At 30.1% G+C, this 48,199-nt stretch carries 46 protein-coding genes; 29 read left to right on the forward strand and 17 right to left on the reverse strand.

From position 1 onward, the window contains the following. From ACW9UN_RS15520 to ACW9UN_RS15545, 6 genes are all read left to right on the forward strand, one after another. On the forward strand, positions 1 to 895 hold an 895-nt coding region (locus ACW9UN_RS15520; protein ID WP_459487273.1), incomplete at its 5' end, for a PhoH family protein. Continuing rightward, entirely contained in the window at positions 892 to 1,512 is a 621-nt protein-coding gene (locus ACW9UN_RS15525) for a hypothetical protein (protein WP_459487274.1), read from the forward strand. The genes ACW9UN_RS15520 and ACW9UN_RS15525, both read left to right, overlap by 4 nt. 43 nt (positions 1,513 to 1,555) lie before the next feature. After that, positions 1,556 to 2,506 (forward strand): phosphoribosylaminoimidazolesuccinocarboxamide synthase, encoded by a 951-nt coding sequence (locus tag ACW9UN_RS15530; RefSeq protein WP_459487275.1) that lies wholly within the window; start codon positions 1,556 to 1,558, stop codon positions 2,504 to 2,506. 55 nt (positions 2,507 to 2,561) lie between these two features. Continuing rightward, on the forward strand, positions 2,562 to 3,749 hold the full coding sequence (fabV, locus tag ACW9UN_RS15535; RefSeq protein ID WP_459487276.1) for an enoyl-ACP reductase FabV: 1,188 nt from the start codon (positions 2,562 to 2,564) through the stop codon (positions 3,747 to 3,749). Positions 3,750 to 3,836: 87 nt separating this feature from the next. Further along, on the forward strand, positions 3,837 to 4,316 hold the full coding sequence (locus ACW9UN_RS15540; protein WP_459487277.1) for a hypothetical protein: 480 nt from the start codon (positions 3,837 to 3,839) through the stop codon (positions 4,314 to 4,316). Then, on the forward strand, positions 4,313 to 4,681 hold the full coding sequence (locus ACW9UN_RS15545; protein WP_459487278.1) for a glyoxalase: 369 nt from the start codon (positions 4,313 to 4,315) through the stop codon (positions 4,679 to 4,681). Before ACW9UN_RS15540 ends, ACW9UN_RS15545 begins: the two co-directional genes overlap by 4 nt. Before the next feature lie 185 nt (positions 4,682 to 4,866). Here ACW9UN_RS15545 and ACW9UN_RS15550 read toward each other — a convergent pair whose 3' ends face one another. The 3 genes from ACW9UN_RS15550 to ACW9UN_RS15560 all read right to left on the reverse strand — a co-directional run bounded on the left by ACW9UN_RS15550 (position 4,867) and on the right by ACW9UN_RS15560 (position 7,191). Then, complete coding sequence (locus ACW9UN_RS15550) at positions 4,867 to 5,415, reverse strand: fasciclin domain-containing protein (RefSeq protein WP_459487279.1); 549 nt, start codon at positions 5,413 to 5,415, stop codon at positions 4,867 to 4,869. Positions 5,416 to 5,566: 151 nt separating this feature from the next. Beyond that, a complete protein-coding gene (locus ACW9UN_RS15555; protein ID WP_459487280.1) occupies positions 5,567 to 6,358 on the reverse strand; it encodes a TerC family protein in 792 nt (263 codons plus the stop codon). Between the two features lie 68 nt (positions 6,359 to 6,426). Continuing rightward, entirely contained in the window at positions 6,427 to 7,191 is a 765-nt protein-coding gene (locus ACW9UN_RS15560; protein WP_459487281.1) for a sulfite exporter TauE/SafE family protein, read from the reverse strand. A 114-nt stretch (positions 7,192 to 7,305) separates the two neighbouring features. Here ACW9UN_RS15560 and ACW9UN_RS15565 point away from each other — a divergent pair, with 114 nt between their 5' ends. The 7 genes from ACW9UN_RS15565 (at position 7,306) to acs (ending at position 16,661) form a co-directional block, all read left to right on the forward strand. Further along, a complete protein-coding gene (locus ACW9UN_RS15565) occupies positions 7,306 to 7,725 on the forward strand; it encodes an IS1/IS1595 family N-terminal zinc-binding domain-containing protein (RefSeq protein WP_459487283.1) in 420 nt (139 codons plus the stop codon). 102 nt (positions 7,726 to 7,827) lie between these two features. After that, on the forward strand, positions 7,828 to 9,039 hold the full coding sequence (locus ACW9UN_RS15570; protein WP_459487284.1) for a hypothetical protein: 1,212 nt from the start codon (positions 7,828 to 7,830) through the stop codon (positions 9,037 to 9,039). Positions 9,040 to 9,049: 10 nt separating this feature from the next. Next, positions 9,050 to 9,310, forward strand: coding sequence for a DUF4212 domain-containing protein (locus ACW9UN_RS15575; protein ID WP_459487285.1), 261 nt, complete (start codon positions 9,050 to 9,052; stop codon positions 9,308 to 9,310). Positions 9,311 to 9,340: 30 nt separating this feature from the next. Next, positions 9,341 to 11,107 (forward strand): sodium:solute symporter family protein, encoded by a 1,767-nt coding sequence (locus tag ACW9UN_RS15580; RefSeq protein ID WP_459487287.1) that lies wholly within the window; start codon positions 9,341 to 9,343, stop codon positions 11,105 to 11,107. A gap of 350 nt (positions 11,108 to 11,457) precedes the next feature. After that, positions 11,458 to 14,142: an ATP-binding protein gene (locus ACW9UN_RS15585; RefSeq protein WP_459487288.1), complete on the forward strand. Its 2,685-nt coding sequence runs from the start codon at positions 11,458 to 11,460 to the stop codon at positions 14,140 to 14,142. Then, complete coding sequence (locus tag ACW9UN_RS15590; RefSeq protein WP_459487289.1) at positions 14,142 to 14,504, forward strand: response regulator transcription factor; 363 nt, start codon at positions 14,142 to 14,144, stop codon at positions 14,502 to 14,504. The genes ACW9UN_RS15585 and ACW9UN_RS15590 overlap by 1 nt, the downstream gene beginning before the upstream one ends. A 249-nt stretch (positions 14,505 to 14,753) precedes the next feature. Then, entirely contained in the window at positions 14,754 to 16,661 is a 1,908-nt protein-coding gene (gene acs, locus ACW9UN_RS15595) for an acetate--CoA ligase (RefSeq protein WP_459487290.1), read from the forward strand. Positions 16,662 to 16,716: 55 nt separating this feature from the next. Here the strand turns inward: acs and ACW9UN_RS15600 are convergent, their stop codons facing one another. Further along, a complete protein-coding gene (locus tag ACW9UN_RS15600; RefSeq protein ID WP_459487291.1) occupies positions 16,717 to 17,361 on the reverse strand; it encodes a 3'-5' exonuclease in 645 nt (214 codons plus the stop codon). A gap of 3 nt (positions 17,362 to 17,364) precedes the next feature. Further along, positions 17,365 to 19,257 (reverse strand): DUF294 nucleotidyltransferase-like domain-containing protein, encoded by a 1,893-nt coding sequence (locus tag ACW9UN_RS15605; RefSeq protein WP_459487292.1) that lies wholly within the window; start codon positions 19,255 to 19,257, stop codon positions 17,365 to 17,367. A 165-nt stretch (positions 19,258 to 19,422) separates the two neighbouring features. On the opposite strand from ACW9UN_RS15605, the gene ACW9UN_RS15610 reads away from it, so the two are divergent. Continuing rightward, on the forward strand, positions 19,423 to 21,189 hold the full coding sequence (locus tag ACW9UN_RS15610) for an ABC transporter ATP-binding protein (RefSeq protein ID WP_459487293.1): 1,767 nt from the start codon (positions 19,423 to 19,425) through the stop codon (positions 21,187 to 21,189). A gap of 190 nt (positions 21,190 to 21,379) precedes the next feature. Continuing rightward, on the forward strand, positions 21,380 to 22,144 hold the full coding sequence (locus ACW9UN_RS15615) for a DUF6503 family protein (RefSeq protein ID WP_459487294.1): 765 nt from the start codon (positions 21,380 to 21,382) through the stop codon (positions 22,142 to 22,144). A gap of 67 nt (positions 22,145 to 22,211) precedes the next feature. Here the strand turns inward: ACW9UN_RS15615 and ACW9UN_RS15620 are convergent, their stop codons facing one another. The 3 genes from ACW9UN_RS15620 to ACW9UN_RS15630 are packed head-to-tail and all read right to left on the reverse strand — an operon-like array spanning position 22,212 to position 24,108. Beyond that, a complete protein-coding gene (locus tag ACW9UN_RS15620) occupies positions 22,212 to 22,979 on the reverse strand; it encodes a hypothetical protein (protein ID WP_459487295.1) in 768 nt (255 codons plus the stop codon). After that, the gene (locus tag ACW9UN_RS15625; protein WP_459487296.1) at positions 22,966 to 23,511 is read right to left on the reverse strand and encodes an NUDIX hydrolase; all 546 of its coding nucleotides are present in this window, start codon (positions 23,509 to 23,511) and stop codon (positions 22,966 to 22,968) included. Before ACW9UN_RS15625 ends, ACW9UN_RS15620 begins: the two co-directional genes overlap by 14 nt. A gap of 33 nt (positions 23,512 to 23,544) precedes the next feature. Beyond that, positions 23,545 to 24,108 carry an acyl-CoA thioesterase gene (locus ACW9UN_RS15630; protein ID WP_459487297.1) on the reverse strand — a complete coding sequence of 188 codons (564 nt, stop codon included), beginning with the start codon at positions 24,106 to 24,108 and terminating at the stop codon, positions 23,545 to 23,547. 261 nt (positions 24,109 to 24,369) lie between these two features. Between ACW9UN_RS15630 and ACW9UN_RS15635 the strand changes: the two genes are divergently transcribed. Both ACW9UN_RS15635 and ACW9UN_RS15640 read left to right on the forward strand, forming a co-directional pair. After that, positions 24,370 to 25,137 (forward strand): choice-of-anchor V domain-containing protein, encoded by a 768-nt coding sequence (locus ACW9UN_RS15635; protein WP_459487298.1) that lies wholly within the window; start codon positions 24,370 to 24,372, stop codon positions 25,135 to 25,137. A gap of 101 nt (positions 25,138 to 25,238) precedes the next feature. Then, positions 25,239 to 26,417, forward strand: coding sequence for a GlmU family protein (locus ACW9UN_RS15640; protein ID WP_459487299.1), 1,179 nt, complete (start codon positions 25,239 to 25,241; stop codon positions 26,415 to 26,417). 253 nt (positions 26,418 to 26,670) lie between these two features. Here ACW9UN_RS15640 and ACW9UN_RS15645 read toward each other — a convergent pair whose 3' ends face one another. The 6 genes from ACW9UN_RS15645 to ACW9UN_RS15670 form a co-directional block, all read right to left on the reverse strand. Further along, a complete protein-coding gene (locus ACW9UN_RS15645; protein ID WP_459487300.1) occupies positions 26,671 to 27,255 on the reverse strand; it encodes a CopD family protein in 585 nt (194 codons plus the stop codon). A 142-nt stretch (positions 27,256 to 27,397) separates the two neighbouring features. Next, a complete protein-coding gene (locus tag ACW9UN_RS15650; protein ID WP_459487301.1) occupies positions 27,398 to 27,574 on the reverse strand; it encodes a hypothetical protein in 177 nt (58 codons plus the stop codon). A gap of 40 nt (positions 27,575 to 27,614) precedes the next feature. After that, positions 27,615 to 29,477 (reverse strand): YcaO-like family protein, encoded by a 1,863-nt coding sequence (locus ACW9UN_RS15655; RefSeq protein WP_459487302.1) that lies wholly within the window; start codon positions 29,475 to 29,477, stop codon positions 27,615 to 27,617. Between the two features lie 21 nt (positions 29,478 to 29,498). Further along, complete coding sequence (gene hemH / locus ACW9UN_RS15660; protein WP_459487303.1) at positions 29,499 to 30,515, reverse strand: ferrochelatase; 1,017 nt, start codon at positions 30,513 to 30,515, stop codon at positions 29,499 to 29,501. An 88-nt stretch (positions 30,516 to 30,603) separates the two neighbouring features. Further along, positions 30,604 to 31,104, reverse strand: a complete 501-nt coding sequence (locus ACW9UN_RS15665; protein WP_459487304.1) for a TrmH family RNA methyltransferase — start codon at positions 31,102 to 31,104, stop codon at positions 30,604 to 30,606. Between the two features lie 37 nt (positions 31,105 to 31,141). Next, positions 31,142 to 31,696 (reverse strand): PASTA domain-containing protein, encoded by a 555-nt coding sequence (locus ACW9UN_RS15670; RefSeq protein ID WP_459487305.1) that lies wholly within the window; start codon positions 31,694 to 31,696, stop codon positions 31,142 to 31,144. A gap of 93 nt (positions 31,697 to 31,789) precedes the next feature. Between ACW9UN_RS15670 and ACW9UN_RS15675 the strand changes: the two genes are divergently transcribed. From ACW9UN_RS15675 to ACW9UN_RS15705, 7 genes are all read left to right on the forward strand, one after another. Next, entirely contained in the window at positions 31,790 to 32,764 is a 975-nt protein-coding gene (locus ACW9UN_RS15675; RefSeq protein WP_459487306.1) for a D-alanine--D-alanine ligase, read from the forward strand. A gap of 125 nt (positions 32,765 to 32,889) precedes the next feature. Next, complete coding sequence (coaD, locus tag ACW9UN_RS15680) at positions 32,890 to 33,345, forward strand: pantetheine-phosphate adenylyltransferase (protein WP_459487307.1); 456 nt, start codon at positions 32,890 to 32,892, stop codon at positions 33,343 to 33,345. An 82-nt stretch (positions 33,346 to 33,427) separates the two neighbouring features. Beyond that, positions 33,428 to 35,173, forward strand: a complete 1,746-nt coding sequence (locus ACW9UN_RS15685) for a M14 family metallopeptidase (protein ID WP_459487308.1) — start codon at positions 33,428 to 33,430, stop codon at positions 35,171 to 35,173. A gap of 2 nt (positions 35,174 to 35,175) precedes the next feature. Next, entirely contained in the window at positions 35,176 to 36,279 is a 1,104-nt protein-coding gene (locus ACW9UN_RS15690; protein ID WP_459487309.1) for a lactonase family protein, read from the forward strand. Between the two features lie 793 nt (positions 36,280 to 37,072). Continuing rightward, on the forward strand, positions 37,073 to 37,462 hold the full coding sequence (locus ACW9UN_RS15695) for a (deoxy)nucleoside triphosphate pyrophosphohydrolase (protein WP_459487310.1): 390 nt from the start codon (positions 37,073 to 37,075) through the stop codon (positions 37,460 to 37,462). Further along, on the forward strand, positions 37,459 to 40,596 hold the full coding sequence (locus ACW9UN_RS15700; protein ID WP_459487311.1) for a DUF3427 domain-containing protein: 3,138 nt from the start codon (positions 37,459 to 37,461) through the stop codon (positions 40,594 to 40,596). Before ACW9UN_RS15695 ends, ACW9UN_RS15700 begins: the two co-directional genes overlap by 4 nt. Positions 40,597 to 40,617: 21 nt before the next feature. Continuing rightward, positions 40,618 to 40,812 (forward strand): hypothetical protein, encoded by a 195-nt coding sequence (locus ACW9UN_RS15705; protein ID WP_459487312.1) that lies wholly within the window; start codon positions 40,618 to 40,620, stop codon positions 40,810 to 40,812. 15 nt (positions 40,813 to 40,827) lie between these two features. Here the strand turns inward: ACW9UN_RS15705 and ACW9UN_RS15710 are convergent, their stop codons facing one another. After that, positions 40,828 to 42,489 (reverse strand): SulP family inorganic anion transporter, encoded by a 1,662-nt coding sequence (locus tag ACW9UN_RS15710; RefSeq protein WP_459487313.1) that lies wholly within the window; start codon positions 42,487 to 42,489, stop codon positions 40,828 to 40,830. A 49-nt stretch (positions 42,490 to 42,538) separates the two neighbouring features. Beyond that, positions 42,539 to 43,135 carry an NUDIX hydrolase gene (locus ACW9UN_RS15715; protein ID WP_459487315.1) on the reverse strand — a complete coding sequence of 199 codons (597 nt, stop codon included), beginning with the start codon at positions 43,133 to 43,135 and terminating at the stop codon, positions 42,539 to 42,541. Positions 43,136 to 43,142: 7 nt separating this feature from the next. Here ACW9UN_RS15715 and pyrE point away from each other — a divergent pair, with 7 nt between their 5' ends. Then, positions 43,143 to 43,784 carry an orotate phosphoribosyltransferase gene (pyrE, locus tag ACW9UN_RS15720; protein WP_459487316.1) on the forward strand — a complete coding sequence of 214 codons (642 nt, stop codon included), beginning with the start codon at positions 43,143 to 43,145 and terminating at the stop codon, positions 43,782 to 43,784. 12 nt (positions 43,785 to 43,796) lie between these two features. Beyond that, positions 43,797 to 44,186 (forward strand): SRPBCC family protein, encoded by a 390-nt coding sequence (locus tag ACW9UN_RS15725; RefSeq protein ID WP_459487317.1) that lies wholly within the window; start codon positions 43,797 to 43,799, stop codon positions 44,184 to 44,186. On the opposite strand, the gene ACW9UN_RS15730 is transcribed toward ACW9UN_RS15725, so the two are convergent. Continuing rightward, the gene (locus tag ACW9UN_RS15730; protein ID WP_459487318.1) at positions 44,183 to 44,914 is read right to left on the reverse strand and encodes a biotin--[acetyl-CoA-carboxylase] ligase; all 732 of its coding nucleotides are present in this window, start codon (positions 44,912 to 44,914) and stop codon (positions 44,183 to 44,185) included. The genes ACW9UN_RS15725 and ACW9UN_RS15730 overlap by 4 nt on opposite strands. Positions 44,915 to 45,002: 88 nt before the next feature. Between ACW9UN_RS15730 and rsfS the strand changes: the two genes are divergently transcribed. From rsfS to ACW9UN_RS15745, 3 genes are read left to right on the forward strand one after another with little or no spacing between them, the layout of a single operon-like run. Next, the gene (rsfS, locus tag ACW9UN_RS15735; RefSeq protein ID WP_459487319.1) at positions 45,003 to 45,371 is read left to right on the forward strand and encodes a ribosome silencing factor; all 369 of its coding nucleotides are present in this window, start codon (positions 45,003 to 45,005) and stop codon (positions 45,369 to 45,371) included. 19 nt (positions 45,372 to 45,390) lie between these two features. Further along, complete coding sequence (gene ftsH, locus ACW9UN_RS15740) at positions 45,391 to 47,367, forward strand: ATP-dependent zinc metalloprotease FtsH (protein ID WP_459487320.1); 1,977 nt, start codon at positions 45,391 to 45,393, stop codon at positions 47,365 to 47,367. Between the two features lie 6 nt (positions 47,368 to 47,373). Beyond that, positions 47,374 to 47,958, forward strand: coding sequence for an LUD domain-containing protein (locus tag ACW9UN_RS15745; RefSeq protein ID WP_459487321.1), 585 nt, complete (start codon positions 47,374 to 47,376; stop codon positions 47,956 to 47,958). The last annotated feature ends 241 nt before the right edge of the window (positions 47,959 to 48,199 follow it).

The following is a 48,199-nucleotide window of genomic DNA, read 5'->3' on the forward strand; positions in this document are numbered from 1 at the left end:
AAATAGTACTGTTGCACAGCTCAAAAGGTACTTTCCAAAAATTAAAATTGTAGCACGTGGTACTAAATTAAAAATTTACGGAGAGCCAGAAATTTTAAACGAATTTGAAAAACGTTTTGATCGATTAGTTAAATATTTTAATCGCTATAATAAGTTAGACGAAAATAGTATCGAACGTATTTTAACCTCTAATGGACAAGAAGAAAAAACAACTTCTGCTAAAAATGCTAAAGACATTTTAGTACATGGGGTAAATGGTAGGTTGATAAAACCCCAAACCGAAAACCAGCGCAAAATGGTATCGTTAATGCAAAAAAACGATATGCTATTTGCTGTTGGACCTGCAGGAACTGGTAAAACTTACACAGCTGTAGCTTTAGCTGTAAAAGCTTTAAAAGAAAAGGAGGTAAGAAGAATAATTTTAACAAGACCGGCTGTAGAATCTGGAGAAAATTTAGGTTTTTTACCTGGCGATTTAAAAGAAAAATTAGACCCTTACATGCAACCATTGTATGATGCTTTGCGAGATATGATTCCGCACGAAAAATTGGCATCACATATAGAAAAAGGAGTCATTCAAATAGCACCATTGGCTTTTATGAGAGGTAGAACTTTAGACAATGCATTTGTAATTTTAGATGAAGCTCAGAACACTACTCATAATCAAATGAAAATGTTTTTAACAAGAATGGGTAAAAGTGCAAAGTTTATTATCACAGGCGATCCTGGCCAAATCGATTTGCCCAGAAAACAAGTATCTGGTTTAAAAGAATCTTTACTGGCTTTAAAAAGTATTGAAGGTATTGCACAAGTATATTTAGATGATAAAGATGTAGTAAGACACAGATTGGTTAAGAAAATAATTACAGCCTATAAAAGTATAGAAACTGAATGATTAAGATAGAAAAAGAGAAATTAGGCTTACAAGACTACTTTTACATTGGGTACTTATATCTAATTATTTTAGGTATTGTAAGCGATGCCATTTTTTATGGAATTTTTGGGGTATCCTATTTAAACTATACCACAATTTTAGATGCTTTAATTTCTCCTATCAGTTTGTTAACCAATAATTGGAAAATATCGCTCTTTTTAGGTTTTATGTTTTGGTTGATGTATTTATATTTTACCAAATGGATGTTTCGTTTTTACGCTTATTTAAGAGAAAAAAAGTGGTACAGAAAAATGTACAACATAGAAAAATGGGATAAAAAATACGCGTTACTAAAAGAGAAGAAAAATATTATTCCTGGTATGATGTTTATTTTCTTTTTATTATTTATTTCTATGAGAACAGGCATGGGAATAGGAATGAAACATAAATATACCAATAAAGAAATTATACCTAATTATACCTTAATTTTTAAAGACAACACTAAATTAGATGTTCGTAAAATAGGACAAAATTCTGCTTATTTTTTCTATTTTATTCCTGGTGAAAAAGTAATTACAGCAACACCAATTACCGATAATTTAAAGCAAATAAAAGTACTTGAAAAGGAAACGAAATAATATTCTATAGCTTATTTTTGCATCTTTAATAACAATCAATTTAATGAATACGATTAACGAAACCAATTTTAATTTTCCAAAACAAAAGTCTGTATACAAAGGTAAAGTAAGAGAAGTTTACAATATCAATGACGAACTTTTAGTGATGATTGCTACTGATAGACTATCTGCTTTCGATGTAATTTTACCACGTCAAATCCCTTTTAAAGGTCAGATTTTGAACCAGATTGCAACCAAAATGATGAATGATACTGCAGATATTGTACCTAATTGGTTAATTGCAAATCCAGATGAAAATGTAGCTATTGGTCATTTGTGCGAACCTTTCAAGGTAGAAATGGTGATTAGACGATATCTTTCTGGTCATGCAGCTCGTGAGTATAAAGCAGGAAAACGTGTTTTATGTGGAGTAAAAATGGCAGAAGGTTTAAAAGAAAATGATCAATTTCCAGAACCTTTAATTACACCATCAACCAAAGCAGATAATGGCGAACATGATGAAGACATTTCTAGAGAAGACATTTTAGCAAAAGGAATTGTTTCTGAAGAAGATTACATCATTTTAGAAAATTATACAAGAGCTTTATTTAAAAGAGGTACAGAAATCGCAGCCAAAAGAGGCTTAATTTTGGTAGATACTAAATACGAATTTGGTAAAACAAAAGAGGGTAAAATTGTGTTGATTGATGAAATTCATACTCCAGATTCTTCTCGTTATTTTTATGCTGATGGTTACCAAGAAAGACAAGATAATAACGAAGCTCAAAAACAATTATCGAAAGAATTTGTTCGTCAATGGTTGATAGAAAATGGTTTTCAAGGAAAAGAAAATCAGCAAATACCAGAAATGTCTGATGAAAAAATCATCGAAATTTCGAACAGATATATAGAATTGTACGAACAAATTACTGGAGAATCTTTTGTAAAAGCAGCTACAGAAAATGTATTAGAAAGAATTGAAGAGAATGTAAATTCTTTTTTAAAAAGCAACTAACTTTCATAGACCTTTCAGGTTTAAAAAACCTGAAAGATCTTTATAAATTAAAAAAATGATTATAGAACCAAGAACAAGAGGATTTATTTGTTTAACATCACATCCAACTGGTTGTGAGCAAAACGTAATCAATCAAATAGAATATGTAAAATCCAAAGGCAAAATTGAAGGTGCTAAAAAAGTGTTAGTTATTGGTGCATCAACAGGTTTTGGATTAGCATCTAGAATTACAAGTGCATTTGGTTCAGATGCAGCAACCATAGGTGTTTTCTTTGATAAACCAGCTACAGAAGGCAGACCAGGTTCTCCTGGATATTACAACACTGCTGCTTTTGAAAAACATGCTCACAAAGCAGGTTTGTATGCAAAAAGCATTAACGGAGATGCCTTTTCTAATGAGATAAAAGAGCAAGTTGTAAATCTAATAAAAGAAGATTTAGATCAGGTAGATTTAGTAATTTACAGTTTAGCATCACCAGTTAGAAAACATCCTGAAACAGGAAAAAGATATAAATCCGTTTTAAAACCAATTGGCGAAGTTTTTACCAATAAAACTGTAGATTTTCATACAGGTAATGTATCAGAAATATCGATAAATCCTGCAGAAGGTGATGATGAAGAAAACACAATTACTGTTATGGGTGGTGAAGATTGGAAAATGTGGATGGATGCTTTACAAGCAGAAAACCTACTTTCTGAAGGCGCAACAACTGTGGCTTACTCTTATATTGGCCCAGAAGTTACAAAACCAGTGTATAGAAATGGAACCATTGGTGCTGCTAAAGATCATCTAGAAAAAACAGCTTTTGAAATTGCTGATGATTTAAAATCGATTAACGGAAATGCTTATGTTTCTGTAAATAAAGCTTTGGTAACTCAAGCTAGTTCTGCAATTCCTGTAATTCCTTTATACATTTCTTTATTGTTTAAGGTGATGAAAGAAAAAGGAATTCACGAAGGTTGTATAGAACAAATACAACGTTTGTACAGTGAACGTTTATTTGGTGGTGATTTAGCTTTAGATGATAAAGGTAGAATAAGAATTGATGATTGGGAAATGCGCGAAGATGTACAAGCAGAAATTGCTGAACTTTGGCAAAAAGCTACTACCCAAAATTTATCAGAAATTGGAGATTTAGAAGGCTACAGTAATGAATTTTTTAACCTATTTGGTTTTAAAGTTGATGGTGTAGATTATAATGCTGATGTTAATGAGGTTGTAAAAATACCTAGCGAACAATAAAATATTTTCCTGCAAGGTTTTTAAAACCTTGTAGGTATTTCCTTTTTTCATCTTAAACTTATTATCATAAGTTAAATAAAATTTTAATTGAAAGCAGTAACCATTAAACAACTTAAAGACGAATTATCTCATAAATCTGCTGATGAGTTAAAAGAGTTGTGTTTGCATTTATCAAGATTTAAAAAAGAAAATAAAGAGTTGTTAACTTATTTATTATTCGAATCTCATAATGAAGAAGGTTATATTCAATCTATTAAATATCAAATGGATGAGCAGTTTTCTGATATAAATACCAAAAGTTATTTTTACATCAGAAAAAGTGTGCGTAAAATTTTATCGCTTACCAAAAAGTTTATCAGTTATTCTAAAAAGAAAGAAACAGAAACTGAATTGCTTTTGTATTTCTGCAAAAAATTAAAAGAAATGAAGCCTTCTATAAATAGAAGTCAGCGTTTGCAAAATGTGTTTGATGCTCAAGTAAGAATGATAAAAAAAGCGATTGAAAAATTACACGAAGATTTGCAATACGATTATCAATTGGAATTAGATGAATTGTTAGATAGATGAAAAAAGAAAGACCAATTTTACAGGATTTAGTAAATGAAAGTACAACAGAAACAGAAGTTTTTCAAAACTCAGTTTTAAGACCAATTATTAAAATGCAACACCCTTTGTTAATTGCATTTTTTAATACGTATTTAATAAAAAGAAAAGTTGATTTTACAAAGTTATCAGAACAAAAGAAAAGAGCAAAAATAAAATCGGTTTTAGAAAAAGATTTACAATTTAAAAATCAAATTTTAGGTACTGTATTAGGTCATTTTTCTTTGGATGAATACAAAATATATCAAAACAATTCCTCCGAATTTAATAGAAGAATTAAACAAATCATCATCAAAAGACTGCAAGATTCTATAGATGAACTAGAATAAAAAAACCGCTACGACCAAGTAGCGGTTTCAATCAATCAACCAAAAACTTCTATGTTGTAATTAGGTATGCCTACCTAATGTTTAGAAGTAACTATTATTACAAAGATAAGGTTTATTTTGTTTAATTAAATGTTAAAAAAGATAAACGTTATTGAGTGGGTTTTATTTGTGATATAATTAAGATCTTACTTAGGCATTACCACTGTATCTATAGCATGAATTACTCCATTTGAAGCAGGTACATCAGTAATTACAATAGTAGACATATTGCCTTTAACATCTTTTAGAACTACTTTTCCGTCTTTTAAAGAAGCAGTTAAAGTTGCACCTTGTACAGTTTTTATATCAAATTTTCCATTATTGGCTTTAATTGCAGCTAAAACATCTTTAGCTTTAAACTCACCTGCAACTACATGATACGTTAAAATGGCGGTTAATAGTTTTTTGTTCTCTGGCTTTAGTAAGCTATCTACAGTACCTTTAGGTAATTTTCCGAACGCATCATTTACAGGTGCAAAAACGGTAAAAGGCCCATCGCTGTTTAAAGTTTCTACTAAACCTGCTGCTTTTACTGCAGCCACTAAAGTCGTAAAGTTTTCGTTTGCCACAGCAACACCCACAATTGTTTTTTCTTCCTTGTTGTTATTTTTCTTCTTTGGGTCTGTGTTGGCAAAAGTAGGTAATGAAACCATTATTGCTAATACAGTAGTGGTAAATAATTTTTTAAAATTCATAATTTATGTTTTAAGTTTATACAAATTTAGGTTAGTAAAATTCATTTTTGTTTAATTATATGTTAAATTAATTAAACAAAAAATTAAAGTTTACTTAAATAAAAAAAAACGCTTAAAAGCGTTTTTTTATTTAGAAATTCATGATAAAAATTTATCTACCACCTATAAGTTTTCTTTGATATCTACTTTGTACAATATCAGTAACAATTAAAATAGCAATCACAAAATAGAATGTTGTTTTACTCATGGGTACAATCTCTTCGCCAAATATTTTTATATGTGCCAAATGCCCACCTTCTGTAACCAACATAATGCCTACTATAAATAAAATAAAAAGACCCAATACTTCGTACATCCTATTTTTGGCTAAAAAAACAGATACTTTATCAGCTAAAAATAACATTAACAATCCACTAATAATAATGGCAACTGCCATAATAATAAATGCGGTGGTTGAATTACTAATTTCGCTAGTTAATCCAATTGCAGCTAAAATAGAGTCGAATGAAAAAACCAAATTCATAATTACAATACTAACAATTACAGCATTTGTAGATTTCTTACTTTTAGTGTTTACCATTTCAGAATCCTCTAAATTTGGTGTAGCAATCATGTGCCAAATTTCTTTAATAGCTGTATAGATAATAAATCCACCACCTAAAAGAACAATAATACTATGTCCATTAAAAGCAAACTTTACAACATCGTCTATACCACCTGTTAATAAAGAAAAAGGTTCTTGAAAATAATCTATGATTGATACCAATAAAAATAACAGTACAATTCTTAAAATAATAGCAATTAAAATACCTGTTTTACGCACCTTTTGCTGGTTGTTTACAGGCGCTTTTTTAGATTCTAAAGAAATGTATAATAAATTATCAAAGCCCAAAACAGCTTGTAGCATTACAAGCATTAATAGTGTAAAAATGTTTTCTAACATAGTGATTTTCGGTTAAGGCTCAAATATATTTGTATTACAATACATAAGCAACTTATAATTATCTATTTTTAAAATAAATATTTTGTTAGAATTCTAATACTTACAAAAGCAATTAGAATAGCGGTTGTTTTTTTTAATTGAATAGGAGAAAAGTACCGATTACTTAATCTGTTTCCTATTTGTCCACCAATAAAAACAGTAATTAATAATAACGAAGTTAAGTTCCAATCTATAATAAAATCAGGATTAGAAACTTGGCCTAATAAACCAGCAATAGAATTTACAAAAATAAAAATACTTGCTGTTGCTGCAATTTTTTTTGGTGTATTCCATTGAATTACATGTAAAAAAGGAGCTAAAAAAATACCTCCACCTATGCCTACCATTCCAGAAATAAATCCAATTATGCCGCCAATAGCTCCGTTTTTTAACTGATTCTGATGCGTATTTTTGATATCAGAAGAAATAATTTTTTTCGAAATCCACATAGTGATTGAAGCAAATAAGAGGGTAAATCCTAATAAAATAAAAAAGAATTGTTGACTTATTTTTAGATACCCACCAACATAAGACAAAGGAATACTCAAAACAATCAAAGGAAATATTTTTTTCCATGCTATTGTTTTTTGTTGATGATATAGAAAGATGTTGCTAGTTACCACAAGGATATTACACAAAAGCGCTGTTGCTCTAATTTGTGTAAATATAATTCCACTTAATGCCAAAATAGCTAAATAGCTAGAGCCACCCCCAAAACCAACTGAAGAGTATAAAACTGAAACCAATAAAAAGAGCAGAATTACAAACCAAAACTCTTGAAAAAGCAATACCATTTTGTCATTTTAAGATACCCGAAAATAAGTTATAATTCATAATTATTTGATTTTAAAAAAGATAATTTCTGAATTTATTTGCTAAATAAATATATATGTGCTAAATTTATATACATGAAAACTAAATCCTGCCCAAATTGTTCTTCCGAAGAATATGTAAAGAGTGGTATTGTAAACAATCGCCAACGCTATAAATGTAAATCTTGTAACTATTATTTTACTGTAAATAAGCTCGGTAAAAAAATTGATGATTACTTTGTAAACAAAGCATTACAACTGTATTTAGAAGGATTAAGTTATCGTGAAATAGAACGTATTTTAGGGATTTCACATGTAAGTATTTTGAACTGGGTAAAACGTTATGGAATTAAAAGGCCGCAGAACAAAAATTATCATCCAACTTATAAAATTTTAAATGCAAAAGAGTTGGGTATTTACTTTCAGAATGCAGAGAATTTAAAAGGAGCAGGTGTTGTGGTAACTGAACTTGGTGATAAGTTTATGTTGATTAAATGGGAACGTTTTAAAGATTAGGTATATAAAATTAACATATATATATATTAATTTTTTTTTAACATAAGTTTTTGTAGAAATTCGTTGAGTGCACAAATCAACTTTTTAATCAATCAATAACTTATGAAACAAAAACTTTTATTTTTTTTAGGACTTTTCCTTTTCATAAATTTAACCTTTTCCCAGGGTTCTACAGAGTACACAGGTGGTTACAAAGTTAAGTTTAATGATGATGGTTCTAAATATTTAAGAATCATTGCTTGGGGTCAGTTTTGGGCACAATACAATAATAATGTTCCTGCAACTACAGAGCAACTTAGCCTAAGCGTTAGAAGAGCAAGAATCCTAACATTTACACAGTTAAACAAGAATTTCTTAATACTAACCCATTTTGGTTTAAATAGTTTAAACGGAAATAATACGTCTCCTATTGGTGCTGGAGAGCGTTCTCAACTATTTTTCCATGGTTTTTGGGGAGAGTGGAAAATAACAAACAGCCTCAGTGCAGGTGCTGGTTTACATTACTGGAATGGAATTTCTAGATTAAACAATCAAAGCACACTAAATATGTTAACCCTTGATAATAACAGACAATCTTGGGCAACTATTGGCCTGTCAGATCAATTTGCAAGGCATGTAGGGGTTTATGCAAAAGGTAAATTGGGGCGTTTGCAATATAGACTTGCTTTAAACGAGGCAGGTTCAAGTACTTTAGATACAAGAGACCCTGTAGCTTTAGCAACAACAGTTTATGGTGGTAGAAGAATATTAGGTTCTAGAGATGCTGGTAAAGTAATTCAAGCTTATTTCGATTATAACTTCCTAGATAAAGAATCTAATCTTTTACCTTATAAGGTAGGTACATATTTAGGAAGCAAGCAAGTATTTAATGTTGGAGTAGGTTTTTTTAACCATAAAAATGGTGTTGTAAAGGCCAATGGTCAAGGATCAGATGTAAATATTTTTGCTGTTGATGCTTTTTATGATACGCCAACAGGTAGTAAAAATGCTGCAATTACTGCATATGCCGTTTACCAAGATAATGACTACGGACCAGATTATAATTTTAGTGCGTATTCAACAGGTAACATGATTTACACGCATGTAGGATACTTGATTTCTGGAGATATATCTAAAACAAGATTTCAACCTTACCTATCCTATCAAAATAGAACTATAGATGCCATTAATGATAATGCATCAAGATTAGGTATTGGAGCCAATGTGCTATTAACAGGGCATCACTCTAAACTTACCTTCGAGTATGCAAATTCTAAAATAGGGTCTGCATCAAGTAATGGTGTATTAACCATACAAGCAATGATTTATTTATAAACCAACAATTATGTCAACAAGCAACAACGCAAAAAAGTACTGGAAAGAGAACCTCAAGTATCTGCTAATTTTATTAGTAGTTTGGTTTCTAGTTTCCTATGGATGTGGAATTTTATTTCGCGAAGAACTGAATCAATTTAGATTAGGTGGGTTTAAACTAGGTTTCTGGTTTGCACAACAAGGGTCAATTTATGTATTTGTAATTCTAATATTCGTTTACGTCAGATTGATGAATAAACTAGATAAAAAATATGGTTATGATGAAGAATAACCCAATTAATCAACTAAAAAATTAAATATTATGAGTGTTCAAATATGGACTTGGATTTTAGTAGGAATTACCTTTGCATTATATTTTGGAATTGCAATTTGGGCAAGAGCAGGTTCTACCAAAGAATTTTATGTAGCTGGTGGTGGTGTTTCACCTTTAGCAAATGGTATGGCTACAGCAGCAGACTGGATGAGTGCAGCATCATTTATATCAATGGCAGGTATTATTTCTTTTGCAGGATATGATGGTTCTGTATATTTAATGGGATGGACTGGAGGTTACGTGCTTTTAGCGTTATTATTAGCCCCTTATCTTAGAAAATTCGGAAAATTTACTGTACCCGATTTTATTGGTGATCGTTATTACTCTAATAGCGCAAGAACTGTAGCTGTTATTTGTGCTTTAATTGTATCATTTACTTATGTTGCTGGTCAAATGCGTGGCGTAGGTATTGTGTTCTCTCAATTTCTTCAAGTAGAAATTATTTGGGGAGTGGTAATTGGTATGTGTATTGTTTTGGTTTTTGCTTTTTTAGGTGGTATGAAAGGAATAACGTATACACAAGTAGCGCAATATTGTGTGTTAATTTTCGCATTTATGGTTCCTGCTTTTTTCATTTCTTTTCAGATGACAGGAGATATTATTCCACAAATAGGAATGGGAGGTACTGTGGATGATGGAACGTATCTTTTAGATAAATTAGATGCCTTACATACGCAGTTAGGATTTAAAGAATATACAACAGGATCAAAATCTACTTGGGATGTTTTTGCAATAACGTTAGCTTTAATGGTGGGTACAGCAGGTTTACCACACGTAATTGTACGTTTTTTTACAGTACCTAAAGTAAAAGATGCACGTAAATCTGCAGGGTATGCCTTGTTTTTAATTGCAATTTTATACACTACAGCTCCTGCAATTTCAGTGTTTTCTAGAACTAATTTAATAGAAACTGTAAGCGAAACTAAATATTCAGAAATTCCAGAATGGTTTAAAAATTGGGAAAATACAGGTTTAATTGCTTGGACAGACAAAAATGGAGATGGAAAAATACAATATATAGCAGGTAACGCAATTAATGGTAAAAAACCAGTGTATAAGGATGTTAGAGGAACTTATGGTGAGCGTTTAGTAGCCAATGCAAGTACAGCTAAAAACGAGTTGTATGTAGATAGAGATATTATGGTATTAGCAAATCCAGAAATTGCAGGCTTACCAAATTGGGTAATTGCATTAGTTGCAGCTGGTGGTTTAGCAGCAGCATTATCAACAGCAGCAGGTTTATTACTGGTAATTTCAACTTCAATTTCTCACGATTTAATAAAAAAACAAATTAAGCCAGATATTTCAGATAAATCTGAATTAATGTGGGCTAGAGGTTCAATTTTTGTTGCAATTTTAATTGCAGGTTATTTTGGAATCAATCCGCCAGGCTTTGTAGCAGCCACAGTTGCACTAGCTTTTGGTTTGGCAGCAGCTTCTTTCTTTCCGGCTATTATTCTTGGAATTTTTGATAAAAGAATGAACAAAGAAGGAGCCATTTCAGGTATGGTTGTCGGTATTTTATTAATGTTGTTTTATATGATGAAATACAAACTAGATATGTTTGGTGGTGGTACTCAAGATGATTGGTGGTTTGGAACTTCACCAGAAGGTTTTGGTACAGTAGCTATGATTGTAAACGTAGTAATATCTTTAGTAGTTTCTAGATTAACTTCAGAACCTCCAACAGATGTGCAAGAAATTGTAGAAAATATTAGAATTCCATCTGGTGCAGGAGAAGCATCTGCACACTAATATAAATTAAAGAGGCTATCTGAAAAGTAGATTTATAAGTCATTTTGAGGGAATTCGAAAAATCTATACATTTAAACATCAATAAATAAGATTTTTTATTTTAGTCGAAAATGACAAGTTTTAATACTTTTCAGAAAGCCTTATCCATTTTAGATAACAAACCTTGAAAAAAAGACACGAACAAAAACTAATTTTACTCTCCTTAGGATTATTAATTCTGATAAATATTCCTTTCGTGTTGGTATACGATTCATCAAATTTAATATTTGGTATCCCTGTTTTTTATTTTTCAATTTTTGTAATTTGGTTAGTCTCGGTTTGTATTTCATATTTTATTTTAAAACGTTTTTATGAGTAACTGGGCTTTAACTTTAATAATAGTTTTCTACTTGGCTATATTATTTTATCTAGCTTTTATTGCCGAAAAAAACCAGAAAAGCAAATGGGTAAATAACCCTTATGTTTATGCACTTTCTTTAGCAGTGTATTGTTCTGCATGGACATATTATGGAAGTATTGGTGTGGCAGCCGAAAAAGGAGTTAGTTTTTTAACCATTTATTTAGGGCCCGTAATTGCAGCGCCACTTTGGATTATCATTCTTAGAAAAATAATACGAATTTCTAAGCAACATAAAATATCTTCTTTGGCAGATTTTATTGCATTAAGATATGGTAAAAATCGTTTTTTAGGAGCTTTAGTTACTGTTATTTGTGTATTTGGTATTTTACCTTATTTATCGCTACAGTTAAAAGCGGTTTCAGAAACTTTTGAAATTATGACCCAAAAAAGTAATTATACATCAAGTTCAATTTTTGATGATTCTACGTTTTATATTGCCATTCTTTTGGCAGTGTTTGCTACCTTTTTTGGCACTCAAAAAACAGATGCTTCACAAAAAAATAGCGGAATTATTACCACTGTAGCCTTAGAATCGATACTAAAATTTTTGTTTTTTTTAATTATAGGTGTTTATATAACCTTTTATTTATTTGATAGTCCAGCAGATATTGTTAACCAGTTTTCTAAAACAGCAGGTTTTGTAGATAAAATAACTTTAGGCAGTTTAGAAGAAGGGTTCAATTGGTTTTTTACAATCATGCTTTCTTTTATTGCTATTTTTTTATTGCCCAGACAATTTCAAGTTTCAGTAATAGAGAATAATAGAGAAAAGCATATTAAAACTGCCATTTGGTTGTTTCCTTTGTATTTACTATTGTTTAATGTTTTTGTTGTTTTTATTGCCTATGCAGGTAAAATTAGTTTAGGAAATACTGTAAATGCTGAGTATTTTGCATTACTATTGCCTTTAAAAGAAGGTAATATTTTTCTGGCAACGCTTGTTTTTATTGGGGGTTTGTCTGCAGTTATTTCTATGGTAATTATTACGTCGTTAGCTTTATCAATAATGATTAGTAATAACCTGATTATACCTTATGGATTTTTATCAAACTTTATCAAAAACAAATCAGAAAAGAATACCAAATTTATAAAAAATATACGAAGATTTGCCATTTTCTTTATCATCATTGTAGCATATACATTCTATTATAACTTTTCGGTTGAGCTATCTTTGTATTCAATTGGGCTGATTTCTTTTGTAATTATAGCACAATTAGCACCTTCTTTTTTTATTGGTTTGTTTTGGAATAGAGGTTCATCAAAAGGGGCAATTATTGGCATAATTATTGGTTTTTTGGTAACCTTTTATACGCTTTTGTTGCCTTTTACATTAGAGGTTTTAACCGGTAATCGTTTTTTTGTAGAAAAAGGCTTATTTGGCATTACTGCTTTGAAACCTCATGCTTTATTCGGAATCGATTTTTTAACACCACCAGTACATGCTTTTTTTTGGAGCATTACTATAAATTTAATCTGTTACATTTATTTTTCTCTTAATACTTCTGGTAATTATAGAGAACGAAACTATGCAGAAATGTTTGTAGATAGCAGAAATTATGCGTCTTTACAAGATGGCGCTTATGTTTGGAAAGGGGAAGCTTATGTAGAAGATATTAAAGGAGTTTTAAATCGATTTTTAGGAATTGAAAAAACAAAAAAAGCGTTAAAAATATTTTTTACAAAATATAACTTACCTCAAGATACACAGTTTGCAGATGCAAAACTGATTAATTTTTCAGAGCAATTGTTAACAGGTTCCATTGGTTCATCTTCTGCAAAAATGTTAATATCAAGTGTAGTTAAAGAAGAAGAAGTAAGTTTGGTAGAGGTTTTAAAAGTGTTAGATGAATCAAAAGAAGCAATGACGCAAAGTAAAATCTTAAAAGAAAAATCTCAACAACTTTCTGAATTAGCAGACCAATTAAAAAGTGCAAATCAAGAGTTAATTGCTAAAGATCAACAAAAAGACGAATTTTTAGACACGGTTGCACACGAATTAAAAACACCGCTTACAGGTATTAGGGCTTCTACAGAATTGTTGTTAGATGATGCAGATATGCCTACTGTAATGAAACAACAGTTTTTAAATAATATGTTGCAAGATTCTGAAAGATTATCTCGATTAATTAACAATATTTTAGATTTTGAAAAGCTAGAAACAGGTCGAGAAACCATAACTTCAGAATTTAATGACATTAGTAAAACCATTGCCAAAACAATAGCAAGGCTAAGCCCAAATGCCAACAAAAAACAAATAAAGCTCATCCAAAAAAATGTGCATACTATTCATTTAAAATATGATGAAGATAGAATTGTACAAGTAATTACAAATCTGATTTCTAATGCCTTAAAGTTTTGTAAACCTAATGAAGGTGTTGTAGAAATTGATTATAAAATCGGGAATAATTATTTGTTAATTATAGTACAAGATAATGGTAAAGGAGTGCCAAAAGAAGATCAAGATTTCATTTTCGATAAGTTTTATCAATCTAAAAATCAAAACCGAATTAAACCAAAAGGCACAGGTTTAGGCTTGGCAATAAGTAAAAAAATTATAGAAAGCCATCAAGGAGAAATATGGCTTGATAAAAACCATACAAAAGGAGCTAAATTTAAAATTAAAATACCACTATAATGAAAAAGATCTTAATTGTTGATGATGAACCCAATATTGTAATGACTTTAGAATACGCTTTTAAAAAGAAAAATTTCGAAGTATATATTGCTAGAGATGGTAGCGAAGCTTTAGAAATATTAAAAACAAAAATACCTAATATTATTCTTTTAGATGTAATGATGCCCGAGGTTGATGGTTATCAAACCCTACAAGTTATTAAAAAAAATAAAGTTTTAAAAGATACTAAAATCATTTTTTTATCAGCAAAAAGTAAAGATTCAGATATCGAAAAAGGCTTAGAACTTGGGGCAGACAAGTATTTTACAAAACCATTTTCTATCAGAAAAATTGTTAATGAAGTAGAAGAATTAATCCACTAAAAAACAGATATGAAACTATCCATTAATCCTTTATATTCAGATATTTTTATTACTATTTATGTAGTAGTAACCCTTTTCATCAGGTTTAAATTCGAGCATAATAATTACGCAATTAGTCCAGGTTTATCACTTGTATTTGGGCTTTGTTGTGTAGCTTTTTTATGGTCGTTAATTAAATTAAAAATTCTAAATCCAAACTGGTTTGGATTGTTCAATTCAAAAAAATAAAAACACTAAAAATATAGCATTATGAGTAATTATCACATTAAAAATTTTCCAGAGTATTATCACGTATATAGAAATTCAGTTAGAGAACCAGAAACGTTTTGGGAAGAAATAGCAGAAGAACACTTTGTATGGAGAAAAAAGTGGGATAAAGTATTAGAATGGGATTTTAGCAAACCAGAAATAAAATGGTTTGAAGGTGCGCAATTAAACATAACAGAAAATTGTATAGATAGGCATTTAGCCACAAGAGGAGATAAAACAGCAATTTTGTTTGAACCTAACAATCCAGAGGAAGAAGCACAACACATTACCTATAATCAACTTTCAGAACGCGTAAATCAGTTTGCAAATGTTTTAAAAGAAAATGGCATTAAAAAGGGAGATAGAGTCTGTATTTATGTGCCTATGATTCCTGAATTGGCCATTGCAACGTTAGCTTGTGCAAGAATTGGAGCCATACACTCTGTTGTTTTTGCAGGTTTTTCTGCAACAGCACTTTCAACAAGAATTAATGATGCCGATTGTAAAATGGTCATCACTTCAGATGGTTCTTATAGAGGTTCTAAAACCATCGATTTAAAAGGTATTGTAGATGATGCTTTAGAATCTTGTCCATCAGTAGAAACGGTTTTAGTAGCAAAAAGAATCAATTCTGATATCAACATGAAAGAAGGGCGAGATCAATGGTTGCAACCTTTATTAGATGAAGCATCAACAGTTTGTGAGGCAGAGGTAATGGAAGCAGAAGATCCGTTATTTATTTTATATACTTCTGGTTCTACAGGATCACCTAAAGGAATGGTGCATACCACAGCTGGTTATATGATTTATACGGCTTACACCTTTAAAAATGCATTTCAGTATAGAGAAAATGATGTGTATTGGTGTACTGCAGATATTGGTTGGATTACTGGGCATTCCTACATTGTGTATGGTCCTTTAGCAAACGGAGCCACTTCTGTGATGTTTGAAGGTGTACCTAGTTATCCAGATTTTGGACGTTTCTGGGAAATTGTTGAAAAGCATAAAGTCAATCAATTTTATACAGCACCAACAGCTATTAGAGCTTTAGCAAAACATGGTACAGAATTGGTAGATAAATACAATTTATCATCCTTAAAAGTCTTAGGTTCTGTTGGAGAGCCTATTAACGAAGAAGCTTGGCACTGGTATAATGATACCATTGGTAAAAAGAAAAGCCCTATTATAGATACTTGGTGGCAAACAGAAACAGGTGGAATGATGATTACGCCAATTCCGTTTGTAACACCAACAAAACCTACGTACGCAACTTTACCATTTATAGGAATACAACCTTGTTTGATGGATGAAAACGGAAACGAATTGCAAGGCAATCAAGTAGAAGGTAGATTATGTATAAAATATCCATGGCCAAGTATGGCAAGAACCATTTGGGGAAATCATCAACGTTATAAAGAAACGTATTTTTCTGCCTATGAAAATTGTTATTTTACAGGTGATGGCGCTTTGCGCGATGAAGTTGGCTACTATAGAATTACAGGTAGAGTAGATGATGTAATTATTGTTTCTGGTCATAATTTAGGAACAGCACCTATAGAAGACGCTATAAATGAGCATCCAGCAGTGGCAGAATCTGCAATTGTTGGTTTCCCACACGATATTAAAGGAAGTGCTTTATATGGATATATTACTTTAAAAGATTTAGGTGAAAGTAGAAATCATACCAATTTAAGTAAAGAAATTAATCAGTTAATTGCTGATAAAATTGGCCCTATTGCCAAATTAGATAAAATTCAGTTTACAGAAGGTCTGCCAAAAACACGTTCAGGAAAAATTATGCGACGTATTTTACGTAAAATAGCATCTAACGAATTAGATAATTTAGGTGATGTTTCTACATTGCTGAATCCAGAGGTGGTAGAAAGTATTAAAGAAAATAGATTGTAAAATGGTATTTTAATTTAATTAAAAATCACTTTTTAGAAATAAAAGGTGATTTTTTTTACAACCAACTCACAAAATGAGAAAGCCTTAAATTCTTTTTCTTTTTTTGCAGCAGTTTACAAGATTTTAAAAACACCAAAGCTGTTAAATAGGCATCACCAGCAGCTGTATGTCTATCGTGCATTTTTAGATTAAAGATTGTACACAATTTGTCTAAACTATAATGGTTATTGTCTTTCACATATTTCGTTTTTTTATAAAAAATAGCAGTATCAATTACTTTATTTTTCAATTTTGGCAAGTGGTTTCTTTTTAAAATTGCATTGATCATTCCTATGTCAAAAGCAGCATGATGAGCTACTAAAACACTATTTTTTATATAATTTAAAAAGGTTTTAAGGGCTTCAAGTTCATCAATTTTAGAAAATGTTCCAGATTTTAATAAACCATGAATTTTTACACTTTCTTTAGTAAATTTTTCTTGATGTAGATAAACTTCTAATTGGTCTGCAACAATAATCGAAAAGTTTTGAATACCAATACAGCCAATGGATAAAACACGATCGTTTTCAACATCTAAACCTGTAGTTTCTGTATCAAAAACAACAAAACGTGTATTTTTTAAACTTTCTTTTTTTGCTTTAAAAGATTGTAAATAGGCTTCAAAAAAAGGAGGAAATGATTGTTTAACAAAAATACTCATAACTTATAAAAATTGCGATAATTTAAAACGGGTCTGAATCAATTCTTGAATTTCTTTAATGGGTTTAAAACAATTTTTAAGTTGTAATCGATGGGCTTTACTTAAAGACACAATGTCTATAAACCTGCCTGAATTGTTGTTTTTTAAACCTTCCTCTGTTCTAAAATATAATAAGGTTTCAAAAGCGATACTGCATGCCTCATACAAATCTTTATTCTGAGGTTCAAGTTCAGATAGTTTTTCAAATCGCAATTTTGTATTGTTGATGTTTTTAATTGCATGTGATAAAATTAAAACTCGTGCAGCATCAACTAAAGGCATAATTGCTCTTGCTTTAATGTCAAACTGATTTTTGTGCTCTCCTGTATCTTCAACTAAAAAGCTTCTAAAAAAACTTAAAGGAGGTGGGTTTTGCAATGCATTTCTACCTAAATACGTTAAAAATAAATTATAGTTATGGATCGATTCAAAAAGTGATTTGGCAATATTATCGGCTAAAGCAGGTTCTCCATACATAAAATTAAAGTCGAAGAAAATGGTGCTTAAAAGAATTTTAGCTTCACTCGGTTTGGTAATCCAATCGTTAAATTGTTGTTTCCATTCTGTTACAGACAAACACCATTTAGGGTTCATGGCCATCATTTTTGCAGGGCACAATTCAAAACCAACAAAAGCCAAATCTTGATTAATTTTGGTGGCTAATTTTATAAAAAAAGCCCTTGTGTCCTCTAGCTTTTCAGTGTCTTCAAATACAATTGCGTTATCTTGGTCTGTTTGTAGTAATTGCTCTTTTCGTCCTTGGCTACCAATGGTTAACCAAGCAAATTTTACAGGTGGTTTTGCTTGTTGCTCTAAGTTGAACTCAATGATTTTTTGGGTTACAGCGTAATTAATTTCAGAGATAATATTGGTAATAAATGGTAAGGGAATATGTTGTTGGATGTAATTTTTAAGTAATACTTGTGCTTTTTCTATAATTGCTTTAATTTCAGGTAAAGTACTCACTTTTTTTAAGGCCTTTATCAAAACAGAAGGATTGTTCCCTTTTGTGATAATGATATCGTGTTCTGATAAAACACCAACAATTTCACTAGTATTTAAGCCATTTTTAGTAATACACAAATGAGAAATATTGTGTTTTAGCATGGCTATTTGTGCTTCTGAAACAGATAAATTTCTAGGAAAGGTAAGTACAGGGTAAGACATTATTTCTGTAACCTTTTTATTAATTGAACATTTTCCTGTAGCTACTTTATGACGCAAATCTTTATCAGTAATAATGCCTAGAGGAATATTTTTTTTAGTGATAATAATTGAGCCTACATTATATTTGGACATTTTTAATGCAGCCTCTTTAATGGTAGCAACCTCTTTACAAGTAATCGTTTTTTTTGAATAATTAATGTGCTGAACTTCTGTAAATAAATTCTTTTTTAAGTTTGGTTTTAGGGCTAAATCAAATGCATTGTTCTTTTTTAAATGTGTATTTCTGGTATTTGTAGCAAAACTGACGGATAAAAAAGCCATCACTTTATCATGTTTTTGAATCACATTGTCAAAAACAGCTAAGGGAATACAATACAAAATACATTCTTCAATAGCTTTGGCATTTAAAGCATACACATCATTTTGTAAAAAAGCTCTTAAGCCCAAAACATCACCTTCATCACATTTATCAACTAATTTTTCTTCGTAAAATAAACCAATAGCACCATCTTTTACTACATAAAAATACTTTTTTAAGTGCTCTTTTTGGGTAAAAAGCACTTCGTTAGCATCTAAATAAATTACTTCAATTTCTTTACTAATATCAAATAATTCATCCGTATTCAGAAAATAAAAAGGCGGATAGTTTTTTAAAAAGTCTAAAATACGTTGTGCAATAGTATTTTTCATGTTAGCAATCTAAAAATAATTTTTGTAATTACATCTAATTTTTGTCAATTCAGTCCATTTCTTAAGGTGTTTTATGTTTTGAAGCCCTAAATTTGCAAGTATGTCACGTATATTTTAATGGCATACAAATTGACAATCATTATTTGACATACTTCAATATAATTTATGCAACATCTTCAAGAAACTAAAAAAGAAAAAAAGAAACCAAAAGTAACCTTAAAACAAGCTTTTAAAACTATTATTTGGCCAAGAAGAAACTTAGTGTTTTTGGGTTTAATTTTAATCATTATCAGAAGTTTATCGGGTTTTGTTTTACCATTACAAAGTAAAGTGTTAATGGATGAGGTAATTCCGGATAAAGATTTTAATCAATTATATATCTTAATATTAACAGTAATTGGAGCTATTTCTGTACAAGCAATTACCTCTTTTTTATTAACAAAAGTATTAAGCATTCAAGCACAATATTTAATATCAGAATTAAGAGCACAAGTGCAAAAGAAAGTATTGTCTTTACCCATTAGTTTTTTCGATAATACAAAATCTGGTGCTTTGGTTTCTAGAATTATGACAGATGTTGAGGGGGTAAGAAACTTAATTGGTACAGGTTTGGTACAATTAATTGGTGGCTCATTTACGGCAATTGTAACACTTGTAATTCTATTAAGAATGAATGTTTGGATGACCATTTTTACCTTTGTGCCTTTATCTATTTTTGGATTAATTGCTTTAAAATCGTTCAAATACATTCGCCCTATTTTTAGAGCTAGAGGTAAAATAAATGCAGAGGTAAAAGGTAGGTTAACAGAAACCTTAAGTGGAATTAGAGTGATAAAAGCGTTTAATGCAGAAGAACAAGAAAGCAAAATTTTTGAAAAAGGAGTTGAAGATATTTATCAGAATGTTAAAAAGAGCATGACTGCTACAGCAATTATGACAAGTTCGTCAACTTTTTTAATAGGTCTAGCCACAACTGGAGTTATGGGAATTGGAGGCTATTTTATGATACAAGGCTCCATGACTTTTGGAGATTTTATTCAATTTACATTTTTATTAGCCTTTATGGTTGCACCAATTGTGCAAATGAGTAATATTGGGAGTCAGCTTACAGAAGCTCTGGCAGGTTTAGACAGAACAGAAGAGTTAATGAATAAAGCAGCAGAAGATGACAATCAAGAAAGAACGATAGAATTAGAAACGATTAAAGGAGAAATTAATTTTGACGATGTTTCGTTTGCTTATGAAGAAGATAAGGAAGTATTGCATAACATCAACTTTAAAGTTCCTGCTGGTTCTGTAACAGCTTTGGTGGGGAGTTCAGGTTCTGGAAAATCTACTATTGCAGGTTTATCAGCTACGTTTTTAAATCCGAGTTCGGGTACTATTACCATTGATCATCAAGATATGAGCAAAGTAAAACTATCTAGTTATCGAAAACATTTAGGTGTGGTTTTACAAGACGAATTTTTGTTTGAAGGTACTATTAGAGATAACATTTTATTTCCAAGACCCAATGCTACAGAAGACGAGTTGCAAAATGCCGTAAATGCAGCTTATGTAAACGAATTTACGGACAGATTTGATGATGGTTTAGATACTTTAATTGGTGAGCGAGGGGTAAAATTATCTGGTGGACAAAGGCAACGTTTGGCAATTGCTAGAGCCATTTTAGCAAACCCTAAAATTATTATTTTAGATGAAGCGACTTCTAATTTAGATACTGAAAGCGAAGCATTGATCCAAAAAAGTTTGTCAGAATTGGTAAAAAACAGAACCACTATTGTTATTGCACATCGATTAAGCACCATTAAAAAAGCAGATGAAATTTTAGTGATAGAAGCTGGTAAAATAGCAGAAAGAGGTACTCATGATAAATTGATCGCTTCTAAAGGGAGGTATTATGAGTTATATACGTATCAATCTAAAATATAATTAAAATTATTTGTCCTTTCTAACTTGTGGAAAAATCTCAATACAATAGATTTTTTGAACTCTATTTTTTGATTGGCAATCTATATATTAAGATTAAAATTGTCATCCTCTTGAAAAAGGGAATCTATTTTGTTTACTTTGTAATAAAATAAAAATCAACACGACTTCATTAAAGTAAAAATGAAACCATATGATAAAAAAACTTTTATTATTAGTAGTAATTATATCATTTTCCTGCAAAAATGAAACAAAAAAGAAAACGATAGATAAAGATGTAGTTGCCGTAAAAAAGGTCAGTTTTCCTCAAGAACTAAACAGGGTTTTTACAAAACACGGAGGAATTGATACTTGGAGAAAAGCACAAATATTGTCTTTTAATAAAGGTGAAGAAGTTCATACCATTGATTTACATTCAAGAAAAACAGTCATTCATCACCCAGAGTATTCTTTAGGTTTTGATGGTAAAGAAGTTTGGTTGCAGGAAGAAAATAAAGGGAATTATAAAGGCAATCCAACTTTTTACTACAACTTGTATTTCTACTTTTATGCCATGCCTTTTGTTTTGGCTGATGACGGAATTAGCTACGAAAAAGTAGACGGAATTACATTTGAAGGTGTAACCTATCCTGGTTACAAAATATCTTATAAAGCAAATGTTGGTACTTCTCCTGATGATAATTATATAGTGTATTACAATCCAAAAACGTATCAAATGGAATGGTTGGCATACACTGTTACTTTTAAGTCTAAAGCACCTTCAAACAGGTATAAAATCATTAAATACAACAAATGGGAAAATGTAAACGGATTCCTTTTACCAAAGGAAATGACTTGGTTTAAGAAAGATAAAAATAATAATCCAACTGAACCTGCAAAACCTGCAACTGTTTTTACATTGCCATTGGTTAGTCAAGGTAAATTGGCGGCTTCTTTTTTTGCAAAACCACTTAAATAAGCTGGTTGATTTTTATTGGGTAGTAAAACAGTTAGCAACTTTAAAATAGAAAGTTTTTAGAAGTTTTTTACTCTTGTTTTATAACAGGTGTATTTTCTAAATCATAGATTGCTGTAGAAATATCTACTCGAAACCATTGTTTAAACATTTTATAATTACGCCTTTTGGGCCAAGTTTTGCGATCATTACACCAATCTTCAAGCTCCATTTTAAAGTACAGATCAAATTTCTTTTTTAAATAATTTTCAATATCAAAAAAATTACTGTTCTTAATTAAATAAATATTAACTTCATCTAAATCGGAATCATCAATTTTTGAATCTGGATATACACTATTGTGCCAATCAATAAAAGGCTGTAAAGGTTTTAATGAAATTGCAGATCTATTGATATAATTTTCTGTAAAATCTGTTTCTTTATAATTGTTTTCGATTTCATTAATTTCAGAAAGGTATATTTCTTCTGTTTGCGTTACTAAAGTTAAGGCTTTCCTGCCATTGATGTTACTGATTTCAAAATCAACAACAAAATTACTAAAATCTTTAAAATGAGATTGCTTGTGCTGAATCATTTCAAATAGTAAATCATAATTTAAGTCTTCACTCTTAGCAAAAGACATTATTTTATCAAATTCATTAGCATCAATAATAAGGCTCAAATTTCCAAAATTCCATGCCTTTATGGCAAATTCAAAAATATCTTCTTGATATTCAAAAACATCAAGACGTTTTGCAAAGGGCTCTATAAAATCCTGGAGGAGAGAAGAGTATTTTGAGTCCGAACTTTCGTAAGCTTTATCGTCGTTAAATAAATTGATGATCTTATTTTTTTTCATTTGTTATAATTTTATCATAAACCATACAATAGTATGGATGAAATTTTGATAGTAAAACATTTTCTAGTTTTTCTGTGGATTTTAAAACCTCTAAATCAAACAGTTTTATAGCTTCAACCTCCTCTTTTTGAATTGTTAATTCAGATACAGGCACTTTTAATTCAGAAATAAATACATGATGATACTCATTGTCTTGAATTCCGTTTGCATGTTTTACTTGATGAATTCTTGTACCTATTTTAATAAGTTCTTTTTCATCTAATTGCAGTCCAATTTCCTCAAAAACCTCTCTTTTTGCCGCTGATAAAATAGATTCTCCAGCAGCTATATGCCCAGCTACAGAAATATCCCACAAACCAGGAAATACTTTCTTAGTCAAAGCCCTTTTTTGAAGCAATATCTTTCTATTTGAAGTAAATAACCAAATATGTACAGTTGCATGAAACCATCCATGTTTATGAGCTTCAGATTTTAAAGCAGTTTTACCTGTTGGTGTTCCATCAGGATTTAAAATATCTATGAGTTCATCCAAAGTAAAAACATTTTAATATCAAAAATTGCTTTGTTAATTTTCTTTAATTTCAATTTTAGAATTGCTTCCTTCAAAAAGAGCTATATAATCTTCTATTTTAAACGTATTACTGCTAAATTTAGAAGTTCTGTTTCTACCTTGCTGTTGTCTTACAATACTTCTGGCAAAACGTCTTATTTCTTCTTTATTGGTTAAAATAATTCCAGGTACTGCTGCGCTTTTACCATTTTCATCTTTGGCTACCATTGTAAAATAAGAAGAGTTGCAGTGTTTTATGTTTCCTGTTCTTATATTTTCTGATATTACACGCAAACCAACAACCATAGAGGTTCTGCCTGTATAATTAACAGAGGCTTTTAAAGTAACCAATTCACCAACTTCTATAGGGTTTAAAAAATCTACTTTGTTTACAGAGGCAGTTACACAATAATACCCAGAATGTTTTGATGCGCATGCAAATGCAATTTGATCCATTAGATTTAAAATATGACCACCATGAATTTTTCCACTAAAATTAGAATGAGAAGGCAGCATTAGTTGTGTAATGATTACTTGAGATTCCTCAATGTGTTTGTATTTTTTTTTTGCTTCGATCATACTTCAAAAATACAATTCTTTTTTTTCAGATAATAGCGCTGAAGCGCTAAAAAAAGAAACTTTTCAACTAATATTTTTCCCTTTTGCATTGTATTATTTCCCTTTCATCTATTTTTTGTTTTATAAATCTAATGATATTGTTTTATTTATAAGGTAATTACAGAATTGTTTCATTATTTTTATAGAAACAAATAAGTTATTAGAAATTTTGTAAAGAATAATTCAGATTTAATATTATTTACTAACTCAAACTCAATTCAAATGAAAAAACATTACATTTTTAAATTTACCTTATTATTAATTCCAATTTCAGCCTTTATCTTGATGTCTAGTTCAGGAGGAAGAACAGATGCCAGATCTGGTTCTCCTGGAGATGGTGGTGCCAGTTGTGCAGCTTGTCATACAGGTGGCTCTTCTGGTGTTTCTGCAAGTATTACTACCAATATTCCTAATGATGGTTATGCCTTAAATACAGATTATACAATTACAGTTAACAAATCTTCGTCTGGTGCTGGAGGTTTTCAATTGGTAGCAGAAAATTCAGCAAATTTAAGAGTAGGTACATTTACTGCGGGTACTGGATCTAGAGTTTCTGGTGGTAGAATTACTCATAGTAGCTCTGGAAATAGTTCTTGGTCTTTTACCTGGAAATCACCTACAACAGACCAAGGAGAAGTTAAATTCTACTCATCTGTTGTTATTGCTGATGGAAATGGTAGCAATGGCTCAGGTGATAAAGTAGTAAACACAAGTACTGTTGGTGCTACTGTTTTGGGTATTTCAGAGGCAAAACGTTTAGATTTTGAGCTGTTCCCAAATCCGGCTTCAGAAAATATAAACATACAATTGCCATCAGGTGAAACTAAGGCAACTGTTCAGTTTTATGATTACTTGGGTAAATTGGCGCTAACACAGAAGATTACTAGTAATACTGATAAAATTAACGTAAGTAATTTATCATCCGGAATTTATGTTTTAAAAGTTGCTACTGATACTAAAATAGGAAGCCAAAAATTTGTAAAACAATAATAGCTTTTCACTTTGTTGATATAAACAGATTGTAATTTCTTACAATCTGTTTTTTTTATGGGCTATTTAAAGTAAATTTGTTTGACTAAAAAAGCCAAGAAATGAATTATATTTTATTTGATGGAGATGTTAGAAAATCACTTTTACCATTTACCTACACCAAACCAGTTGCAGATTTAAGAGTAGGAATTTTAACCATTAGAGAAAAATGGGAAAAATATTTAGGCTTAACTACAACAACAGTTACAGAGGATTATTTAGAAGAAAAATACCCAATGGTTGAGTTAGAAGAAAACATTTTAATTAATGCTTCCTTTTGCCCAACTAAAGGTTTGGTAGATAAAGTGAAAAACTTATCTAAAAACGAGGCTATTTTTAAAGGGGAAGATGTTATTGCTTTTTTTACAACCGACTCTCAAGAAGAAGTGAATTTTGAGGATTACACTCAAATTGAGTTTGAAGAAGAAGTAATTCAAATTCAAAATACTTGGGATATTTTTTCATTAAACGATAAAGCCATCCAACAAGATTTTGATTTGATTACAGAAGATAGAACTTCGCAACCCATTCCAGATACAGTGCAATGCATTAACAAAGAAAATATATTTATTGAAGAAGGTGCAAAATTAACCTATGCTGTTTTAAATGCTTCAAATGGACCAATTTACATTGGTAAAGATGCAGAAATTATGGAAGGTTGTGTAGTAAGAGGTGCTTTAGCAATGTGTACTAATTCAGTATTAAAACTTGGTACTAAAATTTACGGAGCAACTACTTTAGGCCCTTTTTGTAAAGTAGGAGGTGAGGTAAATAATGCTGTTTTAATGGGCTATTCTAATAAAGGACATGATGGCTTTTTAGGCAACTCTGTATTAGGAGAATGGTGTAATTTAGGTGCAGATACCAATAACTCGAACTTAAAGAATAATTATGCCGAAGTTAAATTATGGAATTATGAAACGGGTCGTTTTGCAAAAACTGGTTTGCAATTTTGTGGTTTAATGATGGGCGATCATTCAAAATGTGGTATCAATACCATGTTTAATACAGGTACTGTAGTTGGGGTTTCTGCAAATATTTTTGGTAGTGGATTTCCACGAAATTTTATACCTTCTTTTAGTTGGGGTGGTGCATCTGGTTTTACCGAATATAAAACCAACAAGGTATTTGAAGTTGCAAATGTAGTAATGCAACGTAGAAATATCGTTTTTGATGAAGTTGAACAACGTATTTTACAACATGTTTTTGAAGAAACTACTCAGTATCGTAAAAATTATTAAACTTTTTTGTGTTGAGTTTCAGGTAAAAAAAGTATTACAGATTCTAATATAACTGAGTTTTATATAATGTTTCTAACTTAACGTGATTTCGATTTAAAAAACCACTGATTAATAGTGTATTATAATTTTTATTCTTTGAAACGAATCTCATTTCAGTAAAAATAATGTGTGTTTGAAATCATTAAAGAACAATTGACTAATAAGCCATCTGCTTTAAATTCAAATTACATTATGTAGTAGGTTACACTGGTTTTTATTTTTCATCATTATTTTCTAAAACGTCCTTTTCAGCTTGATCCCAAGAGTTTTTTTCGCGTATTTTTTTGTAAAGTTTGATAGATAACATCAATAACACTCCAAAAAGAACTATACCAACAACACCCCAAACCCAACTAATAGCACTTTTAACGGTAACTAAAAATACTATAGCGAATAACAAAATCGTTGAGATTTCATTAATCATACGTAGCTTAAAAGCTGAGTAAGATATAATGTTCTTTTGAAGTTTAGAATATATTCTTTGGCAAAAACCATGATAAAAATAAAGTGCCAATACAAAACTTAATTTGATGTGCATCCAAGGCTCAGATAAGTAATAAGGACTTTCATACAGCATCCAAAAGGCAAAAATACTGGCTAAAATTGCAGAAGGCCATGTAATAATGTACCATAAACGTTTGCTCATCAACTTGTACTGTGTTTGTAAAATAGACTTGGCTGGCTCTAACTTGTTTTCAGCTTCTGTTTGATAAATAAATAAACGAACAATATAAAATAACCCAGCAAACCAAGTAACCACAAAAATAATGTGTAATGCTTTTATGTATAAAAAATCCATATTGTTTTTAATTTGTGGTTTGTTTAATTATGTATAATAATAATTACTGCTTAAGAAATTCAAAACACTACAACTAATGTGTTTAGTGAAAATTACAGATTTTAACAGACGATTATTTATTAATATCTTTTTTAAGCACAAATTAAAACCCAGATGGTGGGGCTTCACATAGTATTTCACTTTGTGCCTGGGCTTTTTTAGGGTTTAAAATCATATAAGTAGATAATGATGTTAGAGCAGTATATTTACCAAAATCACCAATTCTTTTTAAAGCTTCTTTCCTAGTAATTTTGTTTTCTATTTGCTTTTTGTTTTTCATACTTCTTTATTAATTTTATTCTTAGACAAATATACATTTTTTATATGATTTTGTTCAAATCTATTTGTTCTATGCTATTGTTAGTTTGTGTGTTTTGTATAACTTTTACCATTTTCATTACATCGAAATAATTACAGTATTTTGAAATTTCACAGCTTTCACATTCATAGCAAGTAGGTAATTTTTGAAATTTAAAAATTTTATTTGAGTCATATAAATCCAAAACAACTTCCTCTACTAATTGCATAGGGTATACAATCTGCATAAAAAAATGAATTTTTTCAATGGAAAGATTATCTTTTTTCATTTTAAAATAGTCTAAACAAGCGTAAAAGTATAAGTATGAAGAACGATCTTCTGCACAAAATTCGTTTAAAAAAAGATCTAAATAATGGATTGACAAATCCAAATTATTTAACTTATAATGTGCCATACTTAGAAAAAGATTAACATCTAAATTTAATAAATCCTCTTTACTATGATATCCAAATGACGGCTTAATAAAATCTCTCCAAAAATTTGGGTTAATTTCTAACCATTTACTTATGCAGTTTATTAACTCTAAAAGTTCTAGATTATTTAATTTTTTTATAGAAAGAAGTTTTTCTTTTTGATTTTTAAACTCAATAAAATTGTTGTAGTCATCAATTTTATTAGTTTGATAATCACTTAGTTTTGGAATATAAACATAAAACGATTTAAACCCTAAAAATGAAACATTTCGAATAAATAAATTTGTGTCAAAATTTTTAATTAGTTTTTTTAAATATATAATATCTTGTTTGTGAGATTGCCCTAAATTTTTGTCAAAGCCTTCAAACTTATAACTAAATTCATTGCTAAAAAAACTTCTATGCCAATTCCCAGATGAAAAGTTACTGATATATTTGTAGTTAATAAAATCGTAATACCTGTTTTCTAATTTGTGTTTTTTATATTCATCAATATTTTCAATTAAGGACAAGTTAGGTATTGTAGCGCTTTGATAAAACTCTGTTAAACATCTTTGCAAAGCTCTATTAGGAACTACATCAGAACCGACTTTAACGTTATACTTATTATTGATTTTATCTAAAATTAAAACTCCTATTACAGGTATATTCTTTCCTAAAGAAAAGTCTTTAATAATAATGTCTAAGCCTTGATTTTCAAGCTGCTTTAACATTTTTATTGTTTTTTTGTTATCTTTAAAGTATTCTATTGGTATTGTAGGTGGTATTAACTTGTTGAAATATACTTTTTTTAAAGCAAAACGTTCAAAAATTTCACAAATTCCTTGAATTATAGCTTCTTCAGATGTGTTACCCGCAGACATTCCATTTGAGCCTGACGTAATTAAAAGTAATTCAATTGGTAAGAAAATTTCCTTTTTTTCTTTTGAGTCATAAAATGGTACACAAATTAAATCTTTAAATTTTAATTTATTTAAGATTAAATCTCTTAATTGTTCGCGGTTTTTAGTGTAAAATATTTTTTCTAAAAAAATAAGATTTTTTTCGATGTATTTATCTGCAGAAACAATTTTCTCTCTAGGATCATAGTTGTATTCTAAGACAGCATTTTTCTTGTTTAAGTTTTGTGTAAATAATTTATTAATATTTTTATTTACTTGATTTCGAGTGGCATAATGTGTATTTTTAAATAGAATCCCATTTTGTAACCTCTCAAAAAACTCACCATATGCACTAGCAAGAGCATATTCAAAAGTATTACCTTTTCCATAGGTTTTTAATTTGTAGCCCTTTAAATTATTTAAATTACTACTTGAAACCTCAACACTCGCAGTATGAATATGTTTACTTTTAAATTTATGTTTTTCAATAATAAAAATACCTAAATCACTTAAAATATTGCGAGCTTTTATGATCGTTTTTTCAGGAGATTCATCTTTGTAGGGTTTCATTTTAGTTGTTATAGCTAATTTTTAATCTTCTATCCAACTTACCAGTACATCTACCCAATCGTCATTATCATTAATACAAGGTATGGCATGGAATTCTTCTCCACCAGCTTCTAAAAACTCTTCTTTACCTTCCATGGCAATTTCTTCTAGTGTTTCTAAACAGTCAGAAACAAAGGCAGGAGTTACCACTGCTAATTTTTTTACGCCTTCTTCTGGGTATTTTTCAATCATCTTATCTGTATAAGGCTGTAACCATGGGTCACCTGCTAATCTAGATTGAAAAGAAACAAAGTATTGATGTGGCTCTAAGCCTAAATATTCCACAACTTGTTTGGTAGTTTCATAGCATTGGTGTTTGTAACAAAACTCATGTGCTGGAGATTTTGTTTTACAACATGCAAAGTTTTCACTATCAGAAGGGTTACAATGGCTTTTTGTAATGTCCGATTTTCTGACGTGTCTTTCAGGAATTCCATGGTAAGAAAATAAAATTTTATCCCATTCTTTACCTTTTAAATAATTTTGAATACTGTCTCCTAGTACTTTAATATAATCTTTCTTATGATAAAATGCAGGAATGTGGGTGAATTTCATTTCTGAGAAAAATTCTTTTCTTAATTTCTCTGCCAGAACCATAATTGTATCAGTGGTAGCCATGGCATGCTGCGGATACAAAGGTACTATTAAAACATCGGTTATACCTTGGTCTTGCAATTCTTGTAATCCTGTTTTTATAGAGGGTTTTCCATAACGCATTGCTAAAGCAACAGGCAATTCTGTTTTTGCTCTAACTTTTTTTAACAATCTTTCAGACAAAACGATTAGCGGAGAGCCTTCATCCCACCAAATTTTCTTGTATGCTTTTGCAGATTTCTTAGGTCTTGTATTTAAAATAATACCTCTAACCAGCAAAACTCTTAGCCAATATGGTACATCTATAACGCGTTCGTCCATTAAAAATTCATCCAAATATTTTCTAACATCTTTAGTAGAAGTACTATCTGGTGATCCTAAATTTACTAATAAAACTCCTTTCATTTTCCCATCCTAACCTTCCTAAAAGGAAGGAATTTTTTATGATTTATTTTAATTATTTTTAGATTCCTACTTTCACAGGAATAACAGTTTATTTTAACTGATTTGTAAGCTCATACAATGTAATTGCCAAACTATGTATAACATTCATAGAAGAATTACTGCCAAACATAGGTATTGCAATTGTGGCATCTACCAAATCAATGTTTTCAATTCCATTTCTTTCGCTACCCAAAAGTAAAACGATTTTTTCAAGATTTTTAAAATTAAAATCTTGAATATTGATGCTTTTATCAGTTATTTCTATGCCAATAATACTATTTCCTTCTGCTTTTAATTGTTGAATTGTAGTATTAAAATCGGTATAATACTCATGTGCAATTTTAGTAATCGTATTTCTTGCAGTATTAATTACTTTTCTGTTTGATGTGGAAGGCGAACTTTGGTGTAAGTAAATTTTTGATACGCCAAAACTTTCTGAAATTCGAAAACACATCCCAATATTTTCCGGTGTTCTTATCGCATCGCAAACAATAGTAATAGGAAAATTTTGTTGTTTGTTGTTAATATCGTAGTGCGAGAGTTGTTTCAAGACAATTGGTTTTTATCACTTTTTATGTTAAAATCAACTATCGTTTTCCATCACCCAAAACCAAATCAATTATAGAATTTTTAGGTAACTTGTCATTAGGGTTCAAAATTTCTCCTTTATGTCTTAGGCCCCTTACTACATCTAAACCAATATCTCTAACATACGTATACTCTGTACCTACAATAAAACCAATGGCAATTAATTCAGATTCTGCTTGTCTTTTAGTTCGTCCATTTAAATCTGGTATGGTAATGTCTCTGTATTTAGACGGATTTAAAGTCAAGTAAATTTTACGCTTTTCCTTTACAAAATCTCCAGCTTCCGGACTTTGTTCTATCACAGATTTTTTAGGGTACGTTTCGTTGTAGCTTGCGCTATCTATCACTTTAAAATCTAAATTTAATTCTTTTAATTTCCTATTGGCTTCAGATAAAGTTAATTTATGTAAATCCGGAACTTGTATTTTTTGATCGTGATTGGTGGTAATATTCAACCAGAATTTTAATGCAAAAAACAGCACAACAGCTCCAATAGCAGCAATGGCAATTTGTTTAAAAAATACTTTGCTTTTAAGAAATTGAAAAATTCTCATCGTTGTTTTTTGTTAGTAGTACAAATATATAAAAAGTAAACGTTGCAGTTTCTATTTATATTTTGATAAATTTGTTTTAATTAATAAAATTTGATGAAAAAAAATATTGCCATAATAATGGGTGGTTATTCATCCGAAGTCGACATTTCTTTAACCAGTGGAAATGTGGTTTACAAACATTTAGATAAAGAAAAATACAATGCCTTTAGGGTTCATATTTTAAAGGACAAATGGGTTGCTTTAGATGCTAATGATCAAGAATATTCTATTGATAAGAATAACTTTTCTTTTGTTTTAGGTACAGAAACCATCATTTTTGATTGCGTTTTTAACGCCATTCATGGTGCGCCAGGTGAAAACGGAATGCTTTTGGGCTATTTAGAACTGCTAAATATACCTCATACTTCTGCTCCTTTTTATCAAATGGCATTAACTTTTAACAAAAAAGATACCTTAAGTGTTGTAAAAGAATATGGCATTAAAACCGCAGTTTCTGTTTATTTAAATCGAGGTGATGTTATTGACCCTGATAAAATAATCGAAAAAGTTGGTTTGCCTTGTTTTATAAAACCTAACAATGCGGGTTCTAGTTACGGAATTTCTAAAGCGTATTCTAAAGAGGAAATTTTAAAAGGAATTGATGTGGCGTATAAAGAAGACAATTCCATTTTAATTGAGTCTTTTTTAAACGGAACCGAAGTTTCTGTGGGGGTAATTGAATATAACAACGAAATTAAAGTATTGCCAATTACAGAAATTGTATCAGAAAATGATTTCTTTGACTATGAAGCAAAATACGAAGGAAAATCGCAAGAAATAACGCCTGCAAGAATATCATCAGCAGAAAAAAGTAGGGTAGAAGAGGTTGCTGTAAAAGCGTACAAAGCCTTAAATATGAGTGGTTTTTCTAGATCTGAATATATTTTTGTTGATGGAGAACCACATTTTTTAGAAATGAATACAGTACCTGGAATGACAGAAGAAAGCATTTTGCCAAAACAAGCCAAAGAAGCTTGTATTTCTTTAAAAGCGTTATTTGATAATGCAATAATGAGTGCTTACAAATAGAGACAAGATATTTTTGATTCATGAAACAGGAAAAAAGAAGCAAGAAGCAAAAAAATAGCAGATTTTGTCTTGTTTCTTGATTCAAAAAAATCCTTAATCAAAAAAAATAGTATCAAATTTAAAATATGAAAAAAGCAATTTTTCCAGGATCTTTTGATCCATTAACATTGGGTCATGTAGATATTATTGAAAGAGGTGTTACCGTTTTTGATGAATTAATTATTGCCATTGGTATTAATGCCGATAAAAAATACATGTTTTCTTTAGAAGAACGAAAAAAGTTTATCCAAGAAACCTTTAAACACCAACCCAAAATAAAGGTGGTAACCTACCAAGGTTTAACAGTAAATTTCTGTAGAGAAATAAATGCAAATTTTATTTTAAGGGGTTTAAGAAATCCTGGTGATTTTGAGTTTGAAAAAGCCATTGCACATACCAACAGAAAACTATCAGAAATTGAAACGGTTTTCTTATTAACATCATCAGGTAAAAGTTATATTTCTTCATCAATAGTAAGAGATGTTATTAGAAATGATGGAGATTACACAGGCTTAGTACCTGAAGCTGTTAGAGTAAAATAAAATATAAAATGTCATTTCGACCTTGTGGAGAAATCTCATAATTAATGTTGATTTTATTGTCGACATTTTAACCTAATATAAAATGAAAAAAATAATCGTACTTCTTATCTCAATTTTAATTTTTTCTTGTGATGATTCATCCAAAGAAAACAAAGATTTTACCACACTTTTCGAAATTTCTAAAGGCACAGAAACTCCAGAATACAAAGAGGTAATTTCGTATTACACAGATTTGGCAGAAGTATATGACGAAATTTCATTGTTTTCATTTGGACAAACAGATTCAGGAGAACCTTTGCATTTGGTGGTGTATGACAAATCTGGCGTTTATAATGTTGATGAAATTAAAAACTCGCCTAAAAATCGAATTTTAATCAATAACGGAATTCATCCAGGTGAGTCTGATGGAATAGACGCTTCTATGATGTTGTTAAGAGATATTGTACAAAACGATTCTTTGCAAAACAAATATCAAAATTCAATAATTTGTGTAATTCCTGTGTATAATATTGGAGGCGCTTTAAACAGAAACTCGCATACAAGAGCCAATCAAAATGGACCTTTAGAATATGGTTTTAGAGGAAATGCCAGAAATTACGATTTAAATAGAGATTTTGTAAAACAAGATACCAAAAATGCAGCAGCGTTTGCAGAAGTTTTTCATACTGTAAATCCTGATGTTTTTATAGACAATCATGTAAGTAATGGTGCAGATTATCAATATGCAATTACACATTTATTTACGCAACACAACAAGTTAGGTGGTAGTTTAGGCGATTTTTTGCAAAATAGAATGCGACCTGATTTAGAAACATCTTTGGTTAATAAAGGGATTCATATTACTCCATACGTAAATGTTTGGGGCACAACTCCAGAAGCAGGTTTTTCGCAATTTTTCGATTCGCCAAGATATTCTACAGGTTACACAACATTGTTCAATACATTAGGTTTAATGGTAGAAACGCACATGCTAAAACCGTATAAAGTTAGAGTAGAACAAACGTATGAGTTAATGCTTTCTGCTTTTGATTTTGCTGAAAATAATTCAGAAAAAATAAAAGAATTACGTGCCAAAGCAACATCAGAAATTTTAGCGCAAAAAACCTATCCTATTCAATTTAAGGTAGATAGAGAAAAGTTTAGAACGCTAGATTTTAAAGGGTATGAAGCTGAAATTATTGAGAGTAAAGTTACCAATGGAAAACGATTATTTTACGATAAAACAAAACCATTTGTAAAAGAAACCAAATATTTTGATGAGTTTAAAGTAACCAAAACAATCGAAATTCCGAAAGCTTATATTTTGCCACAAGGCTGGCATAATGTTGTTGAGCGATTAAAAAATAACAACATTGAGTTTACACGTTTTAAAAATGATACCATCATTGAAGTTGAGGTAAATCATATAAAAGACTATAAAAGTAGAACATCGCCTTACGAAGGGCATTATTTGCATTACAATACCTCAGTGACTAAAACTACAGAAAACATTAAATTTTTAAAAGGTGATATTTATATTGATACGCATCAAAATGGAGTTCGTTATTTATTAGAAACGCTAGAAGCAGAAGCGACAGATTCTTTTTTTAATTGGAACTTTTTCGATACGATTTTACAACAAAAAGAAGGGTATTCAGCTTATGTTTTCGAAGATATTGCTGAGCAATTAGTAGCTGAAAATCCATCACTTAAAAAAGAATTTGAAGAGAAATTAAGCAATGATGCAGATTTTGCTAAAAACCCAAGAATGCAGTTAAATTTTATTCATAAAAACTCACCATATTACGAAAAAGCACATTTACGTTTGCCGGTTTTTAAAGTAAGATAGTTATGAAAAATATAATTATACTATCAATTTTAGCTTTTGTAATTGGTTGTAAAACATCAGAAATGAAAAAGCAAAATACTACGGAATTTTACATTGGTACCTATACAGATGGTGAGAGTAAAGGGATTTACAAATCGCAAATTGATAGCAAAGGGTTTTTATCTAAAATTGAATTGGTTGCAGAAACGAAAAATCCAACTTTTTTAGCAAAATCTAAAGACAATAAAATACTTTTTGCAGTTGCAGAAACTGCAGAAAAAGGCAAGGGTTTTGTAAAATCGTATAAAATTGAAAAAGATAATTTAAAGCAAATTAGTGTTTCAGAATCTGGTGGAGCAGGACCTTGTTTTGTAGCCATAAATGATGATAATTATGTTTTAACTGCAAATTATGGAGGTGGAAGTGTAGGTTTATTACAAGCGGATGAATCTGGTAAATTGTCAGAATTGTTAAATGTACAACAGCACACAGGTAAAGGAACTACAAACAGACAGAGAAAACCACATGCGCATTCTGCTTGGTTTCATCCAAAGAAAAAAGAAGTTATTGCTGTAGATTTAGGAACCAATGAATTATGGTTTTCTACGATTGATAAAAAAGAAAATAAGCTCGTTTTGGCAAATCCAACTAAATTAAAAATGGAAGATGGTGCAGGGCCAAGACATTTAACGTTTCATCCGAATCATAAATGGATTTACGTTTTAAACGAACTCAATAATACAGTAACTTTGGTAAAAGAAAAGGGTGATTTTTATACAATAGATGCATCAATTTCTATGATTCCTGAAGATTTTACCGAATTTTCTAAAGCAGCAGATATTCATATTTCTAAAGACGGTAAATTTGTATATGCATCTAATCGTGGGCACAATTCCATTGTAATTTATAAAGTACATCCTAAAAACGGAAAATTATCTTTAGTCGATTTTGAATCTGTAAAAGGAGAAAGCCCGAGAAATTTTTCGTTAACTCCCGATAATAAATTTCTTTTGGTGGCCAATCAAGATACGAACAATATCATATCATTTAAAAGAGATAAAAAAACAGGAAAACTAACGTTTGTTTCAGAAATTTCTGCGCCAAAACCTGTTTGTATTTTGTTTTAACTCCTACAAAACTATACAATCTTTTTTTCAAGGGCGTTCAAAAACATAGCGATTAAGCTATATTTTTGTTACCCTTTTTGTAAATAGTAATACCTCTGTTGCTGAGCACTGAACCCTAATGTTAAATTTACAAATATCACGCAAATTCAGAATTGTATCCTTGGCCAAATATCACTCAATTTTATACTTAGTGCCATTAAAACGGATTTTAACCTGTGTTCAATATAACATTTTAGGTTGGTACAGGTATATTATTCTGAAAAATAAAAGATTATCATTTCGAAAATTACTGGTATAAAAAAAATATTTTTACTGAAAGTAGCTTTCGAAGCAAATGGTATAGTTAAGAAAACTCAAATTAAAATTACATTCGTAACTAATGAGCTCTATAACATAAAGTCATCTGTAATTGCTTTTATTTTGTATGTTTAGAAGGTAGAAGAGTTTTATTGTATGATGCTTCTTTAATAAAAAGTACTACAATTTTTTTTTTAAATATACTACTATATTTTATAGAATATACTAGTATTAATTAATAAAAATACTAGTATATTGTTATAAAAGTAAAGCATCCAATATCAAAAAGTAACTAACGTTTTACCTAAAAATTAGGTAATAAATAACTAGAAGTTTAAAGAGTATTATTTTAAGATTGCCAACTTTAGCTACAATAACGAATTATTCGTGTTTTTAGAAATTGAATACACTAAAAATTTCATGAGTATAGAATGAGAGTATTATTATAAATTATTTGTAAATTCGTTTAAAAGCAATTTCTTCAGCTTTATTTGTTATGGAAAAAAGAATTAAAGTTACTTGTGCAATCATTCAATTCAGTGATAAAATTCTAGCTGTACAAAGAAGTGATACAATGAAACTTCCTTTAAAATGGGAATTTGCAGGAGGAAAAATAGAAAAAGGAGAAACAGAAATAGAATGCATTAAAAGAGAAATATTTGAAGAATTAAATATTAAAATTGAAATTAAAAAAAGATTAACTCCTGTAGCTTATGAGTATCCTGATTTTAAAATTAAATTGATTCCTTTTTTAACTGATTATATTTCAGGAGAACTAATATTAAAAGAACATTCAGATTTTGTCTTAGCTCAAAAAAAAGAATTAATTAACCTAGATTGGGCTGAAGCAGATGTACCTATTTTGAAAGAATTTTTAGCATTATGAATCAAGGAATCTACGAAGAATTAATTACACAACTTATCAATGAGAAATTAAGTGAAATTGATAAAAATAAATTCTTTTTAAAGAAAAGTCCCATTGATAAAGTGGAGGCTTCAAGTATTCTTTCTAAACATTTAGCCAAAACATTAAAACAAGCATTTGGATTTATTGGAAAAACGAAAGTAGATGAACAGATTAAAATAGCTAACAAAATAATCATTTTACTTAAGGAAGAACTAAATAAACAAGAATTTGATGAAGATTTAATAAATGTAGAAGGTGAAATTTTAAAAGCGGTGTTCTCTAAAGCTGACGCTCATTTTTCAAATTTAGATTTAAGACTCAAAGAAATTACACCATATACAACTTTAACCCAAAGTGAACTTTTTACAGGAGGGAATGGAGGTTTATCCTTGGAAAGTGAATTAAAAAAAGAGATTTTATCGTCAAATCAAATTAATTTATTGGTTTCTTTTATTAAGTTTAAAGGTATAATTATTCTTGAAAAAGAATTAAGAGAATTTACTGAACAAGGAGGGAAATTAAAAGTAATTACTACTACTTATATAGGCGCAACAGATTATAAGGCTATTCAGTTACTCGCTAAACTGCCTAATACAGAAGTTAAAATATCTTATAATACTTCAAACGAAAGATTACACGCAAAAGCTTATTTATTTTATAGGAATTCAGGATTTCATACTGCATATATTGGGTCATCTAATTTTTCAAGGTCGGCTTTAACTGATGGTTTAGAATGGAATTTAAAAGTTACAACTAAAGAAGTTAGTCACATAATTGACAAATTTCAGAAAACATTTGATGCCTATTGGCAAAGCGATGATTTTGAATTATTTGATGATGTCATTCACAAAGAAAAACTACAAAATGCACTAAAGCAAAGTAAGTTTAGTAAACCTTATGAAAACTCAACTGCTTTTTTTGATATCAAACCTTTTCCTTATCAAAATGAAGTTTTAGAAAAACTAGAAGTAGAAAGAACTGTACACAATAGGTATCGTAATCTTGTAGTTGCAGCAACAGGAACAGGAAAAACAGTTATTTCTGCTTTTGATTATAAACGATTTAAAAAAGAAAATACTTCTGCTAAGCTTCTTTTTCTAGCACATAGAAAAGAAATATTACAAAAATCACTATCAACTTTTCAAGGTGTTTTAAGAAATAATAATATTGGAGAACTTTGGGTTGATGGAATAGTTCCTAATAATTTTGAATATATATTTGCATCTGTACAAACAGTAAATAATCAATATAAAAATCATAATTTAACACCAGAATATTATGATTATATTATTATTGATGAGTGCCATCACCAAAAAGCCAATAGCTATCGAGAAATAATCAATTACTTTAAACCAACAGTACTTCTTGGACTTACAGCTACACCAGAACGAATGGATGGTGGAGATATTTTAGAAGATTTTGATAATAAAATTGCAGCAGAAATAAGATTACCTGAAGCAATGAATAGAAAATTACTTTGCCCTTTTCAATACTTTGGTATTACAGATAGCATCGATTTAACAAATGTTAAATGGGTTAGAGGTAAATACGTTGCTAGCGAGTTAACTAATTTATATACAGAAAGTGATAGAAGAGTAAGAGAAATAATTGATGCATTAAACAAGTACACAAAAGATGTTACTGATGTTAGAGCTTTAGGTTATTGTGTGTCTATGGAACATGCAAAATACATGGCAGAAAAATTTACTTTAGCAGGATTTAAAGCAGATTATTTAACAAGTAAAAACAGTAACGACAGGGTTTTTATTCGTCAAAAATTAGAAAAAAAAGAAATCAATTATTTATTTGTTGTTGACATGTTTAACGAAGGTATTGATATCCCTGAAATTGATACTGTGCTATTTTTAAGACCAACAGAAAGTTTAACTGTCTTTTTACAACAATTAGGAAGAGGTTTAAGACTGCATCAAGATAAAGATTGTTTAACTGTTTTAGACTTTGTAGGAAATTCTAAACCAGAATACAATTTTGAAAGTAAGTTTAGGGCCTTAATTGGTAGAACAAATACAACTGTTAAAAAAGAAGTTGAAGACAATTTTCCTCATTTACCATTAGGATGCTCAATAATACTAGAGAAAAAAACAAAAGAAACAATTCTTAAAAATATTTCAGCTGCAACCTCTTTAAATAAAAGTAAACTAATTCAAAAAATTCAACAGTTTCAACACGACACTAATTTAGCTTTAACTATTGGTAACTTTAGCTCTTTTTACAATATTCCTTTACAATTTATCTATAAAAGAGGAAGTTGGAAACGCTTGTGTCAACTTGCGGGTAAAATAAATAATTTCCCATCAGAGAATGAAAAAGAAATTGTTTCTGCAATTTTAAACAAATGGCTTTCAACAAATTCTTTAAGTTATTTTTCTTTTATTCAAAAAATTGCAAAACTAAACTTCAATATAAATATTTCAGAATTTTCTTTTAATGAAAAGACAATGCTTTTAATGTTGCATTATGATGTTTGGCAAAAAGCAGCTGGTTTTGATACCTTAGAAAAAAGTATAAAAGCTATTGGTTCAAATAATGTTTTAGTTGAAGAAATAAAAGAAGTCCTTGAGGTTTTAATAGGAAACATCAACTTTAAAGAACTACCTGTTCTACTACCTTATCAACAACCATTAAAACTGCATAGTCGTTATACACGAGATCAAATTCTAACGGCTTTTAAGTTTAATTCTTTCGAGAAGAAATCATCAAATAGAGAAGGAACTGCCGAAAACAAAAATTTGAATACTGAAATACTATTTATAAACCTTATAAATTCCGAAGAAAATTTTTCACCTACAACAATGTATGATGATTATGCTGTAAATGAATTATTGTTTCATTGGCAAACTCAAAACCAATCAAGACCCGACAAAGGAAAGGGCTTGTCTTATATAAACCATAAAAAAAATAAAAAAAGAATCTTGCTTTTTGTTCGTGAAAAAGCTAAAAATGAATATGGCAACAGCTTAGGTTACGTATTTATTGGAGAAGGGAATTTAAGAGATTATTATGGTTCTAAACCCATGAGTATAAATTGGGAACTTAAAGAGCCAATGCCTCATTATTTATGGAAAGATGCTGCTAAATTGTCTTTAGGATAACTAAAAAATTAAAAATTAAAAATGAAAAAAGAAACAGGAACAATATTTGCGATTTACAAAAATGATGTTCATTTAGGAAATGAAACAGCACTAAATAAAAACGATGCAATCAAGAAATATCTAATTGCATCGCTGTATGAAAATCTTTCAGAAGATTTAGAATTTGTTTCTTTTTACTCTGCCAAAAATGCAATTAAAGGAACTCATTACTTATAAAATAATAATTAAACCCTAAAACTTATACTCTTTCAAAGGCTTAGGAAATTGTTCTGGATTTGCAGCCAAGTGGTATCTAGGATCATCAATATCCTCTTCTATAATATCATTAAAAATAGGGCTAGCTTTGTAAAGTAACACCTTACAGTCTTCACTTAAGTGTTTTAAAATAATGTTCTTGTTTGCTGCTTGGTATTTTTCTACCAAAGCAAAAATGGCTTCAATGGCAGAATGGTCAGAAATACGAGCTTCAACAAAATCGATAACTACACTATCAGGATCATTTTTTACATCAAACTTTTCGTTAAAAGCAGCAATGCTTCCAAAAAATAAAGGCCCCCAAATTTCATAAACTTTTGTGCCATCTTCTCTAAAACGCTTTCTAGCTCTAATTTTTTTGGCGTTTTCCCAAGCAAAAGCCAAAGCAGAGACAATTACACCTAAAAAAACAGCCACAGCCAAATCTACAAAAACAGTAACCGCAGATACTAAAATTAAAACAAAAGCATCCGATCTTGGTATTTTCTTTAAAATTCTAAAACTAGACCAAGCAAAAGTTTCTATCACCATCATAAACATAACCCCTACTAAAGCTGCAATAGGCACCATTTCTATGTATTTATCAGCAAAAAGAATAAAAGTTAACAAGGTTATTGCCATCATTACACCAGACAAACGTCCTCTACCACCAGCATTAATATTAATTACAGTTTGGCCTATCATTCCACAGCCTCCAGTACCACCAAACAAACCAGAAATAATATTTCCAGAACCTTGTGCAATACATTCTTTATTTCCATTTCCTCGGGTTTCTGTCAATTCATCCACCAAATTCATGGTCATTAAAGTTTCTATTAAACCTACAGAAGCAGCTAAAAAAGCAGGCAATGCAATAAATTGTAAAGTATCTAAATTAAATGGTAAATTTTGCCATAAAGCTAAATTCGGAGTAGGGAATTCGCCTTTTAAACCTGTTCCACCACCTTCTATAATATAAGAACCTACAGTAGTCGTATCGATATTAAAACCAATTACAATTAAAGTAGTCACTAAAATTGCGGTTAATGCTGCAGGTAATTTTTTAGTGATTTTAGGCAGCAACCAAATAATGGCCATGGTTAATAAAACCAAACCAATCATGGTATACAGCTCAGTACCTTGCATAAAAGTACTTTTATATTCGTTAACGCCTTCTGCAGAAACCGATAAAGATTTGTGCGAAAACATTTTTACCTGTGCAATAAAAATTACGATAGACAAGCCGTTTACAAAACCCATCATTACAGAATGCGGAATTAAACGAACAAATTTTCCTAATTTAAAAACACCTGCAAAAATTTGAATGATTCCCATTAAAATTACACATGCCATTAAATAGAAAAAGCCCATATTTTCTACTGGCTGATCTAATAACATTCCTTTGGTATGTCCTTCAGAAATCATGTGTACAAAAATTACGGCTACAGCACCTGCAGCTCCAGAAATTAATCCTGGTCTACCACCAAAAATTGCAGTAATTATTCCGATAATAAATGCACCAGAAAGTGCCATTAATGGATCTATTTGTGCCACAAACGCAAAAGCAACTACCTCAGGAATCATAGCTAGTGAAACTGTAACTCCGGCTAAAACATCATCTTTTACATTAGGGGTAATTTTTTTTAAAAAAGTAGTCATTTGGCATTAGAAATTTAAGTGGGCAAAGATAGAAGGTTTTTCGAGAAAACTAAGTTTCTTTATAAATATCATACACCAATTTAATATTAGCATAGGTATTTTGCAAAGCATCACTTATTTCTTGTTCGTTTTTAAAACAAACTTTGGTAATACCTTCTTCTAATTGCGGACTTAATGCACCAGTATACTTAGAAGACATAAAATACCAATGGGTTTCTTTTAATTTTAAACCATCTTGATTGTAAATATGATAAGTTATACATAGTTTTTTACCTAGCTTTAGGTTAAAAATACCACACTCTTCTTCAACTTCTCGAATGGCTGCTGTTGCTGTAGATTCTCCTTTTTCTATTTTTCCTTTGGGTAAATCCCAAACGTTATTTCTATAAATAAAAAGTATTTCTTGTTGTGCATTAGTTACTAAACCACCAGCTGCTGGAATTACATCTAGATGATGCTTAAAGTTAGTCCAATCTTTCTCTAAATCAGTAGAATATAGTACAATTCCTTTAATAGCATCAAACTTTAATTTGTGTAATATTTCTTCAAAAAGGATGTGTTTAAAAGGATAAACCGCATATTTATTTTCATTTTTCAATGAAGATGTGATGATAATTGGTTTATCATTTACAAAAACTTTATACATTTGCGATATGATTTTAAACAAAGATACTGCAAAAAAAACGGCTGAACTTTTGTTGCAAATAAAAGCAATAAAGTTGAGTCCAACAGAGCCTTTTAACTGGGCTTCAGGATGGAAATCTCCAATTTATTGTGATAACAGAATCACTTTATCTTATCCTTCAGTACGTGTTTTCTTAAAAGAAGAAATTGCTAAAATTGCTGAATTAGAGTATGGCAAACCAGATGTTATTGCTGGTGTTGCAACTGGCGCTATTGCCATTGGTGTATTGGTAGCCCAAGTTTTGGGGGTACCTTTTATTTATGTTAGACCCGAACCCAAGAAACATGGTAGAAAAAACCAGATCGAAGGGCATTTAGAAAGTGGGCAAAATGTAGTGGTTATCGAAGATTTAATTAGTACAGGTAATAGCAGTTTAAATGCTGTTACTGCTTTAAAAGAAGCAGGTGCTGTGGTTAAAGGCATGGTAGCTATTTTTTCTTACGGATTTGATGTAGCTGAAACAAATTTTAAAGAAAAAAATATAAATTTAGTTACTTTAAGTAATTACGAAAACTTGTTAGAGCAAGCCTTAGATAGTAATTACATTTCTGAAAAAGATTGGTTAACATTACAAAAATGGCGAGCAAATCCAAGTGAGTGGAATCAATAAAATGAACGAATAATGAACATACAAGGCAATAGGGTAGTAGTACAGAAATCTCAAATAGAAACGTTTGAATTTCTATCAGATCTAAAAAACTTTGAGCAATTAATGCCTGCATCTATTCAAAAATTTGAGGTTGATGGAGATTCATTTATCTTCGGATTAAAAGGAATGCCAGAAATTCGATTGGTTTTAAAACAAAAAACCGAATATTCAAATGTTACTTTAGGTGCGGCTAGTAGCAAACTAGATTTTGAATTGGTTGCAGATATACAAGAAATAGATGATAAAACTTCTGAAGTACAATTAGATTTTAATGGAGAATTTAATGCAATGATGGCCATGATGGTAAAAAAACCATTAACCAGCTTTATTGATACTTTAACAGCTAATTTAGAAACTATTTAAACCAAAGAAACCTCTTTAATTCCAAATTCTTGAATAGTTTCGTTTTCCAATTCAATTAAAAGGTTTCCTAAAGAAGAAATTCCAATAATTTTACCCATAAACAATTGTGCCCCACTATTTTTAAACATAGTTGGGCAATTTTTTTTATAAAGTACATTTAAGTAATCATTCTCTAACTGTTGGTAATCCTTGTTGCGCAGAAGTGTTATTCGTTTTTTTAGATGATTTAACAATTCTTTTAGCAAAGCATCTAAATTGTAATGCTTATTGGTAAGCAATTTTAAAGAAGATGCCTGCTTTAAAAAATCCGGAAACTGAACTTGGTTAACATTTAAGCCAATACCAATAATAGAAGATTGAATTTTTTGATTTTTAATAGCGTTTTCTATTAAAATGCCACATATTTTTTGGTGTACTGACATAATGTCGTTTGGCCACTTAATGGTTAAAGCTCTAATATTTTGATGAGAAAGGAGGTCAAAAACAGCCAAGCTAACTGCAAAATTCAAGTATTTTTGACGATTTATTTTTAAGTCTAAACCAGTAACAAACACGCTCATTGTTAGGTTTTTATTAGGTTCTGAAACCCAAGTATTGGTTTGTTGACCACGCCCTTTTGTCTGTTCATTAGCAATAACTACGGTGTAATTTTCTAAAATAGAATCCTTAGATAATTCTTTTAAAAAAGAACTTGTAGAATCAATGGCATTAAGTTTGATTATTTTCAACTGTTAAATATTGTGTAAAGTAGTTCAAAATTACGTAAAATACTCGCAAAAAAACAATAACTTTGCATACAAATTAGAGAATACGTTAATGACAAAAAAGCAAGTAAGCACAGACGAACTAATCGCTGTAATTATTAAAGGAATTGATGACGTAAAAGGAGAAGATATTCAACTTCTAGATTTACGAGAAATAGAAAATACAGTTTGTGATTATTTTATAATCTGCTCAGGTACTTCAAACACACAAGTAAACGCTATTTCAGGTTCAGTACAAAAAGTAGTAAGCAAAGAAATTAAAGATAAACCTTGGCATATAGAAGGACAAACCAACTCTGAATGGGTTTTAATGGACTACGTTAGTGTTGTGGTACATATTTTCCAAAAGCATGTTAGAGATTTTTATGACATAGAAAGCCTTTGGGGTGATGCAAAAATCACCGAAATTAATCCTGTTTAACCTATTGATTTTATAACACATGAGTGATTCAAATAAAGATAACAAACCTAATATACCTAAATTTAAATTCAATGCTTATTGGATTTATGGAGCAATTTTAATTGCAATCATTGCAGTTCAATTTTTTAGTAGTGGCGATTTAGCATCAAAAAGTATTTCTAAAAATAAATTTGATGAAATTTTAAAAGATAATGATATCAAAGAAATCGTTATTTTAAACAAAGATGTAGCTCAAATTTATTTAACGCAAGATGCCTTAAAAAAGTCTAAGCATCAAAAATTTACATCATCAACATTTTACAGACCAGGTTCTGCTGTGTATGAATATAATTTTGGTGATTTAAGAACCTTTGAGCAAAGCGTAAACGAAGCAAAAGAGCAAAACGATCTTATTGTAGATATTGATAATAGAGAAAGAACCAGCATTTTTGATGCCATTCTTGGTTTTTTACCATTCATCATTTTAATTGCTATTTGGTTATTCTTTATGAGAAGAATGTCTGGAGCAGGAGGAGGCTCTGGAGCAGGAGGTCAAATATTTAGCATCGGTAAATCTAAAGCCAAATTATTTGATAAAGATACTAAGGTTAAAACAACGTTTGAAAATGTTGCAGGCTTAGAAGGGGCAAAAGAAGAAGTGCAAGAAATTGTAGATTTCTTAAAAAGTCCAGAAAAATATACTTCATTAGGAGGTAAAATTCCAAAGGGAGCTTTATTAGTAGGCCCTCCAGGAACAGGTAAAACATTATTGGCAAAAGCTGTTGCAGGCGAAGCTGGTGTTCCGTTTTTCTCTTTATCAGGTTCAGATTTTGTAGAAATGTTTGTAGGTGTTGGTGCTTCTAGAGTGCGCGATTTATTTAAACAAGCACAACAAAAATCGCCTTCTATTATTTTTATCGATGAGATTGATGCCATTGGTAGAGCACGTGGAAAAAACAGCATGACAGGTGGTAATGACGAGCGAGAAAATACCTTAAACCAGTTATTGACAGAAATGGACGGTTTTGGTACAGATACCAATGTAATTGTTATTGCAGCAACAAACAGAGCTGATGTTTTAGATAAGGCATTAATGAGAGCAGGTCGTTTTGATCGTCAGATTTATGTAGATTTACCAGACATTAGAGAAAGACAAGAAATTTTTGAAGTACATATAAAACCGTTAAAAATTGCAGATGATGTAAATGTGGAGTTCTTAGCGCAGCAAACACCAGGTTTTTCGGGTGCAGATATTGCAAATATGTGTAATGAAGCTGCTTTAATTGCTGCTAGAACTGGTAAAAAAGCCATTCATCATCAAGATTTTTTAGATGCTGTAGATCGAATTGTAGGTGGATTAGAAAAGAAGAAAAAAGTAATAACACCAAAAGAAAAAGAAGTTATTGCATTTCATGAAGCAGGTCATGCTACAGTTAGTTGGATGCTAGAACACGCAGCTCCATTAGTAAAAGTAACCATTGTACCTAGAGGACAATCTTTAGGAGCAGCATGGTATTTGCCAGCAGAACGATTGATTGTGCAAACAGAGCAAATGTTAGATGAAATGTGTGCTACTTTAGGAGGTAGAGCTGCCGAAAAAATTATTTTTAATAAAATTTCTACAGGTGCATTAAGCGATTTAGAAAAAGTAACCAAACAAGCCAGAGCTATGGTAACTGTATATGGTTTAAACGAAGAAGTGGGTAATATTACCTATTACGATTCTTCTGGTAATGATGCTTTTGTAAAGCCTTACAGTGAAGAAACAGGTAAAAAAATTGATAAAGAAATTTCTAAAATGATAGAAATTCAATATCAACGTGCCATACAATTACTCTCTGATAATAAAGAAAAACTAACTGTTTTAGCAGAGTTACTATTAGAAAAAGAAGTTATTTTTAAAGATGATTTAATGAAGATTTTTGGAAAAAGACCTTTCGAATCTGAAGTAGAAGAAGAAGTTAAAATGGTTAAAGAAGAAGATATTCCGTCAGTAGACAATGTTTCTGAAGAATAGTTTTAAATGAATTTTTTAAAAAAACTTTTTAACATACCAGTAAAAGAAGAGGAATATATTCAAAAACAAGAGGTAAATTTAACTCTTGACGAGCTCTTTGTGCATTATTTTGTAGAAAAAGGAGGTAAATTTTTGTATTGTGATAATAACGAAGAAGTTGCTTTAAATCTTAAGAAAATAATTATTGAAAACAATTGGAAAGAAGTTCATCTATTAGATCAAAATTTAAACCAACTTTTCAATCAAAATGATGTTACATTTGTTAATCATTACACAGATGAAAGCGTAATTTTTACAAGTTGCGAACATTTAATTGCAGACAAAGGCAATATTATGTTTTCGTCAAATCAATTGCAGAGTACTTGTTTAAAAGAATTTCCAGACAATTTCATTGTGTATGCTACCACAAGTCAGTTGGTTAAAGATACAGGAGAAGGCTTAACAGGTATTAAAATAAATAGTAAAAACGGTTTACCCACAAACATATCTTCTATAAATAATTATAACATTCATAAAAATGATGATAATTTTTTAAACTACGGAAACAATAATTCAAAAAACTTATATTTGCTGCTCTTAGAAGATTTATAATATGCGCAACCTTCTTAAAAGAAGTTTTTCCGGAATTGTTTACATATTAGTTTTTATTGCAGCGATACTTTATTCTAAAGAATCTTATATCGTTTTAATAACCCTATTTGGCTTTTTGTGTATTTGGGAATTTTCTAAAATGGCCAGTATAAAAAATTATGCAGCATATATCTTTTTTCCCTTCTTGTTATTTTTATTGATGAAAAGGCAAGAAAGTTCTGCAACAACCATTGTATTGGGC

It is taken from the genome of Polaribacter litoreus (assembly GCF_054584775.1).

Coding starts and splice junctions, on each gene's coding strand:
- ACW9UN_RS15525 (WP_459487274.1), top strand. CDS start 892: ATGATTAAGATAGAAAAAGAGAAATTAGGCTTACAAGACTACTTTTAC.
- ACW9UN_RS15530 (WP_459487275.1), top strand. CDS start 1,556: ATGAATACGATTAACGAAACCAATTTTAATTTTCCAAAACAAAAGTCT.
- fabV (WP_459487276.1), top strand. CDS start 2,562: ATGATTATAGAACCAAGAACAAGAGGATTTATTTGTTTAACATCACAT.
- ACW9UN_RS15545 (WP_459487278.1), top strand. CDS start 4,313: ATGAAAAAAGAAAGACCAATTTTACAGGATTTAGTAAATGAAAGTACA.
- ACW9UN_RS15550 (WP_459487279.1), bottom strand. CDS start 5,415: ATGAATTTTAAAAAATTATTTACCACTACTGTATTAGCAATAATGGTT.
- ACW9UN_RS15555 (WP_459487280.1), bottom strand. CDS start 6,358: ATGTTAGAAAACATTTTTACACTATTAATGCTTGTAATGCTACAAGCT.
- ACW9UN_RS15560 (WP_459487281.1), bottom strand. CDS start 7,191: ATGGTATTGCTTTTTCAAGAGTTTTGGTTTGTAATTCTGCTCTTTTTA.
- ACW9UN_RS15565 (WP_459487283.1), top strand. CDS start 7,306: ATGAAAACTAAATCCTGCCCAAATTGTTCTTCCGAAGAATATGTAAAG.
- ACW9UN_RS15570 (WP_459487284.1), top strand. CDS start 7,828: ATGAAACAAAAACTTTTATTTTTTTTAGGACTTTTCCTTTTCATAAAT.
- ACW9UN_RS15575 (WP_459487285.1), top strand. CDS start 9,050: ATGTCAACAAGCAACAACGCAAAAAAGTACTGGAAAGAGAACCTCAAG.
- ACW9UN_RS15580 (WP_459487287.1), top strand. CDS start 9,341: ATGAGTGTTCAAATATGGACTTGGATTTTAGTAGGAATTACCTTTGCA.
- ACW9UN_RS15585 (WP_459487288.1), top strand. CDS start 11,458: ATGAGTAACTGGGCTTTAACTTTAATAATAGTTTTCTACTTGGCTATA.
- ACW9UN_RS15590 (WP_459487289.1), top strand. CDS start 14,142: ATGAAAAAGATCTTAATTGTTGATGATGAACCCAATATTGTAATGACT.
- acs (WP_459487290.1), top strand. CDS start 14,754: ATGAGTAATTATCACATTAAAAATTTTCCAGAGTATTATCACGTATAT.
- ACW9UN_RS15600 (WP_459487291.1), bottom strand. CDS start 17,361: ATGAGTATTTTTGTTAAACAATCATTTCCTCCTTTTTTTGAAGCCTAT.
- ACW9UN_RS15605 (WP_459487292.1), bottom strand. CDS start 19,257: ATGAAAAATACTATTGCACAACGTATTTTAGACTTTTTAAAAAACTAT.
- ACW9UN_RS15610 (WP_459487293.1), top strand. CDS start 19,423: ATGCAACATCTTCAAGAAACTAAAAAAGAAAAAAAGAAACCAAAAGTA.
- ACW9UN_RS15615 (WP_459487294.1), top strand. CDS start 21,380: ATGATAAAAAAACTTTTATTATTAGTAGTAATTATATCATTTTCCTGC.
- ACW9UN_RS15620 (WP_459487295.1), bottom strand. CDS start 22,979: ATGAAAAAAAATAAGATCATCAATTTATTTAACGACGATAAAGCTTAC.
- ACW9UN_RS15630 (WP_459487297.1), bottom strand. CDS start 24,108: ATGATCGAAGCAAAAAAAAAATACAAACACATTGAGGAATCTCAAGTA.
- ACW9UN_RS15635 (WP_459487298.1), top strand. CDS start 24,370: ATGAAAAAACATTACATTTTTAAATTTACCTTATTATTAATTCCAATT.
- ACW9UN_RS15640 (WP_459487299.1), top strand. CDS start 25,239: ATGAATTATATTTTATTTGATGGAGATGTTAGAAAATCACTTTTACCA.
- ACW9UN_RS15645 (WP_459487300.1), bottom strand. CDS start 27,255: ATGGATTTTTTATACATAAAAGCATTACACATTATTTTTGTGGTTACT.
- ACW9UN_RS15650 (WP_459487301.1), bottom strand. CDS start 27,574: ATGAAAAACAAAAAGCAAATAGAAAACAAAATTACTAGGAAAGAAGCT.
- ACW9UN_RS15655 (WP_459487302.1), bottom strand. CDS start 29,477: ATGAAACCCTACAAAGATGAATCTCCTGAAAAAACGATCATAAAAGCT.
- hemH (WP_459487303.1), bottom strand. CDS start 30,515: ATGAAAGGAGTTTTATTAGTAAATTTAGGATCACCAGATAGTACTTCT.
- ACW9UN_RS15670 (WP_459487305.1), bottom strand. CDS start 31,696: ATGAGAATTTTTCAATTTCTTAAAAGCAAAGTATTTTTTAAACAAATT.
- ACW9UN_RS15675 (WP_459487306.1), top strand. CDS start 31,790: ATGAAAAAAAATATTGCCATAATAATGGGTGGTTATTCATCCGAAGTC.
- coaD (WP_459487307.1), top strand. CDS start 32,890: ATGAAAAAAGCAATTTTTCCAGGATCTTTTGATCCATTAACATTGGGT.
- ACW9UN_RS15685 (WP_459487308.1), top strand. CDS start 33,428: ATGAAAAAAATAATCGTACTTCTTATCTCAATTTTAATTTTTTCTTGT.
- ACW9UN_RS15690 (WP_459487309.1), top strand. CDS start 35,176: ATGAAAAATATAATTATACTATCAATTTTAGCTTTTGTAATTGGTTGT.
- ACW9UN_RS15695 (WP_459487310.1), top strand. CDS start 37,073: ATGGAAAAAAGAATTAAAGTTACTTGTGCAATCATTCAATTCAGTGAT.
- ACW9UN_RS15700 (WP_459487311.1), top strand. CDS start 37,459: ATGAATCAAGGAATCTACGAAGAATTAATTACACAACTTATCAATGAG.
- ACW9UN_RS15705 (WP_459487312.1), top strand. CDS start 40,618: ATGAAAAAAGAAACAGGAACAATATTTGCGATTTACAAAAATGATGTT.
- ACW9UN_RS15710 (WP_459487313.1), bottom strand. CDS start 42,489: ATGACTACTTTTTTAAAAAAAATTACCCCTAATGTAAAAGATGATGTT.
- ACW9UN_RS15715 (WP_459487315.1), bottom strand. CDS start 43,135: ATGTATAAAGTTTTTGTAAATGATAAACCAATTATCATCACATCTTCA.
- pyrE (WP_459487316.1), top strand. CDS start 43,143: ATGATTTTAAACAAAGATACTGCAAAAAAAACGGCTGAACTTTTGTTG.
- ACW9UN_RS15725 (WP_459487317.1), top strand. CDS start 43,797: ATGAACATACAAGGCAATAGGGTAGTAGTACAGAAATCTCAAATAGAA.
- rsfS (WP_459487319.1), top strand. CDS start 45,003: ATGACAAAAAAGCAAGTAAGCACAGACGAACTAATCGCTGTAATTATT.
- ftsH (WP_459487320.1), top strand. CDS start 45,391: ATGAGTGATTCAAATAAAGATAACAAACCTAATATACCTAAATTTAAA.
- ACW9UN_RS15745 (WP_459487321.1), top strand. CDS start 47,374: ATGAATTTTTTAAAAAAACTTTTTAACATACCAGTAAAAGAAGAGGAA.